Here is a 56,350-nt window from a genome sequence, read left to right as displayed (position 1 = left end):
GTAAAGTCCCTGACCGGGCTATGATGGACATCGATAGTCCGAAATGTCTGATGTTTGAGTGAGTGCTCAAACAACTTCCATGGGCGGCATTTCTAGATTGCCTTGAGTGATCCTGAGGGTGCAAGGCGTCACGCACGGGGGTTGAGGGGGTCTCCACAATGTCGTCCGGCGTCGATGCCGTGCGTGGCCGAAAGGCGCGCCGCATCCCGATCCACCGCACCCTCCCCGCCCTCGCCCGAGACCCGCTCCGCGCCTTCGCGGCGATCGGCCGGGACACCGGGGGCGAGGTGGTCCAACTCAACCTCGGGCTGCACCGGCCATACCTGGTGAGCCGCCCCGAAGACATGCAGCACGTGCTGCGCGACCGCGCCGACAACTACACGCGCGACGGCATGCTGTGGAAGCCGCTGCGCCGCCTCTTCGGCAACGGGCTCGGCATGGATGGTCCCGACTGGGCGCGCAGCCGCCAGCTCATGCTCCCGGTCTTCTCGGCGCGCAACGTGGCGACCATCATGGGCGAGCTCACCGCGGCGCTGACCGAGGCCGTCGACGAGCTCGACCCGTACGCGCGCGCCGAGGAGCCGATCGACACGCGGCTCGAGATGACCCGGATCATCCACCGCGCGCTCATCCGGGTCTTCATCGGTAAGGGGATGTCCACGGAGGACGCCGACCGGTTGGGGCACGCGGTCACCGGCGGCTTCACCTCGATCGGGCCGCGGCTGCTGCTGCCCTTCGTGCCCGACTCGGTGCCGCTGCCGGGCGACGGCGCCTTCATGCGTGCCGTGCGGCAGGCGGACGCGATCGTGACCCCGATCGTCCGCCAGCGCAAGCGGGAGGGGGCGACCGGAGACGACCTCGTCTCCCTGCTGTGCCGGGCCCGCGACGAAAACGGTGACCCGCTCGACGAGGAGCTTGTCCGCAACGACGTGGTGGCGATGTTCGCGGGCGCGAGCGAGACGTCCGCGGTGGCGCTCACCTGGCTGTGGATCCTGCTCAACGACCATCCCGAGGTCGCCGACCGGGTCTACGACGAGGTCGACCGCGTGGTCGGCGACGAGCCGCCCGGCCCGGCCCACGTGCCGAAACTGGTCTACACCAAGCAGGTGCTCCAGGAGTTGCTCCGGCTCTACCCGGTCGGCTGGATCATCCCTCGGTTCGCCCAGGAGGCGGACGTCGTCGGCGGCGTCGAGATCCCGGCCGGGAGCACGGTGCTGGCCAGCCCGTACCTCACACATCGGATGGAGCGGTACTGGGAGCGGCCGTACGACTTCGACCCGGACCGCTTCGGGCCGGAGCGCTCCGGCCGGCGGGCCCCGTCCTCGTACGTGCCGTTCGGGCTCGGCGCGCACCAGTGCCTTGGCAGCCACTTCTTCCTGGTGGAGGCCCAGCTGATCGTGGCGATCGTGCTCAGCCGCTACCGGGTGCGCCTGCGCGGGGCGGCGCCGGTCGTGCCCCAGGCGGCGGCGACGCTCCGCCCTCGGGGCAAGGTGGAGGTGATGCTCTCCTACAGGTCGCCCCAGTAGTCGGTCAGGCCGTAGAAGCCCTTGTTGAAGTCGATGTACCGCTCCAGAAACAGTGCCAGCTCAGGCTGCTCCGCGCGCAGCGGCCGCAGCAGCGCCAGCGCCTCCGCCACCAGCACGCCGATCCGCTCGGTCACGCCCTCGCGGGTCACCCCGAGCATCATCGGGTTGAGATCGCCCCAGGTCACGTCCCGGTCATAGGTGCCGAGGTCGTTCAGCAGCCGGATCACCTCCTGCACCTTCCGACCAGCCGCCAGTACCTCGTCCGCCCGGGCGATGGGCGGCGGCCCGCTGGTGCTGACCCAGTGGGAGAGGAACACGAATGAGAAGCAGATGTTGTCGGCGTTGCCGAGGTAGTCCTCGAAGCTGGGCAGCGCGGTGGTGTCGCCGGCGGTCCGGCTGGCCTGCCAGTCCCACTCGAGTGCCATGGCGTCGACCATCCGCTGAAACTCCAACCGCCAGGCCGGGCGCAGCGCCGGGTACGCGGGGGCGGCGGAGAGCGTCGCCAGGATGTCGGCCAGCAGCAGCGCCAGGGGATCGTCGGCGGCCGGCGGCTCCCCGTCGACCACCGCGAGGCAGCGCCGCACGATGTCCGTGACCTCCGCGCGAGACTGCGCCAGATAGTCGACCTGCCAGTCCAGCGCGAACGCCCACAGCGTGGCGCGGTTGGCCACGCGCAGGTCGCCAGCGCTGAGCCACGGTCCGCAGAAAGCGTTGGCCAGCGTGACCGTACTGAACAGGGCCGGATCGAACGGGTTCGCGGGAAACAGGGCCGGGTAACGCGCGGCGAAGGCCTGCAGATCCCGTTGGGCCTGACCCGCCACCGCGGAAACCCGTCCGGACTCCACTGCGGACAATGTGGCCGCCGTGTCCACTGTGAGGTTTCCCACTTCGACTCCCCTCAATGGTTGGTGTATCCATTCTCGTGCGCCAGGCCGTTCGACCCAAGCGAAGGCGAGAGTTTTCCCCGTGGACACCGAAGTGATCCAATCGGGCGACGGTACCGATATCGCCGCCGCCGCCCATGAACTGATTGGTCAGTTGACGAACGAGGCGTGGGGGTATCTGTCCCCATCGGTCTACGAGACCGGCCGGCTCGTCGCGCTGGCGCCCTGGCTGAGCGGGCACGAGCGCCGGTTGGAGTTTCTGGCGGCGGCCCAGCGCCCGGACGGTGCCTGGGGCGCCCCGGACGAGTACGCGCTGGTGTCCACGCTGAGCGCGGCGGACGCGTTGCTCGGCACCGCGGAGAGCCGGTTCCAGCCGGTGGCGGCGAAAGGGCTGGCCGTTCTCTTCCAGTGGTTGGCCGGCGGTTCGCGACTGTCCATGCCAGACACTCCGGCGATCGAGATAATCGTCCCGGCGCTCGTCGCGTCCATCAACCGCCACCTGGAGGGCGGAGCCGGTGCGCCCGGGGCCCGCCTGCCCGTACCCGAGGGGACGGACGAGCCGCGCCTGGCCCGCATCCGCGCCGCCGTCGGGTCCGGTGCGCCGGTGCCGCCCAAGCTGCTGCACTCGCTGGAGGTGGCAGGTGAGGCCGCGCGCGCCGCCGTCACCGTCCGGCCCGGACCCCGTGGCACGGTCGGCGCGTCGCCCGCGGCCACCGCGGCGTGGCTCGGCGGGCCGTCGCGGCATCAGGCCGCCGGCGCGCTCGACTACCTCGAAGCCGTCGTCCACCGGCACGGCGGGCCGGTGCCGAGCGTCGTGCCGGTCGTCCAGTTCGAGCGGGCGTGGGTCCTCAACACGCTGGCCCGGGCCGGCATCAAGGTGGCCGTACCGCCGGAGCTGCTCGCCGGCCTGGCCGAGCACCTCGACGAGCGCGGCACACCTGGTGGCGCCGGCCTGCCGCCGGACGCCGACACCACCTCGGCGGTACTGCTGGCGCTGGCCCGGTGCGGCGACGACCGGGGGCTGGAGGCGCTGTCGGCCTACGAGACGGATACCCACTTCGTCACCTGGCACGGCGAGCGGACCGCTTCCACGAGCGCCAACGCCCACGTGCTGGACGCGTTGGGGGAGCAGGTGATCCGCACACCGTCACTCGCCGGGCGGTACGCGCGGGCGATTGACAAAGTGACATCCTGGCTCGCGGGTCAGCAGTCCGCGGCGGGGGCATGGGCGGACAAATGGCACGCGTCGCCCTATTACGCGACCGCGTGCTGTGCCATTTCGCTTCACCGCTACGGCACCGGCCCGCAAGCCGCGGCAGCGGTCGACAAGGCGCGCGAGTGGGTCGTCGGCACGCAGCGTCAGGACGGCTCGTGGGGCCGCTGGGAAGGTACGGCCGAAGAGACCGCGTACGCGATGCAGATTTTGCTGCTGACCGCGGGCGGGGGCAATGGTGCAATCCCCCGGGCGGCCGCACGCGGCTATTCATACTTACGGGCGACCTTTGGTCGGGAACCGCATCCTCCACTGTGGCATGACAAGGACCTGTACGTACCCGCGGCCATCGTCCGAGCAGAAATACTCGCAGCTCTTCACCTTGCCGGCCGGGAACCAACGGTATGGACACTCGCCGAACGACTCGAAAGCGCCCAACAGACGTAACGCAGTTGGCCTTGAGTGACGTAAGGGACACTGCTACGGTCCCTCGGGTGCCGTCGGTGGCAGTATCGAGCACCGTTGAGCCAGGTCGATGAATCGGGCGAGGATTCCAACCCGGGCAGGTGTGATGAGTTCCCGCAGTTCACGCGTGAGGATCAAGGTTTTTGCGCTCCTACTCTCCCTCGCTGCGCTGTGGGCGTTCGCGGCGTTCGTAACGGCTCGTGATGGTCTCAACCTTCTGTGGGTGAGCACGCTCGACCAGAAGTACGGCCGTCCCACCGACGCGCTGATCCTCGCGCTCCAGCAGGAGCGCCGCCTCTCGCTGGTCTACCTCGGCAGCGGGCCGCGGGCCGACCGGGGTCCGCTGGACGCCCAGCGGGCCCAGACCGACGAGGCCCGGGCCAAGCTCTCCGAGCTGGCCGGTGACACCGACGTGCGGCTGGCCGCCAGCGAGGCCGCCGAGCAGCGCATCGACGAGCTGTTCGACCAGCTCGGGGAGCTCGACCCGGCACGCGAGGCGATCAACACCGGCCAGATCGGCCGAGACGGCGCCGCCAGCGCCTACACCGGCATGATCGACGCCAGCTTCCGGGTCTTCGGCTCGCTGGCCGGCCTCGACGACCAGGAGATCGCCAAGGACGGCCGCACGCTGGTCCAGCTGACCCGTGCCCGCGAGGTGATCTCGCAGGAAGACGCACTGGTGAGCGGCGCGCTCGCGGCCGGGCGGCTGACCGAGAGTGAGCGGTCCCGGCTGGTCCAGCTCTCCGGCACGCAGCGGTTCCTCCGCGCGGAGGCCGTGGCCGAGCTGCATCCGGCCGACGCGGCTCGCTACAACGAGCTGGTCAACGGCGCGGCGATGCGCCAGTTCACGACGCACGAAGACCGCCTGATGGCCGAGGGCGGCAGCGGCCGGCCGGCAGTCAGCCCGCAGGCGTGGCGGGGCGCGGTCGATCCGATGCTCGCCTCGTTCACCGACCTGGTGGTCGCCGGCGTCGACGACACGGTCGACCGGGCGACGCCCGCCGCGGTCGGCGTCGTCGTCCGGCTCGGCCTGGCCGGTGGTCTCGGGCTCGTCGCCCTGATCGCGTCGATCATTATGTCCATCACCACGGCCCGTGCGCTGGTCCGCCAGCTCGAACGCCTCCGCACCGCCGCGTGGGACCTGGCCAACACGCGCCTGCCCAGCGTCGTCGAGCGGCTGCGCCAGGGTGAGAAGGTCGACGTGGCGGCCGAGTCACCACCACTGACGTTCGGTAACGACGAAATCGGCCAGGTGGGTCAGGCGATCAACGCGGTGCAGGAGACCGCGATCCGGGCCGCCGTCGACCAGGCCGAGCTGCGCCACGGCGTGCGCGACCTCTTCCTCGGCCTGGCCCGCCGCAACCAGGCGCTGGTGCACCGGCAGCTCAAGGTGCTCGACGAGATCGAGCGGCGGGAGACCGACGCGCACGAGCTGGCCGACCTGTTCAAGGTGGACCACCTCGCGACCCGTATGCGGCGCAACGCGGAAAACCTCATCGTGCTCTCCGGCGCCGTGCCGGGCCGCCGCTGGCGCAACCCCGTGCCGTTTGTCGACGTCGTCCGGGGCGCGGTCGCCGAGGTCGAAGACTACACACGGGTCTCGGTGCTGCCGATCGACGTGGCGGCGCTCTCCGGCCGCGCGGTCAGCGACGTGATCCACCTGCTCGCCGAGCTGATCGAAAACGCCGCCTCGTTCTCGCCGCCGTACACGATGGTCAACGTCGGTGGGCAGAAGGTGGCCAACGGCTTCGTCGTGGAGATCGAAGACCGCGGTCTCGGCATGAGCGAGCAGGAGCTCGACGCAGCCAACGATCTGGTCAGCAACCCGCCGGAGTTCAACCTCTCCAGCACCGCCCGCCTCGGGCTGTACGTGGTGGGTCGGCTCGCCGAGCGGCACGGGATCGACGTGCGCCTGCGCCGCTCGCCGTACGGCGGCACGATGGCGATCGTCCTGATCCCGTCCGCCCTTGTCGTCTCCGACTCGCCGGAGGAGCTGCCGGAGGGCGCCGCCGACGAGCCGGTGGCCACCGACGGCGGCGAGGCCGACCGCCGGGTCCGCACCTACCAGTCGCTTCGCGCGCCCGCCGACGGCGCGACCACGCCGGCCGCCACCACCGGCCCGACCGCCGTGCCTGGTCCGACCGCGGTGCCTGGTCCGACCGCGGTGCCTGGTCCGACCGCGGTGCCTGGCCCGACCGCCGTGCCGGCGCCCGCGCCCTCCGGTCCGATCCCCCTGCCGACGGCGAGCAACGCGCCCGCACGAGCCGCCACGCCGAAGGAGGCGCCCGTCTCGCCGACGCCGATCGTCGCGCGGGCCCGGGTCAACTCGCCGGAGCGGCGAGACGCGGAGCTGCCCACCGCGGGCCGCCCGCCGGCCCGGACCGACGGTGCGGCGCCGACCAACGGCAGTGGCCATCCGACACCGCGCGACGCGGTCACACTCACCCCGTCCGGCCTGCCGTGGCGCGTGCGCCAAGCGAGCCTGGCCGCGCCCCTGCGGGATTCGACGGCGAGCCCGGAACAGCCGACCCCACCGGCGCCCGCGCGTACACCGGAGCAGACCCGCAACATGATGGCGTCCTACCAGTCGGCGACCCGGCGTGGCCGCGCGGAGGCGGAGCGGCGCCTCAATGCCGAGACCCCACCGCAGTCGCCCCCCGATCGGTCAGCGTCGACCGGCGACACCGAGCCTTCCGCATAACCCCCGCGCGGCACGTTCAGCTCAGAAAGAGGTTCGACAAGTGGCCCAGACGACAAGTTCCGTCAGTGACCTGGCTTGGTTGCTCGACGACCTGGTCGAGCGGGTGGACGAGGTGAAACAAGCCGTGGTGCTCTCCGCCGACGGCCTGCTGATCGCCGCGTCGCGGGACTTGAGCCGCGAAGACGCCGAGCACCTGGCGGCGGTCGCGTCCGGCTTCCAGAGCCTCGCGCGGGGCGCCGGCCGCCAGTTCAAGGGCGGCAGTGTGCGCCAGACCATCGTGGAGATGGACACGCTCTTCCTCTTCGTCACCGCCGCGGGGCAGCGCGCCAACCTGGCGGTGATCGGGACCGAACACGCGGACATCGGGCTCGTCGCGTACGAGATGGCGATGCTCGTGACCCGGGTCGGTCAGTTCCTCACGACGCCCTCGCGGTCGTCAGTGAGCCCACCCGATGGGAGGTGACCCTTTGGACCCCATGACGCAGATGCCGGACGAGGAAATCTGGCACGACGACGAGGCCGGGCCGGTCGTGCGGCCGTACGCGATGACCCGCGGCCGCACGGCGCCGGCGCGGGGCGAGTTCGACCTGATCTCGCTGGTGGTGGCGACGCGGTCGGTCCCCTCGATCGCAGCGGGTCTGCAGCCCGAGCACATCACGATCATGCGGCTGGCCCAGCGCCCGCTCTCCGTCGCGGAGGTCGCCGGCCACCTCACGCTGCCGCTGGGCATCGTGCGAGTGCTCCTCGGCGACCTGCTGGACAAGGGATACATCCTGGCTCGCGAGCCACAGCCGGCCGCGCACATGCCCCCGGAGCGGATCTTCAAGGCGGTGATCAATGGGCTCCGCTCTCTCTAAGGAGGCGACGGACGCCAGCATCCCGATGGCGATCAAGGTACTGATCGCCGGCGGTTTCGGGGTCGGCAAGACCACCCTCGTCGGCGCGGTGAGCGAGATCCGCCCGATGCGCACCGAGGAGGTGATCACCGAGGCGAGCGTGGGGGTCGACGACACCTCCGGCGTGGAGGCGAAGACCACGACCACCGTGGCCATGGACTTCGGGCGCATCACCATCTCCGACGAGGTCGTGCTCTACCTCTTCGGCACGCCCGGCCAGGATCGCTTCTGGTTTGTCTGGGACGAGCTCTCGATGGGCGCGGTCGGCGCGGTGGTGCTGGCCGACACGCGCCGGCTCGCGGAGAGCTTCCCGTCGATCGACTACTTCGAGGGGCGGGGCACCCCGTTCATCGTGGCGGTCAACTGCTTCGACGGCGCGCCTCAGTACACCGCCGAGGACGTGAAGCTCGCCCTCAACCTCGACCCCGACGTGCCGCTGATGCTCTGCGACGCGCGGGAGACCTCCTCCGGCAAAAACGTGCTGATCACGCTGATGGAGCACGCGATGTCCAAGGCGGCTGCGTCCCTGGCCGGGTAGGGGCCGCCGGCCGGGTCGCGGCGCGCGCCGCTGGTCGAGGCACTCTCCGCGACATTTCATTTGGTACGGCCGACGACCGACCCGCCGTCCTGACCGCCGCCGGGGCCCGGTGTGGACCGATCCACGAGTTCGCCACCGGCCCCGGCGCTGCCCGACGAGCGGCGCGAGCGGCGGGCCCGGCAGCGGCTCTCGGCGCCGCGGCGATCACGGCGCGGCTGCCGGATATAGACGACCTGTGGCGTGGATAGCAGCCATAACTCGTCTTGATCCGGGGCTTGCCCTGCCCGGTCGGCGGTCCCAGCGCCGCCGGCAACGCCCGGCCACCGCCCCCGACGCGACCACGATCTCCCGGTGGTCGTGCCTGCACCACAACGAGGTCGGTGCCTCCACGCACCCCGTGCCGGTGCCGAAGCTCCGCCAGGTGCTCCGCTATCCGGCCAATGGCGATCCGGCCCGGTTCCGCCTCTCGTCCGGACGAGGATTCACCATGCACGGTGACTTCTTCAACGCCTGGCCCGAGGCCGAGCTGGAACGGAGGGTGCGCGACTGCATCCGGCCGATCATCAAGTGCGGCGTCAACGGGACGCCGTGACGGACGACCATCCCTGCCGGCCCGGTAACGGGTCGGATCGGACCGCTACGGTGATGCTGCCGTGAGCCCGGGGCCTCCCGCCGAGCGGGAGGCCCCGAGGTGCGTCACCAGCCCACGGCCACCAGCAACCACTGCGGGTTGGCGCGGGAGACGAACGAGGACTGGTCGGCGTAGTCGTCGTACGGGAAGCCGTACGACAGCTTGTTGATCGAATGGTCGTGCCAGAACCGCGAGTAGTAGTTGGCCGGCGCCGTCTGGTAGAAGTTCGCCGGGTTCGACTGCTGCGACTGCGGCAGGTGGGCGACGTGCCGGTTGAGCGCGGCGCACATCGCGGGGTTGTTCGCCAGCGGGCCGGCACATCCGAAGATGTCCGTTGTGGACGCCGAGAAGCCGACCGACGAGGCGTAGCTGGACAGGTAGTTCTGGTACTGCCCGCCGGCCTGGAACTGCGGCGAGTGGCCCGGCGACGGGATGCGGTACGGCGCCTGGATCTGCGCCAGGTGGTCGAACTCGGCCGGCATCTCGTTGATGAACCGCTGGAAGGTCGCCGCCCGGTCCTCCTGGAACGTGGCGAGGTCCTCGCCGACCGACACGTCGTACCCGTCGTGCGCGCGCAGCCGCATCGCCAGCTTGAGGCCGAACGCGTCGACCCGCGTGGTGTTGCCGTTGAAGACCGACGGCCCGACGGTGAACTCGATGAAGTCCCAGTACTGCGAGTTGGGTGAGCCGAGGTAGAAGTACATCCGGCCGGCGGTGTTGACCGGCATGTCGAAGTACGGCCGCTCGGCGATCGAGTACGTCTGCCCGTTGTAGCTCCAGAACACCTGGCTGTCCGGGTACCGGCCGTTGGTGCGGTTGAGGATCTTCAGCATGACGACGTTCTGCGCCGGCGGGATCGAGCTCGTGTCCCCCCAGAAGCCGCCGGGCGGCGGTGGGCTGGTGGGCGGTGGCGTGGTGACCGGTCCGCCCGAGCCGGTGCGCACGGCGAACTCCCAGAGCGAGTAGCCGTAGGGCGTGGCGCGTGCGGTGCCGTTCATCCGCACGTACCGGCCGGTGCCGCTGACCGCGAGCGTCTGCGTGCCGCCGGTGCCGGTGGTGGTGCTGTGGACGGTGGTCCACGTGCTGCCGTTGGCGGAGACCTGGATCTGGAACGCGCGCGCGTACGCCGCCTCCCAGCTCAGCACCACCTGGCAGACGGCGACCGAGGCGCCCAGGTCGACCTGGATCCACTGTGGATCGCCGAACGTGCTGGACCAGCGCGTGGCCGTGTTGCCGTCGAAGGCGTTGGCGGCGGCCATGGTGGCGTTCTCGGCGGAGGAGGCGGTGGCCGGGCGCCCTTGCGCCGCGTTGGCGGTGCCGCAGGCGCTCGTCGTGCTGTTGCCGAACACGCCGAACTCCCACAGCGAGTAGCCGTAGGGCGTGGCGCGTGCGGTGCCGTTCATCCGCACGTACCGGCCGGTGCCGCTGACCGCGAGCGTCTGCACGCCGCCGGTACCCGATGTGGTGCTGTAGATGGTCGACCAGGTCGAGCCGTTGGTGGAGACCTGGATCTGGAAGGCGCGCGCGTACGCCGCTTCCCAGTTGAGCACGACCTGGTCGATGACGGCCGTGGTGCCCAGGTCGACCTGGATCCACTGTGGATCGCTGAACGTGCTGGACCAGCGCGTGGCCGTGTTGCCGTCGAAGGCGTTGGCAGCGGCCATGGTGGCGTTCTCGGCGGAGGAGGCGGTGGCCGGGCGGCCCTGGGAGATGAGCGGCCCGGCCGCGTTGGCGGTGCCGATGGCGACCACCGTGTAGCCGGCGACGATAAGGAGGATCGCGGCGATGAGGGGACGGTGACGTCGAGATCTCTGGCGCATGGCAGCTCCCGTGCGTGGGTGAGAGAGCGCTCTCTAACACGTGGAGCGTCGTCGATGCAAGGCCTCTTAGTCAAGGGGTGTCCCGAGGCGGAGCGCGTTCATCCCCGCTCGCCCGGTGGCCCGGCCGGGACGGAGGTAGGTTGGGGCCATGGGCGAGGCGATCGTGCACGTCAACGGTGTGGATCTCTGCACCGAGACCTTCGGCGCCCCGGGCGAGCCACCGATCCTGCTGGTCAGCGGCATGGCGGCGAGCATGGACTGGTGGGACACCGACCTCTGCCGGCGGCTCGCCCTGGGCGGGCGACATGTCATCCGGTACGACCTTCGGGACACCGGCCGCTCGGTCACCTATCCGCCCGGCGCCCCCGGTTACACCGGTGATGACCTGATCGACGACGCGGTCGGGCTGATCGACCTCCTCGCCGGCGGCCGCGCCCACATCGTCGGCATCTCGATGGGCGGCGCCATCGCGCAGCACGTGGCGATCGACCATCCGGAGCGGGTCGCGACGCTGACTCTGGTATCCACGAGCACCGGCCCCGACGACGACCTGCCGCGGATGGAGGAGCGCATCGAGGCCGCGTTCGCCGACCCGGCGCCCGAGCCGGACTGGTCAGACCCGGAGGCGGTGGTCGACCATTTGGTCGAGGGGCAGCGCCTCTTCGCCGGCCCGGACGCGTTCGACGAGGCGTATGTGCGCGGCATCGTGCGCCAAGCCGTCGCGCGCACCATCGACATGGAGTCGACCGCCAAAAACCATGCGGTGGTGAAGGGGAGCGGCGCGACCCGCCACCGGCTCGGCGAGGTGACCGCGCCGACGCTGGTGATCCACGGTGGCGCCGACCCGTTCTTCCCGCCCGGCCACGCGGTGATGCTCGCCCGCGAGATCAACCGCGCCCAGTTGCTGATGCTCGACGGCGTGGGTCACGAGCCGCTGCCACCATCCACATGGGACATCGTGGTGCCCGCCCTCCTCGGCCACACCGCTACTCCCACAGGCTGACCGATCGCTCGAAGATGCCGGCCAGGTCCTTCTCCGTGACCGGCAGCGGCGCGGTGGTCAGCAGCCGCTGCTGCTTGAGCGCCCCGGCGACCAGCGTGTCGATGTCGCCCTCGCCGTAGCCGACCGCGCCGATCCCGTTGGGGATCCCGATGTCGCGCATCAGCGCGGTGAGCGTGGCCGGCAGGTCCTCGCCGCCGAGCAGGCGCGCCGCGCGACGGTGACGCTCCGGATCGGACGGATGGGTGAACCGGAACGCCTCGGGCGCCGTGAGCGCGACCGCCATGCCGTGCGGCACCAGCGGCTCGCCCTCGGGATAGCCCGAGGGGTGGTAGTCGTGTACGCCGCCGGCGATCGGGTAGGCGTTGGCGTGCGGGATGTGTACTCCCGCGTTGCCGAAACCCATGCCGGCGAACGTCGCGGCCATCGCCATGTCGGTGCGGGCCGCCAGGTCGTCGCCGTGCGCGACGGCGGTGCAGAGTGAGCGGGCGAGGAGCGAGAGCGCCTTCTCCGCCCACATGTCGGCGACCGGGTTCGCGCCGCAGTACGGCACGCGCTGGTGCGGCTCCTTCGCGTCGTACGCCGTGTAGGGCTTGGCGGTGTAGCTTTCTAGCGCGTGGCAGAGAATGTCCATGCCGCTCGCCGCGGTGACCTCCGGCGGCTGGGTCACGGTCAGGAGCGGGTCGACGACGGCCAGCGTCGGGCGCAGGCGCGCGTGGCTGATCCCGGTCTTGAGCTTCAGTGACAGCACATCGAGTACGCAGACGGTCGTGCTCTCCGCGCCCGTGCCCGTCGTGGTCGGCACCGCCACGAGTGGCTTGAGCGGCCGCTCAGGGGCACGCCCGGCGCCGACCGGAGGATTGAGGTATTCCATCAGGTCACCAGGGTTGGTGGTGAGCAGGTTGACCACCTTCGCCGTGTCGATGCACGACCCGCCGCCCACCGCCACGAACGCGTCCCACGGCCCGCCGGCGTGCGCCGCCTCGACCGCCTGCCGCATGGAGGCGTCGGTCGGCTCCACGTGTACGCCCGCGAAGACCTCCGCCTCGACGCCGAACCGCCGCATCGCCTCCGCGACCCGCTGTGGCGCGCCGACCGCGGACACGCCCGCGTCGGTGATGACGAGCACGCGCCGGGCGCCGAGCTGACTCAGGTCGTAGCCGATCTCGTCGGCCGCGCCCGCGCCGAACTTCAACTGCGGCGCGGCGTACGTGAAGACGGTCTCCCGGGTCATGTCTTCTCCACAGTGGACTCGATGAGCCGCAGTGCGGCGCGGATGCGGTCGGGCACCGGCACCGGCCGGCGCGACTCCCGATCGACGTAGACATGCACGAAGCGGCCCACGGCGGCGGGCGCGTCGGCGCGCGGGCCGAAAAGCGCCAGCCGGTAGACCACACTGGAGTTGCCCAGCCGCTCGAGCCGCAGGCCGGCCGTCACCACATCCGGAAAGCGCAGCTCGGCGAAGTAGCGGCACTGCGTCTCCACCACCAGCCCGATCGCGGGGAGGCGGCGGATGTCGGTGCCGGCCGCGTCGATGAGCCAGCCGTTGACCGCGGTGTCGAACATCGCGTAGTGGACCGCGTTGTTGACGTGGCCGTAGACGTCGTCATCGGACCACCGTGTGGGCAGCTCGCGCAGCACCGGGAAATCGTCGCGCCGCAGCGCTCTCGGGTCACCGTCGATGGGATCCACGCGAGTAGCGTGCCACACGCGGGAAGAACCCAGCCGAAAAGGCTGTTGCACGAGCGGAGATCGCCGCTTACCGTTATCACAGTAAGCTTCACGACTGACCAGCAGTTTCACGACTGACCAGCAGAGGAGTCACCGACATGTCCTGGCACACCACTACCGCACCGCAGCGGCTATCGCTGTGCGGTCTCGTGGGCATGCCCTATGTCGGCTGGCCCATTGATCGATCCGCCAACGAAAAGTCGGCCCTGGTGGGCAGGCGGCGACGGTAGCGCACACACAGCGCTCACGCCGCCCACCCACGCCGGGATCGGGCGGCTTTTTCGTTGCACAGCAAGGCATTTCCCATAGGGGTGTAGCTCAGTTCGGCCAGAGCGGCGGTCTCCAAAACCGTAGGTCGCAGGTTCGAATCCTGTCACCCCTGCTTTGCCCTGGGCAATTGCTCAGAATGGCACCGCGATTTGAAAACTCCACAGTGGATGGCATGACACAAGAAATGGCGCCCGGCAGGTGCGGTATCGCGCTGCCTGCCGTGCGATCGGGAGCGACCGGCTCGGTGACCGGGCCTGATTTGGGATCAGGAAACGCGGGGTTCGACTCCCCGGTTCCCGACTGTGTCACACCGACCTGTCCCGACGGCGAAAGGAGGATCCGGTGGACGTCCTGGTTGTCAACGCCGACCTTGGCCCGCTCCACCGGGTCAGTCTGCGCCACGCCGTACGCATGCTCGTTCGTCGTGTCGCGGAGGTGCACGAGGCCCAGCCCGACCGGGTGATCGGCATCTACCCGGTGCCAACGGTCGTGCGCCTCGTGCGGTACGTCGTGACGAAGTGGCGGTACACGGCGGGGCCGGCCTGGTCCCGCTCGGGCGTACTGGTCCGCGACGGCCACCGCTGCGCCTACTGCGGCGGGTCCGCCACGACCGTCGACCACGTCCTGCCCCGCTCCCGTGGCGGCCGGAACACGTGGCTCAACACCATCGCGGCCTGTGAAGGCTGCAACCAGCGCAAGGGCGACCGCACCCCCGCCGAGGCGGGCATGCTGCCGCGCTTCGAGCCGGTGACCCCGACGTGGGCCTCGCTCGCGCGCTGATGACGCGGCCGGCGTACACGGGGCGCCGGCCGCCCACGCCCTCGTGGCCCAAATGGCAGAGGCACCGTCCCGAGATGGCGGTTGGTGCGCGTTCGAATCGCGCCGAGGGCACGGAGGTCGGCCAGGGGTGAGTGCTGGTGCACAGCGTTGCCTTGCAAGCTCCGCGTGCGCGGTTCGACTCCGCGTCACTCCACGCATGCCCGGGTAGCCCAACGGAAGAGGCCGCCGGCTCAGAACCGGTGTGTTGCGGGTTCGACTCCTGCTCCGGGTACAGGTACGACCGCCGCCCGCGTACGGCGGTCGCGCACCATGCTGGCGTAGCTCAGTGGTGAGAGCGCTGGATTGTCAATCCAGAGGCCGAGGGTTCGATTCCCTCCGTCGGCGCGGTGGGCGCGCGTCGCCCGCATGCTCCATCCCGTCGTGGCCCGCGTGGTAAGGGCGTCGCTCTGATAAGGCGAAGGTAGGTGGTTCGACTCCACCCGGCGGGACTGCGCCCACGTGGTCCAACGGATGAAGACGCAGGTCTACGAAACCTGAGATCGGGGTTCGACTCCCTGCGTGGGCACGCGCACACCGCCGGTGTGAGCAGTCTCGGAGAGGCCAGCCGATTGGTGCCGGCGCCCGTCTCGAAAACGGTGTAGGGCTTCGCCCGTGTGGGTTCGACTCCCACCCTCTCCGCCACGCGCCGCTAGCTGAGTGGCTTAGCACCGGACTCTTAATCCGGGGAGCAAGGTTCGATCCCTTGGCGGCGTACTGCGAGGTGGGGAAGCTCGGCCGTTCCCGCGGGTCTCATAAGCCCGAGATCGCCGGTTCGAATCCGGCCCTCGCTCCCGTCCCGGTAGCTCAGTGGGAGAGCGCCGTCTCGACACGGCGGATGTCGGAGGTTCGAGTCCTCCTCGGGGCACGCGTCGCGCGTTCGGTTATGGGTAGGCTCCCGTCCTTTCACGTCGGGGAAGCGGGTTCGAGTCCCGCACGCGCGATCGGTCGGACGTCGCTCAACACGGTAGGGCCCGCGGCTGTTAACCGCGTGATCCCGGTTCGAATCCGGGCGTCCGAGCGCATCGACAAGCCCGTGTAGCTCAACGGAAGAGCACCGCTCTTACAAAGCGGGGGCCGGGGGTTCGACACCCTCCGCGGGCACGGTGGCTGTGGTGTACCGGTGGTGCACGCCAGATTGTGGCTCTGGAAGGCGCGGGTTCGACTCCCCGCAGCTACCCCAAGCAGGCGCTCATGCGGTGTGAGGCGCTGCCTGTAAAGCAGTAGCCCGTGGGTTCGACTCCTGCCGCCTGCACCATGCCCTTGTAGCGCAGCGGAAGCGCGCGGCCCTCCGAAGGCCGAGGTCGCTGGTTCGAATCCAGCCGGGGGCGCGCACGGTCGAATGCCCGAGTGGTCAGGGAGCCGCCTGCAAAGCGGCACACGCCGGTTCGACTCCGGCTTCGGCCTCGGATGCCATCCACTGTGGAACGCCGTGAGCGCGGGCTGGCTGCTCGGCCATCCCTCATAAGGACGGTGCGCCCGGATCGACACCGGGGCTCACCACGCTCGACGTCTCCTTCACTCAGCGTGACGGCAAGGTGTCTGTGCGCGGTGGCCGAACTGTGCGGGGGTGCCGTCCGTGCGGGCGGCACTCCAGTCTCCTGGTCGGGGTGGCGGGATTTGAACCCACGGCCCCTCGCTCCCAAAGCGAGTGCGCTACCAAGCTGCGCCACACCCCGTGCGCCCAGAAGTCTATGCGGTCGCCTATTCGTTTTGTGCGACGCCCCGCGCCGAGGCGCACAACGCGCAGGACGCGCGGGTCGCATGCCCGCGCGCGCCGGACCGCCCGGACCCAGTACGCTGGTGTCGCGCACCGGCCTGGTCGGGGCGCACGCGGGCGTAGCTCAATGGCAGAGCTTCAGTCTTCCAAACTGACGGTGCGGGTTCGATTCCCGTCGCCCGCTCTGGAGTTTCAGCAGCTCAACGGCCTGATCAACGATCAGTCGGATCTACCGATTTAGATGTTCGGGGCTGATTGTTGGGGTTTTGTAGGGGATCTTGCTAGCTGGCCCTCTTGATCTTCCTGTTCTGCGCTCTGGGCACCATCGCGGCAGTCGCTTCGGCGGCCCTCTTGCCGACGGTACCGATCAGGTGTCCGTAGGTCGACCGGATGAGCGCCGGCGAGGTGTGTCCGACTCGCATCGCGATGACCGTCTCGGAGACGCCGGCTTCGAGCTGGAGCGAGATGTTCATGTGCCGGAGGCCGTGGAGCTTGAGGTGCGAGAGCCCCGCTTCTTTGACCAGTCGGATGAAGCGGGTGTAGGTCAGGCCCGGGTCGAGCGGTCGTCCGTCCTCGCTGGTGAAGACCAGGTCGCCGTGCTCGTCGATCGGCTCGGCGTACGCCGGACCCCAGCGGAGCCGCTCCTCGCGTTGTGTCTTGCGCCACTTCCTGAGCACCTCGACCGAGACGGCGTCCAGGTCGACGACGCGGTCCTCGCCGGCGCGGGTCTTGGGCTTGGTGCGGTAGCGGCGCTTCTTGCCCTCCCGCTCGGCGCGCCGGGCGGCGCGGTAGCTCTTCTCGGTGATCTGCCAGGCGACGACGATGCGGCCTGCGTCGAGGTCGACGTCGTCCCAGGAGATACCGCACAGCTCCCCGCGGCGCATGCCAGCGAATGCTGCCAGGTGGTAGAGCGGGTAGAGCCGCTGCCCCTCGATCGCGTCCAGGAACGTGCCTAGCTGGTCAGCGGTCCAGACCTTCGCCTTGGGTACGACCGCCTTGGGTAGCTCGGCGTCTGGTGCCGGGTTGCGGGTGATAAGGCCGGCGCGGGTCGCGCTCCTGAGTGCTCCGGACAGCGTGTTGTGGATCCGCCGCATCGTGAGCGGACCGAGCGGGCGTGGGACGCGGACGAGGCGTGGCACTCGTGGCCGGCCGGAGTGCTTGACGCGGTTCTTGGCGTCGGCCTCCGCACGGCGCTCGTCGTTGATCGCCTTGGCGCGCTTGATCTCCTCATCCCGGTCTCTGCGCATCGCGTCGTAGGCGGCCGTGATGTGCGCTGCCCTCAGGTCGACGAGCTTCATGTGACCGAGGCGGGGGATGAGGAAGCGGTTGATGCTGTCCTCGTAGTCCTCCGCTGTACCTTCCCGTAGCTCGCCCCGCTCGATGCGGGCCGCGAGCCAGTTGGGCAGCCACTCGCCGAGCGTGAGCTTCGGGTCGAGGGAGCGGTTGCCTGCCTTGAACTCGCGCAGCACCTCCGCCCGGGCGTCGACTGCTTCGCGGGCGGTCTCGAAGCCACCCTTGACGTCGCGCTGGCGCGTGCCGTCCGGGCCCGGTGGCAGCTCGATCTCGTACTGCCAGCGGTGCTGGGTGCACTTGTCCGGGCCACACTTGGCGGTGCAGCGCTGATACACGCCGGGGATCTTGCGTCCCCGGTACACGTAGGGCCGGTTCATTCCTTCTCCTTCCTTGGTGTGCTCGGCAGCAGGCCGAGGTTCTTTGCGCGACGGGACCAGTTCTTGAGCTGGCCGTCGGTGACGTCGCCGACGCCTTGGACCTGGAGTTGCTCGGCGACGTACCGCCACGGCTTGCGGGCTGGCATGCCGCCCTTGGCCTTGGCCTCGCGATAGAGGGCGGCGACCTCAGCGATGAAGTCGTCGCCCCGCGCGGCTGGTCGCCCTGGGCCGGTCACCCTTGGCGGGGCCGTCGCTCGTGGTGCGGTCCAGGTGTTGGCTGGTCGGGATCGCTCGATGAGATCGCCGATGCGCAGGGAACGGAGCACCGCCGCGGTGAGAGTGCCCCCAGGCTTGTCCGTTGACGCGCGAAGCTCCAAGCCGATTGGGCGTGCGGCCCCGCCGGTCGTCTTCCAGTGCACCGTAACTCGCCACTCGTGCCCGTGGGGGTCCGTGTGCATTTGGGTCACCGCAGCCAATGCCGCTCCCTCCATGCAATCGCCTCAGATCAATATAGCGTAAGTACTGACAGAAGTGGAGCGTTTTATGGAATGGTGTCCGATGTGTCGCTGACGCCGAGGGCGACGAGCACGGAAGCGCGGGTGACGCGGAGGTAGCGGCCGAGGCGGAGCACCGGGACGGGAAAGCGCCCCTGCTTCGCGAGGCGGTACGACTCGTCCCGGCCGACGCCGAAGGCCCGTCCCGCGGTCGGGACGTCCACAGTGACCGGCCACGCCCGGATCTCGTCCGGCGTCGGCACACGCGTACTCATCACGATTCCTCCCCGTTCTACGGCTGTCTCCTTTGCCGCAGCGTGCGCCGTTGGGGTAGGCGAAGGCGTTGCCCCTAGCGTCGGCGGGACGCGAGTGCCTAGCACAAAGGGGTTGGCGGAGGTGTTGCCGGAAGCGCTACGGGTAGCGGGCTACGGGTAGCGGGCTACGGGTAGCGTCCCGCCGTCCCGTTGCCGGTTTGGCGTGTGTCCCGTTGCGGTGAGTGGCTGGGCTGAGCGTCTCGGCAGGCGGAACCCTCTGGAAGTCCGCAGCTTCCGCTTCCTTCCGCTTGAGGTTCCCTTCCGCTTCCGCTTCCGCCTGGACGGCGGAAGCAGAAGCTCTGTGCCTGCTGACGACTCAGCCCGTGCGGCGCTTGCCGTAGCTGAGGATGACGCTTCGCATGGATCCCATGCCATACCGGTCCTCGTCGCTGGACATGGCGCCGATCTCATCCAGGATGGGGTCGACGTCGATGCCGGCTTGGCGGGCACGGTCGCACAGATCCTGCAGCGTCAGGATCTCGTCGCGGGTGTCCGGGCCTTGGTCGCGGGCGGATAGGTGCAGCAGGTGGGCGCGGAACTCAGCCGCGGTGTCCCAGTCGCGGGGCAGGTGAGCGGCCCACCGGAACGACGTGTACCGGTCGAACAGCTGCCGGACCGCCGCGCGCATGGTCTTGTCGCCAGCGGCGTAGACCTCGATGATCGTGCGGAGGATCGCCTCGGCTTGGTCGTCCACGGCAAGTTGCGCCAAGTCCGCCTGGATGGTGGCGCCCATGTTTTCGAAGGCGTCGGGATCGATGATGTCCATGGGCTTGGTGGCCACCGGACGGTAGATGGCGTCCAGGCGGGCGACCTCGCGCTCGATCTCGGCCATGTCCACGGCTCCTTCGTAGCGCACCAGCGCCGTGGCCCGCCGGCAGCAGGGCGCGGAGCAAGTTGGTGCCTTCGGCATCCCTTTCGGGGTGTGACCGGGCGCGGTCACTGTTCGGCCTGCGGCGTGGTGGAGGGCTAGGGGTTATGGCAACGCTTCCGCTAACACCTCCGCTGGACCGTGTCGGGCATGGCAGGTGGCACGAAGGGGCGCACAGCTCGCCGGTATCGGGCACGCGGCCCGACGGCGCGAGAAGGGCGTATCACGCCGAGGTTCAGCGACGAGGAGCTGACCGCGGTCCGGGCTGCCGCAGAGGCGGCGCAGATGACGGTGGCCGGCTTCTGCGCGTCCGCCACGCTCGCGGTGGCGCGACGGCAGCCCGGCCAGGCGGCGCCGGCTGGTAGCGGGGCTGGGATGGAGGAGTTGGCGGAGCTGCAGCGGGAGTTGTTCGCCGCCCGTACCGCGGTCAACCGTGCCGGCGTGAACGTGAATCAGGCGGCGGCGCAGCTCAATAGCACCGGGCAGCCGCCGGTGTGGTTGGAGCATGCGGTCAACCGGGTGACCCGTGCCGTGATGGAGGTCGACGCGGTGGTGGCCCTGATCCACCGCAGGCTGGCGTGATCCCCGCCGTCCACCCGCGCGGCAGCAACGTCGGTGGGCTGCTGCGCTACCTGTTCGGGCCGGGCAAGCGGGAGGAGCACTTGCACCCGCGGGTGGTGGCCGCGTGGGACGGCGCCGACCCGCTCCCGAACCTGCAACCGCCGCGTCTACCCGGCGGTGGCCCTGACGTGCGTCGGTTGACGCAGCTGCTGGAGCAACCGGTGCGGATCGGGTTCCGGCCGCCGGCCAAGACGGTGTGGCACTGCTCGATCCGCACCCATCCCACCGACCGCACCCTCTCCGATGGGCAGTGGGCGCACATCGCGGCCGAGGTCATCGCCGCTGTCGAGCTCGCACCACACGGCGACCTGGACGCGGTGCGGTGGCTGGCGGTGCGGCACAACGACGACCACGTCCACCTCGTCGCCACCCTGGTCCGGCAGGACCGGCGCACAGCTTGGCCGTGGCAGGACAAGCGGAAGGCCCAGGCCGCCTGCCGGGACCTGGAGGAACGCTACGGCGTGTACCGCGTCGCGGTGGCCGGACCGGGCGCGCGGCGGTGGCCAGGCGCGGCCGAGCTGAACAAGGCCGCGCGCCTTGCCGGCGGTTCGAAGCGTACAGCCGGCACTCACCGCGTGGTGGCACCGCGCGAGCAGCTACGCCGGCAGGTGCGCGAGACGGCCGCCATCGCCGCAGACGAACACGAGTTCTTCGCTCGCCTCACCGCAGCCGGCGCGCAGGTGAGGCTACGGCGCAGCTCCCGCGACGCGGACGAGGTGACTGGGTATGCGGTCGGGCTACCGGGACACCGCACGGCGACCGGGGAGGTCGTGTGGTACGGCGGAGGTCGCCTCGCGGCCGACTTGACCCTGCCACAACTGCGGTCCCGATGGACCGGGACACCCCCACCAATGGGCGGGAACGCGGCCCGGATCGCCGCGGCCGCCAGCTTCCCGCTCAACGTGTCCAGGCGCGCGGCCGAGACGGTCCGGGACGCTACTACCGTGATCGCAGCGTCGCCCAGTCCCGCCGTGGCATCCGCCATCGCCTACGCCGCCGCCGACCTGCTGACCGCCACCGCGCAGGCTTGGGAAGGCCGCAGCGGTGGCCCACTGACCGAGGCAGCCGAATGGCTCGATAGGGCCGCTCACGAACTACGCGGCCGCATCTCAGCCCGTCGGGTCTCGCAGGCAGGACACCTGCGCGCCATGGCGCGGCTCGTCGCGAAGACGAGCACGGCGTCCCGGGACGAAGACGCGACGGCCGCGACGCAGCTGGTCTACACACTCGCCGCGTTCGCGGAAAATCTCGCCGACTTGTGCGAGGCGGTTGATCGGTTGCAACAGACGCGGGCCGCTCGCGAAGCAGCCGGCCGCCTTCGCGCTTATGTCCCGCAATCCGGGCTTACCGGAGCGCGCGTAGCAGGTACACGGCATGCCTGGCATCGGGAGCCGGAACGGTCGTCCAGACAGCAGCGCGGTCAGCACCGATAGGAATGAACCGGCAAGGCCACTCGGTGAAGCGGCTGTGCTCACTCGAATCTCGTTCGTCGGACGCCGCGGGTCGCATTCTTCGGCATCGGGCACTGCCGTATCCTCCGAAGCGCGCCGCGAAACAAACGCGGCGGCATAGCTGAAACAAATCCGGCCCCTGGTCATTGAGCAATGCTAACGGACGTGCCCTGCGCTATCGGTCGCCTGACGGCTCGTCTCCTAACCGCCCGAGGGTTCAGTTCGATCCCGGCCGATCCGGCGATCTATCCACCTGCTTAGCCTCCCAGTGTTGTTCTCTGCAGCTACATACTCGCCGGACGGAAGTACGGCGCATAAGCAGTCGATTGTTATCAGTTTCATTTCTTTCCCGTGCATCGCTACTAGCCGCGTTGCGATAAGGCGCCGACACAGATCCTCCGGCGCCACTTTTTGCGCGCGCAACCATTCCAAAAGCTTCGGATCATCTACCTTGACGGTGCCGCCGGCGCAGAGTCTTTGTAGGACGACGAACTCCTCCAGCGAGACAAAAGCTGGGCTCCAAGCCTCGGTCGTAGGTAACGACTGAAGGTCATCCTCGGAGGGATCAACAAACGAAAGATGCCAACCGTACCGTTCCCCCGTCGCCAAGATCAGCGTACGCGGGACCTCAAGATCGAGGTCCTCTCTCCAAAGATGCGGCAACCCGAAGAGTTGATCAAGTCGCGTCCAGACCAACTCCAGAAGGATCAGCATCGGGTTGACCGGTGTTGAAACATAGAAGGGCCATTGACCACCAATGAGCGGAGCCGAGTAGGGCCTTCCGTTCATCTTTACAATCGAGTTACTGCCCGAGATGATGAGTTGTGGGAGGGAGCTAGGACTGAAGCCGCGGACGCCGACGTTCGCGCGAAGGATGTCTACAAGAGCCTTGCGAAAAGCCAACTCACTCTTGAATCCGTGGTAGCCAAGCATGATGCGCACGATTGACTGCTGCTCGCTCACTAAGGTGTGGAAGATCATTTGATCTTCGGCAGAAAGAGCCTCAAGTCCGCCATACGATGGCGCGATCAAGCCTGTTGTCTGAGAAAAGGCCCTTTGAGCTGAAGTTATATCGACGGTATCGTTCGGTGCTTCCGTCGCCCACACGCTTCTATACCTATTCTCCAGCTCCCAGACGGACCTAAGCAAGTCGAGCGCTTCTACGATCTGGGCGCTATGCAAGGTCTTTTTGACTTCGATAACAGCAATGACGTCCTTTACGTGCCAAACGAACGCATTCGTGTAGGGAATCGGGTCTCCTTTGCCGCGAACGACCATGCAGTCCAATTGGCGCGATAGGTTTCCGCTACCATCATGAGCAAAGCCGGTAACGACGTCCAGCTCGATACCTTCGGGGATTGCTCGACCTAAGAGCTCAGCAGAAAGCCCTTCGTACATATCGCCAATCGTTGGCGCATGTTTGACCTCCACTGCGTCTAGCTGCGGAAGTACCTCCCGAGTGATGCCCGAAAGCAGTTCGGCCACGGTTCGTATCACGGTGTATTCTCCCTTGTATTCAGCAACAACCTCAGGCAGGTGACGCCGCCGGTTGCTCGGGACGAGGAAGCCATGCAGTGGCCCGCCCGAATGCTCGTTCAAGTGCCAGCCCTGCAGCTACGGCCGTCGAGGCGACAGAAAGTCGGTTGCCGCAAGTTGATGTCGCCGCAGTGCAGTCGAGCACGCTGCATCCCGCCGCGACCTCACAAGTACGGTTGGGTGGCTTATTCCTTAAACTATTCGAAGAGCGCTTCGCAGCCGTCCAACCTTGGGCCATGTCCATTGTGCGATGCCGTCGTTGGCGAGCCGGCCAGCGACGATACCTGGATGGATACCGATTCGTTCGGCGAATGCGACTACATCGGCAGCCGTCGAGAGATTCTGAAGGTCAGGTTCGAATTCGGCAGGTATCAGTGTGGTTCGGGCGAAGTGGTTGGCTTCGGCCTCGACCGCGTCGTCCTCGCTGCCGTCGTTGATGAACGTCTCTTTTTTTGAGTGGTGGAGGATGTGGGCGGCCTCGTGGAAGAATGCGAACCAGAAGCTGTCTGAGCGCTTGTATCGGTCGCTAACCTGAATAATTGCCTTTGTCGAGCTGGCCCATTGTGCCGCTCCGCTCGCTCGACATTTGCCAACCTCCGGCACGTAAACCACCGCGACTCCGGTCGACGCGCAGAGCACCCGTAGCTGCTCCCCGAAATCGACCTGCCGAGTGAGCGATCGGGCCGCGCGAACTACCTTGCGGAACGCCGCCGCATCGAATGGGCTGCATTGGACGTCTAGTGCTTGCATCTGACCCGCCCGCAACCACGCGGCGACGGCGCCTGGCTCGCTGCGGAATGCACGTGTGCGTTTGAACGATGCGACGGGCTGCAGCCAAATCCGCTCCCAAGCGCGCCGATCGGCGACGCCGAAGAAGTTTAGCAGCGCCTCGAAGGTGGCTCCCTCATCCCGGTCCTTGGGGAGCAGGCCCTTGGCACGAAGTGCGGTGATCGGCAACTGGTTGAGCCAGGCGCGGTCCTCTGGGGCCAACTCCCGTTGTGCTTGTCGGGCGAGAGCGTCGCGGTACGCCGCTTCCAAGGCGTTCCAGATCTTCGCAGGCATGCCCGTGATCCGTTCGAAGGCGAGCGCCGTGTCGTGGGTGATCGGGGCGGTGCCGTGGATGATCTGGTTGACGTGTTTGGGCGACAGGTTCGCACGATCGGCTAGATCGGCCTGGGACATGCCGATCTCTGCGAGCTTATCGCGCAGTGTCTCACCCGGCGCGATCGCATAGTCGGGGTGGAACCCGGCATCAACTCGCCCGGTCACGCTGCCTTCTTCCGTGCGGCTGAGATCGACACGATCTGGATCTCCACTACTGAGGCGCCGCCGGCTTCGGTGGCGACTGGATTTCCGTTGTCGTCGACTGCAACCAGTCTGATCATGATGCCCTCTCCGAATGTCACATCGTAGGTGCCTGGTTCCTGGGCACCGGACAGCTGCGCGTACGGCAGCAGCGCGAGGTCGGCCACGCGCGCGGCCGCCGCGATCTGCAGCAGGCGCCGGGCAACCGACGTCCACAGGTCACCCCACCTGGCACGCAACCGGGCTGAGGAGTTGCACTCGCGTGCCAGCCGACCGTCCACGAAACTCACGTCCACCGGTTTTCCTATACCTCAGAGGTAAAGCTGCTACGATGCACCTCGCAGGTTCAGCATACTCGCCGCGACTCCGGGCGAGCGGTACCGACGCGTGTCGGCGCCTTCAGCACGTGAAGGAGACAACGGGCACCATGGCACCACGCACTGTTGCGAGGGCGTTCGACGAGTTCGACGAGAACCTCAACCTCGATCCGCAGGAGCGCCGCAAGGCGCAAACTCGCCACCAGGAGATCACGGACTGCCTCACCGATGCCGGCATCGCAGCCAGCACCTTCCTGCAGGGCAGCTTCGCCCGCAAGACGATGCGCAAGCCGCTCAAGGACGTGGATATGGTCATCCTCCTGGCAGAGGTGCACCGGCCGGCCTGGGGCGGCGACGGCGTCGGCGGGCCCGCTGCGGCCATGTCCGCGATCCAGATCGCGGTCACGGCTAGATTCCCCGGGGCAAGGTTCGACGGCGAGGACACCCCGGCGCATGCCCTGCAGGTCTCTTTTCCGGACTGCACATTCACCTTCGACCTGGTGCCGGCGTTCGCCGACCCGGACGGCGGCGAGGACATCTTCATCGCCGACCGAGAGCAGGACCAGTGGGAATGGTCCAACACCCGTACGCTCAACCGCGTCATATCCCAGCGCAACCAGGCCACCCTCGGTGTGTTCGTCCACCAGGTCCGAATGGGCAAGGAGTACAAGGCCAACGAGCCACTGCTCGACGAGCTGTGCGGACTTGCAGTCGAGTCGCTCACATACGCGGTGATCTTCAAGAAGATGCCCCACGATCGGGCACTGCTCGCCCTTTTCGCGCACGCGGCCACCGCGGTGCTCGGCAAGGTGCTCGACCCTACCGGCGTCGACGACCTCGCCGCGGAATGGACCCCGGCACAACGGGCCACCTACAGCCAGGCCTTCAACCGAGCCGCCGCCCGCGCCCGGGAGGCGGTCGCACTCGCTGCCGACGGCGAGCACGCCGCGGCCATCGACATCTGGCACAGCCTGCTCGGTGAGTCGTTCCCCGAGCCAGCAGCGCAGACGAGCTCTCAGGCCCTGGCCGGCCTCGTCGGCGGGAGCATCACGTCCACCGGCCGCGCGGTCACCTCGCAGCGCGCGGCGCAGCCAAACCGGCCCGGACGGTCATGGGGTTCCCGGTAAGCCACGCCCTCGCGGACCCCGGGGCCGCAGCCGAGCACCTCCTCCGCCACGCCGCTGTGTACGGCGTGGTGGAGGCCGCCGGCCGCGCTCTCCGCAACGGCGCCGCCGTCATCGAGTTGACCCTGCGCCCGCTGCCCGCACTCGCCGCCGACGGATACCCCGACGAGAACGTACGGATCGTGCTACTGCCTGACGGCCGGGTCCATGCTTATCCGCGCAACGGCGGCAGCCGGCGGTACAAGCACCGCAACCCACTACCCCGCCGCGACCTATGCCTTCAATACGACCGCGACGACCCCGCCCTGCGGTGGCTACCAGCCGACGGACTTGAGGCGCTCGTCACCCTCATCCACCGGCATCTAATCTTTGAGGAGGCCTGGCGGCGCACTGGACAGTGGCCGTGTGAAGACGCACCCCACGGCCCAGCCGGCGACACACCCCACCCGTTGACAACAGCGCGAATGCGCAGAGAGGCGGCCAGGTGGGCCCGATCACACTCGTGACCGCGGCGGCCGCCGCGCCGGAGGGCAGCAACACCACCCTTACGGTCGTGACCCTTCTGCTCGGTTCCACTCTCCTGGCCGGCCTGTTCACCACCGCACTGGGCAACGCTCGCGCCGTAGCCGCCGCACGCCGGGACCGCTACGCCCAAGTCGTCCGCACGCTCGTCGCCTGGGCCGAGTACCCGTACCGGATCCGCCGGCGCACGGACGACGAGCCGCAGACACTAGCCGCGCTAGCCGAGCGGGGACACGCGCTCCAGGAGCAGATAGCCGAATCACGCGCCTGGGTCGCTGGAGAGAGCAGTGCACTCAGCGCCGTCCTCGATGGTTGCCTCGCCGATCTCGCGCGTCTCGTCGGCCCCGCATGCAGCGACGCCTGGCGCCACCCTCCAATCGCCGCACCAGCCGACATGGTCCTAGGCTCCTTCGGCCCTCGGGGCATACCTGAGATCATCACCAGAATGGAGCACGCCGTCCGCTACCGATTCGGCATCCGTCGGCTCATGTGGCGCGGGTGGATCCTTCGGCGACTCCGAACTCGCGGATGCCTCGCCAGTCATCAGCAGCCAGGCGCCGCTACCCGGCCGTTGCCAGAGGTCCCCGACCAGCGATCGTCGGAGGCCCTGGAGACTCCGACCAGTCCGCCTCAGTGACCGTTTCAGATTGAACGATGCTTTCCGGCTCTGACGACCCCAAGACAGGGGCCGCCGGGTGGTATGGCGCCTGTGAATCCTACACAGACCCGGAAGTGCACCTGCGAGGTCGTAGATGGTGATGCGAGAGCTGGTGGCCGTTGCGCAGGACGGTTCACTTGCCGCCCACCCGGGCCGTCCGCAGGCGGAGTGGGTGGGCGGCAGGCGAGCTTCATCCGCTGTGGCTGTCCGAGTCACGGCCAGCGGATACCGGGTCGTGGGTTCCGGTGGCGTGGGTGAGGCCGGCGAGGAAGGCGCGGTAGTCGCCGAACAGCAGCTCGGCCAGATCCTCACACTGGCTCGGGTCGATCGTGATGGCGTGCTTGTCGGCGTAGGCGGCGATCCGCTGCGCGCCGACCGTTACGGCGGTCCGGGACGCCTCGACGTCGAAGGGAATCATCTGCATCAGGGGCTCCAATCTGTTGTCTTGTTCAGGCGGCTGGTGCGTTGGTGCTGCCGGCGTCGATCTCGTCGGCGATCGTGTCGATCAGAGCGAACGACTCGGCCGGGCTCAGCGCGACCTCGCGGAGCTTGTCGAACGTGGCGCTGTACCGCTTGGCTGCGGTGGCTTCGAGGATCAGACGACCGTCGAGGTGGTGCACGAGTGCGACCGGCGGATAGGGCCTCTGCATCGCGCATACGGTGAACGCGCCGTCGAGTCCGGCATGCCAGCCGACGCGGGTAGGTAGGATCCGAATCTTGACGTGCGGCCGCTGCTCGGCCAGTCGGTTCAGGTGTTGCAACTGCTGCGCCAGCACTATCCGTCCACCGACCGGGCGGTGTAGCACTGACTCTTCCAACAGGATCTCCAGACGGGTGGGCGGCTTCTTGTCGTCCAGGGCCTGCTGCCGCTCCAGTTGCCGGCGCACGAGCTTGTCGACCCACAGCGGCTGTTGCACGGTGTGGCTGATGAGCGCTTCGGCGTAGTCGCGCGTCTGCACCTCCTCCGGTACCACCAGGTCGGCGTAGACGCACAACTCCGCAGCCCGGTCCTGCACCCACCAGTCGTCGATGACCGTCTCGTCGCCAGTGGGCTCGTACTGGTTGGTGGTGGGTTCCCACTGATTGATCCGCCAAGCGTTCTGTGCGAGCTCCATCAACCCGGCACGCGTCGGGTCGTCGTACACCCCGTACACATCCAGCAGGGCGGTCACGTGGTCGCGGCGGAACGGCCACTCGGCTCGCTCGTAGCGGGCGAGCGTGGAGAATTCCACGCCGAGGTACGTGGCGATGTACTTCAAGGTCAGTCCGCGGCCCTCCCGCAGCTCTCGCATGCGGCTGCCCAGAAACTGGGACCGAACCGATGGCTCGAAGTGTTTTCGCTCGGTCGGCATTGTGCGACACCTTTCCCTTCAACTCATCGACGTGCTGTCGTTTCCGCGACCAGGTCGCCAATCAGCCGGGCCGACTCCGCGGCCGGTAACGCCGCATCCCAGAGCTGGTCGAACGCCCTCGCGTACCACTCTGTGGTCCGGCCGTCATGCACGGCGACGCTGTGGGCGTGCGGACGGCACGCGACCGCCGGGACAAACGACTGCGCCAGGTCGAATACCGTGAACGTGCCGTCCATGCCCGGCACATAGCTGGCTGACGTGGGCAGCACTCGGACCTGCACCGACCCGTGTTCTCCGCCCTTCGACAGTTGCTCCAGCTGGGCTCGCCATGTGTCCTCGGTCGCTCCGACAGGACGGTGCAGCGCTGCCTCGGCGATCACCGCCCGCACGTCGACCAGCGGCCGCCGATCGAACACCCCACGCTGCCGGCGGCTGGACGCCCGTGTCCGCCAGACCAGTTCCTGCTCGGACGCGTGCGGGCCGTGCTTCCGGCGGACTACCGCTTCGGCGTATCCAGGCGTACGCAAGAGGTCAGGCACCAGCGCTGCGCCGTAGCAGCGGATCTGTTCCGCCACCGACTCCAGCCACAGACTGTCCAACGTCGACACGTCGAGTTCAGGAGCGTCGAAGTCGCCCTCCCACAAAGGCAACCGAAACGCATCCCTCGCCAACCCGACCAGGAAGTCGCGCTCGCCGTGCTCATGTACGCCGTACAGGTCGAGCAGCGTGACAACCTCGCCGCGATGCGACCTCCACTCGCCGTGCTCGAGCAACCTCACCAGGTTGTAGTCCACGCCCAGATAGGCGGAGACGTATCGCAGCGTCAAACCGCGATCCTCGCGCAGCGCCCGCAGCCGATCGCCCAACAAGCAGGCCCGCAACGACGGCGCTCGCTGCTCTTTCTTGTTCGGCACCGTCACCTCCAACTCCGGTCGGGGCACACCCGCCGGGAAACGACGGGCAACAGTTCGGTGATCCGCGGTGTGGTTCTGGTTTGGGCGGGAGCGTCGGCGCCCGTGGGGAGGGCCGCGTTCGCCGGCGATCCCGCCCGGCACTCATCGCCGCAGCCTGACGGCGGGTACGGCGGTGAGGTCATGGCGTCCATTCACGCCGTCGTGGTGTACCCGTCGCTAGACCGTTGGGGCGGACATGCACCGTGTCCGCATCGGACCGCCAGGGGGTGCCGCGGCGCGGTGGCCGCCGCCTGGGTTGTGATCAGATGGGAGGGTGGGGCGTGATCGAGGCGAGGAGGCGGTGTGACACCAATGCCGACCGCTGAGCAGGTGGCTGAGGCTGGGACCTCGTATGACTGGCTTGCATCGGCCGACGGTGCCCTGCACTGGGTGGAGTCTTCGCCGCAGCTCGGTCGTGCGGTCGTGATGAGCTGGCGCCCGGGGTCACCCTCCGGTGTCCGCCGTGCTGAGCGCGATGACGCGAGCGTCGGCAGCAGGCTGCACGCCTACGGCGGAATGCCCTACGCCCTCCTGCCCTCCGGGACGGCCGAGGTGGACGCCTCGACCGCGCAGATTACCGGCGACACGGTCCGGACCGACACCAAGCACGACTACGGCGACCTGGCCAGATTCGCTGAGGAGCTGTTGTGCGTGCGGGAAGACCACCGTGGCGACGAACTCGTGGCGATCGACGTCGCGACGATGGGGTCGCGCGTGCTGCGGTCGACGGGCGGATTCCTCGCCTCACCCAGGGGCCGGGCGGGCCGACTGGCCTGGGTGCACTGGGACCGGGAGGTGATGCCGTGGGACTCCTGCGAGGTGTGGGCCGCTGACTACCGGCCAGGTGGCCAGCTCGGCGAGCCCATGCGCGTAGCCGGCGGGCCAGGCGAGTCGGCGTTCCAGCCGACGTGGGCCGAGGACGGCGCGCTGTACTTCATGTCCGACCGCTCGGGCTGGTGGAACCTGTACCGGTGGCACCACGGACGCACCCAGCCGGTCGCGCCGATGGAGGCGGAGTGTGCGGCGGCGCCGTGGGAGTCCGGGTACGCCAACTACGCGCTGCTGCCTGGCGGTCGTATCGGCATGACCGTCCAGCATGGACCGCAGCATGGCCTGGTGGTCGTGGAGCTCAACGGCGAGGTTAGGCCGGTCGAGGTGCCGTACACCTTCATCAAGCCGTTTCTGGCTGCGGTGGGCGACCGTATCGCGTTGATCGGTGCGTCTCCGACCCGGTCCCAGGAGATCGTGCTCGTCGCCACGGACGGCTCCAACGAGCTGGACGTGATCAGACCGGGAACGTGGGCGATCGACGAGCACGCGTCGGTGTCGGTGCCGGAGGTACTACGCGTTGGCTCCACCGGCGGTGAGGTGACAGCGCTGCTCTATCCACCGGCGAGCGGGCTTGCTCCGGCGCCGTTGATCGTTCGGGCGCATTCGGGTCCGACGTACGGCGTTGACTATCGGCTGGACTGGGAGGTGCAGTTCTTCACGGCGCGCGGGTTCGCGGTCGCCGATGTTGACTACCGAGGCAGCACCGGATACGGGCGCGCGTTTCGGCAGGCGTTGGATGGCAGGTGGGGAACCGTCGATGTGGAGGACTGCCGTAACGCCGCGCTGCATCTGATCGCTACCGGCCGGGCGAGGGCTGGAGCGGTGTTCATTTCTGGCGCCAGCGCTGGCGGCTACGCCGCACTCCGCGCTGTGTGCGAGGACGGGCCGTTCTCCCTCGCCGTGGCCCGGTCGGCGATCGTGGACCCGAACCGGTGGACCGTGACCGCGCCGCGTTTCCAACGACCGCACGCGGCGGCGCTGACGCACCCCAAGGCGAAAGTCGTGCCGCAGGAGATCCGTCGGCCGGTGCTGCTCATCCACGGCGACAGCGACGACATCGCTCCGATCGATGACGTGATCGCGCTGGCCGGCGGGCTGGCGAACGGCCGGCTGCTGAGGTTGGACGGCGTCGGCCACTACCTGTCTGGCGCGGCCCTCACGGTGGCATTGGAGGCCGAGCTCGACGCATACATGGCTGTGCTCAACGATTCTGCTGGGTGACGACCGTCGGCAGCCGCGTGTGCACGTAGTCGGCCAGGTCTCGTACCTCTGGCAGGTCGGAGTGGGGTTGGAGTTCGGCCATCATGAGGCCGATGCGGTGCGCGCTGCGGAACGAGGCGACGCCGGCGGCGTGGTCGACGGCTTGGCGGCCGATGGCGCATGCGTGTTCGATCTGGCGGGCGCGGGCCAGCGACGCCGCGTGCAGCGCGGTGTCGATCGCGAGGCGGCGGGCACGGCTGGGTTCGAGGAGTGTGACGGCTTGAGCGGCTTCGCGTTGGGCGAGCTCGTGCAGGCCGAGGTCGAAGAAACAGTGTGCCTTCTCGTCGGCCAGGTCGGCTTCGCCGAAGTACCGGATCCAGGCCGGCTCCTCTTCGGGCTTGCCACGCGCCAGGTCCGCCTCGACCTGGAGGAGGGCCGCGGCGCAGGCGGCTTCGTCGCCGCGCCGGGCGTGCGCGCGGGCGAGGACGGCGCGGAAGGCGGCCCGTACTGCCGGTGTGGCTTGGTGCTCGGTGCCGCGCAGCGCGGCGGCGGCGAGCCGGGCGGCCTGTGCGGGGTCGCCGCAGTGCAGGGCGAGATGGGCCAGGCTGACCGCGATGAGGTAACCGCCGTACAAACGGTCGCCGGCGGCGGTCACGACCTCCAGGGCGCGAAGGTAGTGGCGTTGAGCGCGGCCGTCGGCGCCGAGGTCGACGGCTTCATAGCCAGCGAGTTCCAGGAAGCCGGCCGCAACCGCTGGCGCCCGGGCGACCAACGTGTCGAGGTCGTTGTCGAGGACCGCGGCCACGGCCGGATAGGCATGACCGGCGCCGTAGACGTGGTCGGCGCCGCGCAGCTGGTCGAGCTTCTCGGCCGCCGCAGTTGCGACCTCATCGTCACCACGCTGGCGGCGCGCGTCATGCGTGGAGGCGAGCAACCAGTCCAGCACTGGCCGGTCGGTCGCCTCGGACCGGAACGTTGTCGCCAGGCCGGCCGTGTCGCGCGACAGGCGAAGACGGCGCTCGCGTTCGAGCATCGGCCATAGCCGTCGCAGCGCCCCGCTCGCCGCGAGCGCGTCATCGCAGCGGCTGACCAACTCCTCCGTGGGCATTCGTTCGGCAGCTTCGATCTTGCGGATGAGGTCTTTGTGGGCGAAGACCAACTTGCCGAGGTCGGCCTGGGACATGCGGAGAGCCTGACGCAGCCTGCGTAGCTCCGCGCCGAAGAAGTGCAGCGCCGAGCGGGTCGGCTCCAATTCCTTCGGGATCTGCCCCATCGTCACCGCTGTCCAGACTCGGCCGTATTACGGCCCGTGAATGTTGATTGTCAATCAAATCCCGGACGCCCGGCAATGCCGCGGACCTCGATGCGGACAGGGCGAATGTCCGCATGCGACCCCTGCCCGCGAGCGGGGTCTGTTGGGTGTCCTCGATGTATGCGAATCGGCTACAGCATGTGGGGCTTCCTCGGCGACGGGGTCGTGGACACCCCGGACGGAGCGCGAGCCTACCGTCGCCCGTTCGTCGACGGGCTGGTCTCGGCCGGGCACGAGATCGTGTTCCTCCAGGTCAACCGCGACTTGTACGAGGCGGGGGAGGATCTGCGCGACCGGTACCGGTGGCACATGGGCTTCCCGGACTTGGATGCGCTGATCTTTGAATGGCGGTGGCCGTTGCTTGGCCGCAACACAACCCGCTGCGGCATCCTCGGGCACACCTGTGATCTGCACAGACAGAACGAGCTGTTCGCCCGCTACACCTCAGCCGGCACGCCGACGCTGGTGTGGGACCTCGACCGGCGACTGACGGCCGACGATCAGGATCGGCAGCTGCCGAACGTGGCGGTGGGCGAGTTCGCGCTCCAGCCCACGCCCGGCGCAGCGAACTTGTTCTGCCCGGTACCCGACGATCTGCTGGATGCTGCGGACCCGCAGCAACTCGCGGCGGCGGACCGGACGACACCGCTGGTATATGTCGGAAACCAGTACGACAGGGACAAGGCATTCGACCGCTACTTCGCTCCGCCCGCCCTGACCATCCCGCACCGGGTAGCAGGGAAATGGCCGCAGACTGAGGCGTGGCCGCACGTGTCGTTCACCGGCCGGTGCGGGTTCGCCGAGGTGAAGCAGATTCACCGCGCGGCGCTGGCAACCGTGCTGCTGTTGCCGGAGCGGTACGCGACGGTCGGGCACATGACCTCCCGCTGGTTCGAAGCCCTCCTGGCGGGCTGCATCCCCCTCATGCCGGCCGACATCCATGGCGTTGAGGCGTACGGGCCGCACGAGTTGCGGGTCGAAGACGGGCGTGACGTTATCGAGAAGCTCGCCTGGCTGCGGTCCATCGCAGGCAGCGGCGAGCACGCCGACCTCATCGCCGCATGCCTCGGCTATCTGGAGCCGTTCCGCTGCTCCGCGCAGGTCGCGATCGCGGTCAAGCTCCTGGAGGGCCTGTCGTGATCACCGGACCAGTCTTCGCCACCTTCACCGACGCCTACCTGGCCGTGCTCGGCGAGATCTACCAGCGGCCCAGCTACTCCACCTCCGCACGAGGCAAGACGGCGACCGAAGCGATCAACGTCAGCTTCACCATCGCCAACCCGGTCGCCCGGACGCCGTACCTGGCCGCCCGCCGGGCGAACGTCGTGTTCAACCACGCCGAAGCGCTGTGGTACCTCGCAGGCCGGGACGACCTCGACATGATCGCCCACTACGCCCGCCGGCTACGCGGCCTCTCCACCGACGGGAAAACGCTGACCGGCACCGCGTACGGGCCGCGCCTGTTCAACCCGTCCGCCCCGGACGGGCTCAGCCAGTTCGACCGGGTGCTCAACCTGCTGCGAACCGACCCGGACACCAAGCGCGCCGCGATGCTCGTCATGCGCCCGGATGAGCTGGCGGACGCCGGCAACCCGGACGTCGCCTGCACGCTCGCGCTGCAGTTCATGCTGCGGGCCGGCCGGCTGCATATGACCGCGTACATGCGCGGCAACGACGCGATGGTCGGTCTGCTCGGCGACACCTTCGCGTTCACCTTCATCCAGGAGTTCGCCGCGCGCCTCCTCGGCGTCGATGTCGGCGCCTACGGGCACCACGTCGGCTCGATGCACATCAACGCCCTCAACATCCCAGCGGTCGAGCGCATCCTGGCTGAGCAGACCGTGCACGTCTTCCCGCACACCGCAATGCCGGCTGGAACCTCCTGGGCGGATCTGGACACCGTCCTGGATTGGGAGCAGCGGCTGCGTTCCAACCAGGACACCTTCTCGCCCGACCGGGTCGACCTCGACCTGTACTGGCGGGAGGTCATCGCCCTGTTCGAGGTGCACCGGCAGATCACCCACTATCCCGACCAGCCGGTCACCGCCGATGCTCTCGATCTGCTCCGCCCCGGTCACCGTTGGCTGGTCGAGCAGCGCTGGCCTGACCGTATGCCTGCGGCGGTGTCGCCGTGACCACCGCGGTCGAGGTGGACTGGACCCGCTGGACCGTTGTACTCCTCAAACCCGACTGCGTCGCGCGTGGCCTCGTCGAGCCGGTGCTCACTTGGGTCAGCACTGAGGTCAGTCTCGTTGACCAGCGGCTGGTTACGCCGACTGAGGAACAGGTCTTCGCCCACTACGCCGACCTACTCACCATCCGCCGGCATCACTTCACCTGGGTCGACGTTGCCGACGACCTTCGCCGCACGTACGTCGGCCAGCCGGTCGGCATCGCCCTCGGCCACGGGCCCAACGCAGCACCCCGGTTGCGTGACCTCCTCGGCCACTTCGACCCCAGCCATGCCGGCCTGCTGACGATCCGCGGCCGCTTCGGCCGGGACTCCCTGCGGCAAGCCCAGGCCGAGGGACGGCTCATCGCCAACGTCATCCACTCCTCCGACGACCCGACCGGCGCCGAACGCGAGTTCGCGATCTGGTACGGCCCCACGCTACGGCACCTGCTCACCCGCGATGGAGATCCCGATGACCGCTGAAGCGATCGGCATTCACACCGGACCCCGAACCCTGCCGCTCCTGTCCGACCAGGCCAAGGCGCAACTCGACCCGTATATGGCGCTGATTGTCGGCTACCGCAAGTCCGGCCTGAGCCTGAACCACATCATCGGTTGCCCCCTCGACTGCGGTTACTGCGTCCGCCACTTCTGGGGGAACTTCGACGTCAAGGTCCCACACCTGCTCTGCACGACGGACGAGGCGATCGAGCAACTCGTCGGCCACCACGCCTTCCAGCCCCACGTGACGCCGATCCAGCTGTTCAACAAGGCCACCGACCCGTTCCTGCCAGGCGTCAAGCCGCACCTGTTTCAGGTGCTGCACGCCCTCGACCAGCGTGGCTACACCAACCACGTTCTGGTCATCACCCGGTTCAAAGTCACCGCCGCAGACATGTCCGAGCTGGAGACGCTGCGGCACCTGCGGGTCACGCTGCTGTTCACGTACTCCGGCATCACTGACCCGCGCGTCGAACCAATCGCCAAGAGCGACGCGACCGTCACCTCGATCCGCACCGCGGCGGCGCACAAGAAGCGGACCGGGGTGGTGCTCTACTGGCGGCCGATCGTGCCCGGCTGGAACGACGCGCCCGACACCATGGCCACCGTCCTCGACGTCGGTCGCGTGGTCGACGCGATCGTGTTCACCGGCTACTACCACAAACCTGAGAACGCCGGTTACCTACGTGAGCTCGGCGTCGACGTGCCCTACGCCGACGACTACGCCCGGCGGAAGGTGATGCCAGGCGAGCTGGACGCCCGCGTCGTCGCCGCATGGCGTACGTCCGGCATCGGCACGCCGCTGTTCCGCAAGACCTCCTGTGGAGTCGCCTTCGCGCACGCGGCACCTGACTACAACGGGCACTGGGGTGTCCGCGAACTGTGCGACATCTGCCCAGCGGCCCAGCGGCAGCGCTGCGCGGACGACTACCGCGAACCAGTGCCGGCCGACGTGGACACTGTGTTGACTCAGCTCGGCTACACCAGCGACTACCTCATCGAAGATGGACACGTCTGGACGCATGGCCTCGGCGAGCAGCGCCGGTACGCGATCCAGCACACTCTGCGGCACCAGATCTGGGAGCTCGACCAGCCGCACTACCTGCACGCCCACGGCCGCTCTCTGCTCGGCCACACGCCCGACGCCAGCCAGGCCGCCGCCCTCGCCGGCGTCCGCGCCAAGTTCGAGAACGCGGCACGCTACGAAGACGACTGAAGTGGACGCGGCGGGTGGCAGGATCAGGCCGGGGGTGAACAGGGTGGAGCTGGTAGCGATCGACCTTGAAGGCAGTGGCGCTCAAGACCGCGACGACGAGGCCATCCTTGAGATCGCCCTCGTGCCCATCGTGGACTGGCAGCCCGAAATAGCCGCCGCCTACTGCACCCTCATCAACCCTGGACGGCCGATCCCACAACGTCCATGGATCTCGCCCGGCCTAACCGACGCGGTCCTGCGCGATGCCCCGACCCTGGCCGAGGTCGAGCCGGAGCTGGCACGGCGGATCAACGGCAGGCACCTCGTCGGCCACAATGTCGGCGTCGACTGGCGGCTGCTCCGCCGACGCTGCCCCAACATCACGCCGGCCGGCTTGATCGACACGTTACGGCTCGCGCGGGCTACCGGTTCCAGCGCACGGAGTGGGCTTGGTGCACTTGTCGAACGATTCGGGCTGGTTAGTGACGTGAATCGACTCGCGACGGGAAGCGCGCCACACCGTGCCTTGTGGGACGCGGCCGCCTCCGCTGTTCTCCTGAGGGCACTCACAGATCAAGTGCTGGGCGGGAATGTGACCGTTGACGCGCTGATCCGAACAGCTAGCAACAAACGCGGTGGCGTCGCGAAGGCTGGCGCTGTACCGCAACAAAGCCTCTTCGACTCGGATCGTTGACGCATCGCCCGCGTCTCGTCCCCGCTACACCGGCCGGCTTCCCCGCAGACGACGGGCCGTGAGCTGCAGGAGGCGCGCACCGTGACTTGCTACTAACCTGAGGTCGCCCCGCGCCGGCTCGGGCTCCTCCCTTTCCAGGCGCAGGTGGCAGGCGCACAGAAGATCGCCGCCCGGACGACGTCGCGGATGATCGTCTTGGCTGAGCCGCAGCGCCTGCACCCCGGCCAGAGGGACGTATGAATCCTGTTCACTCACGTCGCGATCACCGTTGGGCTCTTGTGTTCATGGCCGGCTGCCGCGCATTCTATTGCGTTGCCTTCCGGGCCGGATAGGAGGTGTCCAACGGCGTGGATCGCAGTCTGGATGCGTTGCGGAAGACGACCAAGTTGATGGACTTCCTTGCCGAGGTCACCGCCGCGGTCGAGCGTGACCCGATCACTGACATTCTCGATGAGGATGCTGATCCGCCTGATCCGATCGTGTGGCTCGATAGGTTGCCGGAAGGCGTCCGGCTTGTGCCTTACCCGGACGACGATGTGATCTTGCGGCTCCGCCCGCCGAGGTCGTTGCCGGAGCCGCTTCCGCCATCAGGGCTGTTCGGGTGGATCGACTCGGAGGCACCCCGTGGCGTCGAGGGGCCCGCACCGTGTCTGCTGGACGTCGGACCGACCTCTGATGCCGTCGAGGTTCGCGGCGAGCCACCGGCCAGAGTGGAGCGCGCATTCGGCGCATGGGCGCAGCGGTGGCAGTCGTGGCGAGACAACGAAAGGCGTTTGCGGAGCGTCCGCGTGGTGTACGAAGCGCTCGAACGCGCTGCCAAGACTATGGAGCAACAGGACGACGAGTACGAGTTCGTGTTGGGCGTGGGGCTGCTGCGTTGGGCAACTCCTGACGGCATGCTTGTTCGTCGGCATCTAGTGACCGAGACGGCTGTTACGCGCCTTGATCGGAAGACGGCTGAGGTGTCGGTGTCGCTCGGCGGGGGACGCCGTCGGGTCGAAGACCGGGAGATCTTCAACGAGTACGAACGGTTCCGGGCAGATCGCGGGCGGCCCACGCGCCAAGAGATTGCCGACGGCGACGGACCGATACTGGCGCCGGAGCTGTTGCCGCGAATCGTGGATCTGCTCGGGGACTGCCTGGACACGCCGGTACAGACCGGCGACCGGGGCCTGACCGTCAGCGGCCCGTTACCGACGACTCCAACGCTTGCCTTATCGCCGGCGCTGTTCGTGCGTCGCCGGAGCCGGGCCCTGCTAGCAGAGGCCTACCAGCAGATCGGTGAGGCGTTGCGGCAGCCCGACGCACAGGTACCAGTAGCACTTGCGCAGCTCGTGGTCGACACCGAACCCAAGCAGCGCAGCACGTGGCTACGCGAGCAGGGTGCCATTCACGGTGATGTGCTCGGCAGCGACCCCTTGTTCCCGCTGCCGACAAACGACGAGCAGATGCGGGTGATCGGCCTGCTCCGGTCGGAGACTGGCATCGTGGTGCAGGGCCCGCCAGGCACGGGCAAGACCCATACGATCGCGAACCTGGTTTCGGCGTTGCTCGCCCGTGGTCAGCGTGTCCTGGTCACGAGCCAGAAGGATCAGGCGCTCAGTGAGCTTCGCGACAAGGTGCCGCCGTCGTTGCGTGATCTGTGCGTCCAGATGACCGGCGGCAGCAACGTCGCGGCGGAGCTCGGTCGCGGCCTCGACGCCCTGTCCGACGCAATGGCCTCTTCAGAGACCACCGACCTGGCCGACCGCATCGAGATGCTCCGGGCCGAACGCGGTGACTTGCGGTCCCGGTCGGTGCGGCTCAACGAGCGTATTCAGCGCCTCCGTGAGGCCGAGTTCGTCGCGCATGATCCTGTTGTCCCGGGTTTCAGCACCGATCGCTACCGTGGCTCACTCGGACAGATCGCACGCGAGGTGACAGCCGGCGCCAGCCGGTTCGGGTGGATGCCGCCGGTCGCCCCGGATATGTCCGACTACCCGCCACTTCTGCCCGTCGAAGCCCTGGAGCTATTGCAGTTGATGCGCACGACGAGTCCCGCCCGCCGCGCCCGTCTGCAGCAACGAATTCCCGAGCCGGCAGACCTACCGACTCCAGCGGCCGTCACGAAGACGTTCGTCGCGGAGCGTGAAGCACGAGCCGGGCTTCAGCCGAACGTGAGCCCACTAACGATACGACTTGCTGCCGCGGGCGAAGGTCTCTTGGCGGACTTAGAGCGGCTCGGGCGCCGGTTCGCCACCATCATCGAGCGCCTCGGACTCGACTCCGGCGAAAATACGGCGGCCACGCCCGAATGGGTAGCCCGCGCAGCGGCGGACCAGTTTGCCGGCCGACACAGCGGGCTGTGGCGTCGTCTGGCAGAGGTACATGGCCAGGCCGACCGCCTGCAAGACAAACTCCGAACACATGCTCTTGGGTTCGAGGTAGAAATCAAGTCCGGTGGCGACCTGAGTATTGGATCGGCCCGCCGCATGCTCACCGTAGGCCGCGAGCTGCATCAGTACCTTGTCCACGGCGACACGTACCGCACATTGCTTGCTTCCCGGCGGGCTCGGCGCCGCGCCACGATCCTGATGCAGAACGTTGAGGTCGACGGTGAGGCGCCGGTTACCTTGCCGCTGCTGGAAGCCGCGCTTGACCACCTTGAGGCGCACGTCGCCGCCGCCCAGCTTGTGCGCCTGTGGGCTGACGTCCGGGTGACCGTTCCGACGGGCCGGGTAGGTGCGACGCTGTCTGAGCTGCAAGACTGCGACCGCCTATTCGTCCAGATCCGGTCACTCGCCACCGTGCACTCTGAAATCCGGGAACGGCTGGAGTCGGCAGGCCTGTCCCCCAGGATGCCGAACATCGATGACGTCGCCGCCCTCATCGCGTCCGCGACGGCCGCACGCCAGCATGTCCGTCTACGCCACGCCCAAGCGGCAGTCGAGGCATTGCAGGAAACCGTCCGACGACGGATAGCACCCGGCGATTCCTGCCCAGAGCTCGGACTGTTGGCGGACGCCATACAGAACAGGTCCCTGGATGCGTATCAGCATGGCATCGATGCTATTGATGCGGCGCGCGGTGAACGCTACGCCGAAGGGCGCCGCGTCATGCTCGCGGAAAACCTGGGCGCCGTCCACCCGGGCCTGCTTGCCCTCCTCCAGGAAACCGTTGACGACACGCGTTGGGAAGACCGGCTCCGGCAGCTGCCTGCTGCTTGGGCCTGGTCCAAAGCGGACCAGTACGTGCGGGGACAGCGGACCGCCGACACCGAACGCGAGATCGCCAAGGAGTATGACGCGGTAGAAGCCCACCTAGCCCAGGTGACGGAGCAATTGGCGGCCGCCGAGGCCATCCGGAGCTGCGCCGCTCGAATGACCGACAAGCACGCGAGCGCTCTCCGCAGCTACCGCGCATTCCGAATCCAGGTCGGAGCCGGAGCCGGAAGCAAGGCACGAGAACTGCGCAAGGCGGCCCGGGCGGCGATGGACAAAGCGAAGGGCGCTGTGCCCGCCTGGGTCCTGCCCTTGCCCAACCTGCTGGAGAGCCTCCCCGTTGAACGCAATGCGTTCGACGTGATCATCGTCGACGAAGCGAGTCAGGTGGGTCTGGAACACCTGTTTCTGCTGTGGTTGGCACCAAGGATCATCGTCGTTGGCGACGACCAGCAGTGCACGCCCGCGCCCAACCGCATGGGACGAAGCTTCGACGTCCACTTCCAGAGCCTCCGCGAGCACCTCGGGGACCTGGACATAGAGATCAGATACCAGTTCACACCCAAGTCACATCTCTACGGGCTGTTGTCGGCCCGATCGGGCAAAGACGCCGTTGTACGCCTACGGGAACACTTCCGCTGTATGCCGGAGATCATCAACTGGTCAGCAGCCCAGTTCTACCGCGGTACCAACGAGATCATCGCACTGCGTGAACGCACGGCCGCCGACCTGGAACCTCTCCGCGTCGTACACGTGACGGGCGCTTATCCGGAGGGCAAAGGGCAGAAACTCCGCAACCCGGTCGAGGCTAAACGCATCGTGGCGCAACTCCTAGATTGCCTCGCCGACCCACGCTACGAGGGCAAGAACTTCGGCATCATCGTCCTCCACGGGCACGATCAGATCAGACTCCTCGACCAGGAGATCAACGCCAACATCCCACCCGAGACTCGCGCTGCCAGGCAGATCAGCGTGGGCTCGGCGCCCAACTTCCAGGGAGCCGAGCGCGACGTCGTTTTCCTGTCGGCCGTCGTCACCGAACCGCCGCGACGACTGGGCCAACACCTGTACCAGAACTACAACGTGGCGGCGAGCCGGGCACGAGACCAGCTCTGGATGTTCACCTCGGTCCGGCCGACCGACTACAAACCGGGCGATCTTCGCGCATCGCTCGCCAGCTACATGCTCAACCCGCCTTCCGTCTACGGCCCCTCACCCGACCTAAAGACCGTCAGCGCTGATCAACACTGCGTCCCGTTCCAGTCGCTGTTTGAACAGCGTGTGTACCGCGTCCTCAAACGGCGCGGCTACCACGTTGTTCCCCAACTCAAGGTCGGCTCGCGTTCGCTGGACCTGGTGGTCGTCGGCGACGGCGGCCGGCTTGCTGTGGAATGCGACGGACACCGGTGGCATACCTCGCCCAGCGACGTAGTCGCCGATGCGCGACGCGACCGGGAGCTACGCCGCATGGGCTGGGAAGTCCTCCGGATACGCGAGAGCGAGTTCGAGATCAACCCGGAACGGGAGATGAATCCCGTGTTCTCGCGGCTGGCCGAACGCGACATCCATCCACGGTCCGTTCAGGCGTCAACTGCGAACACCTGGGTCCCTGTCGACCTCCCCCTCGATGACGAAGAAGGCGGACCACAATGAACGGCGGTAATGCGAGCAACGGCAGCGACATCCGCGTCGAGCTCGACGACAACGTTCTCGGTCGTCTCGCCGACCTCATCTGCGGCGACGACACCACTCCCTACTACCGCACCGGCCGCCAGATCACCGCCCTTTTCGAGGCCGCCGGCTGGCGCCGTGTCGGTGAGGTCGACGGCACCCGGCGAGCCTGGGTGCATGACCTACTACGCCAACGCCGGCGCGACTCCGACGCGCTGCACCGTCTGCTGCTCCGGCTCGCGGATCCCCGCGAGTACCTCGACGACGACGAAGTTCGAACGCACGTGGTACAAGACCTCAACGAGTTGCTGGCGGTGGAGGGGTACCAAGTCCTGTACGCGGGCGGCCGACCGAAGCTGATCACACAAACACCGACGATGAAGCGACCGGCGATGCAGGCCCCGATCCAACTGATCGCCAGCCTTGCCAACATCGTCAGCGACGCCGACTTCGGACGGCAGCTCAAGGCCCGGCTCGACGAGGCCTTCGTCTGCTGGCAGTCCGGTGCCTGCACCGCTGCAGTCATCATGCTCGGCAGCGTCATGGAGGGCGTCCTGTACGACGTCGCCCTCGCCCGCCACACCGAAGGCAGCCAGCCCAGCGACCACCTCCAGTCGCTCATCGAACTTGCCGCCAAGAAACGCTGGATCGCCCAGGATGTCATCGACTACGCCCACGTCCTGCGCAACCATCGAAACCTCGTGCATCCCAGGAAGCAACTCCGCGAGGGCTACGCCCCGGAGGACGACACGGTCCGAATCGCCTGGAACGTGGTCGTGGCCGCACTCAACGACTTGGAACAAACTTTGGCATGACACGCTTGTCAGACCGCAGACGACTCAGGCCAATCACCTTTGAGGTGCTTGGCCCGTGCCCACAATCGTCTACGAGGGGCTCGCGCGGTTGCTCAATAAGAGGCGGCCATCAGGGTAAGCGCACATACTTTCGCGTTGCCAGGCTGGTGTACATATAAGCGTTCGTATGCAACACAAAATATTATCCATCGTCCGGCAGACTATTCGGGTGGCGCGGCGGTTCTGCGTACGGGCCCATGACTCCGCGTATTGTCGGAATTAGCAGCAAGTCGGCGCAGGCTGTTGGCCTCATCCAGTTCTCCCTGGCCGGCTAGTGTGTCCGCGAGAAGGGCCGCCGCGTGGGCGTCGCCAGTCTCGGCTGACCGCCGATACCAGTATTCCGCCTCGTCGGCTTCGCCTCGCCTATCAAGCACGACTGCTAGGAGGAGTAGGGCATGGTTCTCGCCGGCATCCGCAGCTGCGCGATACCAGCGCTCGGACTCAGCCCGATCGTCGTGCTCAAGTGACATGCCGAGTAGAACCATAGCGTGAGTATCGCCAGCGTTTGCGGCTCGCTGAAGCCACAACTTGGCCTCCTCGCTGGAACCCGCAGCCTCGTTCTGAGCTGCCAGCTTGATCATGGCTTGGGTATTGCCTAGTTCGACGGCGCTGTGGTACCAGGCATGCGCCTGCTCGACCTCGCCGCGTTTCGCGAGTAGATTCGCCAGCATGACCATGGCGTTGCCATCGCCGCCGCGCGCAACTTTCTCATACCAACGCTCAGCTTCACCATCCAGGCCACGTCGTTCAAGGAGTAGAGCGAGCATTAGGCTCGCAAGCTCGTTGCCCGTGCCCGCTCCTCGGCGATACCAATTCTCGGCCTCGTCAACAGATTCTTGTTTCTCAAACGATATTCCAAGGGCAACTGCGGCATGAGTTTCGCCTTCGTCGAAGGCACGCCGATACAGCGTGTTCGCCTCATCCGTCGCCCCATGTTTTCCCCGCAATATCCCGAGCATGATCATCGCGCGCGCACTACCTCGTTCGACGGCCGTACGATACCACTGCTCTGCCTCAGCGGAGCCGGTTCTTTCCAGCAGGAGTCCCAGCGCGACCATGGCACGGACATGGCCGCTCCCGCCTGCGAGACGGTATAGACGCTCGGCTTCGGGCGCGTTTCCTTGCTTTTCCAATAGCGCTCCGAGCATGGCTGTTGCATCGACGTCGCCATCCTCAACCGCGAGGCGGTACAGATGCTCGGCTTCGCGAACATCCCCTCGCTTTTCGCGCAGCCATCCGAGTACTGGTAAGGCGTGCCTTTCGCCGGCCTCCACCGCCCGACGATACCAGCTTTCGGCGTCATTCAGCCGGTTTGCTTCTTCGCTTAGTATCCCAATCCTTACCATTGCGAACGTTGCGCCAGCGTCCGCAGCCTGGCGATACCAGTACTCTGCCTCCGGTTGGTTGCGCTTATGGAGCAGTAATCCTAGGTTAAGCATTGCCTCGGTATAGCCGTCGTTAGCCAGTGGTCGAATGGCTGTTTCGGCAACGTCGGAACGGCTCGCGAAATAGGCGGCGGTGGCTATCGAGTACCTGGCGTACGGCTCGTCGAAGGTCAGCAGCGTCGTCCAGACCGCCTCTCCCACATCGCGTCGTGCGAGAGGGCCCTCTCCCGCCTCGGTCCGGTCAAGTAAGTAGTCTGAAGCGGCATAGCAATCGCCATCCTGGGGTATCAAACACGAGCTTGCGCCCAAGAGTGGCTCGCTTGCCCATTCCAATCCTCTTCTGAGAGATGGCAAGTCAGCTCGATTGCTCCGCGCGGGATTGAGGTAATGTCGAAACAGTTGAGCCAGGACATTTGCGGGCACGGCATAGGGATAACCCGCACGGCGGCAGTCCACCGCTGCGGTAATTAGTGCCTGCCCAACGTCGGCGACGTCGTCCCCGTCAAACGACCACCGTTGCATCATCGGCGGGCCAGCAGCTAGGTACTCGGCAAATCCCACATTGGAGTTTGCCGCCTCTACGACACGTTGGTCACTACTAACGGCGGCCGCCGATTTCTCTGTCTCCGTGAGGAACTGACCCACGTGGACGCGGCGTCGGCCTCGAATGTGTTGGACTACCTGCACGCCCGGCCAGTCGATGTCAAGAGCATTAAGTGCGTCTGTGCCGCGCCCTGACCGAGCGGCCTGATCGAGCCTCTCTAGTTCTTCCCCCCGTAGGGTTGCCACTACCAGTACGTCGTGTCGCCTGTCGCTGCAAAGTCGCTCTATTAGGTTCTGATCAACGCCGCCGGGAACCAGATAGCGCTCAAGATCATCGAGCCAAACGACCGAATCGCGCGGCTCGAACCCATCGTCGACGAGTTCCCGTAGCGCCGGGCCAGACGCTGGGACTAGCAGGCAGTGGTTCGGTCGAAGCCGCCGAATAGCCTCGAATGCGCTGCGTGTCTTTCCGGCGGCTGCCCGCCCATGTACTAGAACGACGCCACCAGAAGCGATGGCCCATTCCAAATCGTCATCTCCAACGCGAGGAACATAGGTGGGCAAACTACCGTCGTTGCACTCAATTGAGACGATGGCGGCCTTAACGCCCACGTCTTGAGCTAAGACATCCCGTACCAATGGCAAGCCCTTGCTGTTCACAAACAAGAGACAACGGCGCAGCGCAGCGTCCGCATCGGGGACAAGCAGTTTGCCCTTCGGAACGCCCCACTTGTCGATGGCGGCACCGACGGCGCCTGCAACACCGACGAAGCCCCCTATAATGCTCATCCACTGGTCTGCGTTGTTGCGTCCCTCTTTTGCCAGGAACGCCACCAGTACGCCTAGGCCGACAAGGGCGGCGATGATCAGCAGGCGTCGTCGCACGGCTCCATCCTCGAGGCTCTCGACGTCTTGGCTGCTACTGGGCAGCCCACGTTTCTGCCGGTAAGAGTACGAGGGTCCTCATTGGAGCTTCTGCCCCCATCCCTCGCTCAAGTGCCCGGGTGATACAGCTCAAATGCCGTACCTTGTCCGTCGCAGAGTGCATGAACATGTCCGCCTGACAACGGATCATCAGGACCGCTGGGCGGCGCGGCAAGGCCGCCCAGCACTCATCCTCCCGTCCTCGCAAGAGTTGCCGTGGCAGCGGCATGTCTGCCGAGGCCGACCGGGCGCTGGGTGAGCACGGCTATCGCCAGGCGACCTCTGGCTATATGTCGACCTCTGGCTATTTGTACTGCCTTTCGATCTGCACGTTGGCCTTCAAGATCTTGACCAGGAGCGAGGCGCGAGCGTTGGAGACCGCGTGACCGCTGCGGCGCAACTGCTCGGTGAGTGCCTTGCGCGTCAGCGGGCGGCCCTGCTCTGCCAATACGTCTCTTGCGGCAGCAGCCGCCGGCAGGACATGGACAACGTCCTCGATCTGGGCTGTGTCGAACTGTCCGGACCCCGGCGGCTCTGCGGACCGGTCCGGGACGGTGGCATACGAGCCCCAGGACTGTAGGTCCGTGTCCGGGACCGAAGGGATCGCTGCCGGACCTTCTCCATGAACGCTTGCCGCTGAGGACAGCCGGACGACCGTGTGAGCGCGACGGTCCTCGCACCCATCGATGTCGTCCGTGACGTGAGACGCTGCTGCGACAACTGTCCTACGAGAGTGAGCGACCTCCGAGACCGACGCCTCGTGGCTCGCAGCGGTCCGGGTGGACGCTGGTGAAGGGTCGGCGGCGAAGGGCGGGCCGGAGGTGGTCCGTCCGAGAGCGATCTTGACCATCACGAGGAAACCAAGCGCGGGCAGCGCCGCAGCGATCCAGCCGATCACGGACAGCTCGGCCTCCACAACCTGCGCCGAGATCGACAGCGTCACAGCGCACACCAGCACGGTGACCGGGAAGAGTACCGGCTTGCGCCGCCGCTTACGCTGGCGCATCTCAAGCCCCGACGCGATGGACATCAGCTCCAGCACCACCGCGTCTGCCCAGGCCAACCACCCGCCTTGCCCATGAGCGGCAGCGACGTTGTGCACGTGCGTGAAGCTCGCCGCCCCGGCGGCCCCACCGATCGCGAGCATGATGACGACCTGGACGACGCCCTCGACCCGAGCCGCCTTCATCGACCCGTCCCAGCGAGGAAGTCGAACGCGGGCAGAGAACGAGCGAGCCGGTAGACCGCGATCGCCGACCCTGCCGGCCCGTTAAGGCGCTGTACCCGCCCGCGATCGAGCGAGGCCAGCAACACCGCACCGTGCATGACGCAGCCAGCTGCACTGCCCCCGGTGCGATCGACGACCAGCACCGCATCGCGGGCGCCGTCGCACGGCCGTGGATCGTCGACATGGGCGGCCGTACAGCGGGGAGAAGTGGACACGGACAGACCTCCGTTCAGGAGGCCCCGAACCGGCGCCGTCGCCCGAAGAAAGCAAGATCCTTTGTTGGGGATCTGTTGGGGAACGGCGTCGGACCCACCCGATCGGCGCCGGAGGCGGCCGGATGACCTTGCGAGGAACGCGAGGTCGGGGCTGCCTTCCGGGACTGGCGCGGATCAAGCACATCGACCTGAGCTGATCTTCCAAACTGACGGTGCGGGTTCGATTCCCGTCGCCCGCTCTGGAGTTTCAGCAGCTCAACGGCCAAGGGCCGAGCCTGCCCACCACCGCCCGGTTGCACGTGGCAGGTGTGGTCGTGGCGCCTACCCTCGTCGCATGAGCGCAGGGACGTCCTCCGAGGCTGCCTTCGTCGCCTGGCGGGAGGCCCTCCTGTACCTGACGCGGAGCGAACCGGCGGCCCGGGACTGGCGATACGCCAGGTACGCCTTCCGGCACCGGCTGGGCAAGGAGATCGCTGGCCTCGCGACCGGCCCGGCCGTCTACGGGGTGTGGCTGGAATGGGGTCTGGTCTACCTCGGCCAGACGCTCGATGCGAAACGGCGGCTCTTCGACCTGCCGATAGGCGACAGCCATCACCTGGCCAACACCTTCCCGCCGGAGATCTGGCACCGGGTCGTCGTCACGACCTGGCCTGAGCTTCCCGCGGCCGGGGAGGTTGGGGGCCTCTCGCCGCAGGAGGTCGGGCTTGGGCTGGAGTACGGGCTCCAGCGGCGGCTCGGCCCGATCTTCAACGCCGAGCGGCGTACACCGGATGGAGGCTGGCGGGCGAACACGCTGGAGCGGAGTAACTCCCGTGGCGCACGTGTCCACCTGCTGGTCGGACCGCTCCTGGACGAGGTCGAGCGGTTGTGGAAGGTCGCCGGCTCGGCCGTGCCGGGAGATGCCCGACCCTCCCGGGCTGCCGCGTGATCTTCCCCGCTGACCTGCTGCCCCGGCTCGCGCCGTAGCCGAGAGCCCCAGGTCGACGAGCGGCGCCACATCCCTACGCCCGGTGGGCGGTGCCACCGTGGCAGGGAGCAGGCGGCCGCCGCTGGGCAGTCGCCTTGATGTCGGCGAGCAGTCGGCGGCGAGCCTTGGGGCCGATGAGGTGGCCGCCCACGGAGAGGCTCTTGATGCCCGTGGTGTTGGCGATGTCGCGCAGTGGGTCGGCGTCCGGCAGTACCAGGTCAGCGACCTTGCCCCGCTCGACCGTGCCCTGATCGCGGCGGCCGAGGTCGCGGGCGGGATCGAGGGCGGCGCGCGGACGCCGCGTGGCGCGTCGACCAAGTGACGCCGGTCACCGCCGCGCACGCCACACCGGCCGCCGCGCACGCCACACCGGCCGCCGCGCCCGCCGCGCCGGCCAGCACCGGACGCCGCGAAATCGTCCCTGCCATGATCACTCCCCGCGCCGTCGCAATCTGTCACCGACCACTCCCGTCACGTCGAGGTCGTGGGGTAGTGAGGCCCGTAGCCCAGGTGGGGAGTGGGGAAACGCCTACCTCGGCCGGCTGGCCAGGCAGGGGGCGCTGAGCGGGGGAGGGACCGGCCGCCGCGCATTCCGTGCGGCCGCTCTACACTCGACCGAGCCGCTATCGCGTCCGCGTGACGCCGCACGGCCCACAAGCCTGGAAGATCCATCGAGGAGTACGCCTGTGAAGAGCACCGTCGAGACCCTGAGCCCGACCAGGGTGCGGCTCGCCATCGAGGTGCCGTTCGTCGAGCTTGAGCCAAGCCTCAAGAAGGCGTACCGGGAGATCGGCCAGCAGATCCAGATCCCCGGCTTCCGGCGCGGCAAGGTGCCGGCGGCGGTGATCGACCAGCGGGTCGGCCGCGCCGCGGTGATCAATGAGGCCGTGCAGGAGGCGATCCCCGCCCAGATCCTCGCCGCCGTGCGTGAGCACGACGTGAAGATGCTGGGGCGGCCGGAGCTGGAGACCTTCCCCGAGGTCACGGATGGCGAGCCGCTGAAGTTCACCGCCGAGATCGACGTGCGGCCCGAGATCACCCTGCCCGACCTCTCCACGATCGAGATCACGGTCGACGAGCTCCAGATCGCCGAGAGCGAGATCGACGAGCAGGTCAAGGGCCTGCGGGAGCGTTTCGCCACCCTCAAGACGGTGGAGCGGGCGGCCCAGGAGGGCGACTACGTCCAGATCGACCTCGCCGCGACCGTCGACGGTGAGGAGGTGCCGGGCGGCTCGGCCACCAACATCTCCCACGAGGTGGGCAGCAAGCAACTGCTCCCCGGTCTCGACGAAGTGCTGGTGGGCCTCTCCGCCGGCGACTCGAGCAACTTCGTCACGCAGCTGGTGGGCGGCGACTTCGCCGGCCGCGACGCCGATGTGGCGGTCACGGTCCGCACGGTCAAGGAGAAGCAGCTGCCCGAGCTCGACGACGAGTTCGCCCAGCTGGCCAGCGAGTTCGACACGCTCGACGAGCTGCGTAACGACCTGCGCGAGCGGGTCACCCGGGTGAAGAAGGTGGAGCAGCTCTACGCGGCCCGCGACAAGGCGCTCGCCGAGCTGGTCGAGGCCGCCGAGGTGCCGGCGCCCGAGGGCGTGGTCCGGGAAGAGGTCGACCACCGCAAGCAGGCGATGGCCGACCAGCTGGAGCGGATCGGCGCTTCCCTCGACGAGTACCTCGCCGCGGAGGAGAAGACCGAGGAGCAGATCGACGCCGAGCTGGCCGAGGCGGCCACCGAGGGCGTCAAGATCCAGCTGCTGCTCGACACGCTCGCCGACGCCGAGGACGTACAGGTCTCCGACGACGAGTTCGGCCACGAGATCATGCACCGGGCGCAGCGCGCCGGCGTGCAGCCGCAGCAGTACTACGACCAGCTCGTGCGGTCGGGCACCGCCGGCGCCGTCTTCGGCGACGTCCGCCGGGGCAAGGCGCTCGCGGTGGTCATGGAGCGGATCAAGATCAAAGACGCCGCCGGCAACGAGTTGAGCATGGATGACCTCCGTGGCGGGAGCGCCGACGAGCACGACCACGACCACTGACATCGGGTACGGCTGCCGCGGCACGCCCGTGCGCTGAGAGCGAACGTGGCGGCTGCGGCTGCGACCAGTGGCTAAGGTCGGTCGTACGGAGACAATTGCGAAGGGCTTGCCATGACCGATCAGCATTTCCCTGTGATGCCCACGCGGGCGATCGAGGCCCGCGGAGGCGACGCGCTCAGTGGCAACCTCGACGACACCGTCTACAACCGCCTGCTCAAGGAGCGCATCGTCTTCCTGGGCAGTGAGGTGACCGACAACGTGGCCAACCGCATCTGCGCGCAGCTGCTGCTGCTCGCGGCGGAAGACCCGGAGCGGGACATCTACCTGTACATCAACTCGCCCGGCGGCTCGGTCTACTCCGGCATGGCGATCTACGACACGATGCAGTTCATCGACAACGACGTGCAGACGATCGCGATGGGCATGGCCGCGTCGATGGGTCAGCTGCTGCTGTGCGCGGGCACGCGGGGCAAGCGCTTCGCGCTCCCGCACGCGCGGATCATGATGCACCAGCCGTCCGGCGGCATGGGGGGTACGGCCTCCGACATCGCCATCCAGGCGGAGCAGATGCTGTACACGAAGCGGATGTTCCAGGAGCGCGTGGCGTTCCACACCGGGCAGACCCAGGCGCAGATCGAGGCCGACTCCGACCGTGACCGCTGGTTCACGGCTCAGGAGGCCAAGGACTACGGGTTCATCGACCACGTGATCACCGGGGCGACCCAGGTCCCGTCCGGCGCCGGCACGCTGAGCTGAGGAAAGACATCATGACTGAACTGCAGATCCCGGGGGGCCTCCGCGAGGTCCACAACCGGTACATCATTCCGTCGTTCGTCGAGCGCACGTCGTACGGGGTCAAGGAGTCCAACCCGTACAACAAGATGTTCGAAGACCGGATCATCTTCCTCGGTGTGCAGGTCGATGACGCCTCGGCCAACGACGTGATGGCGCAGCTGCTGACGCTCGAGGGCACCGACCCCGACCGCGACATCACGATGTACATCAACTCGCCCGGTGGCTCGTTCACGGCCATGACGGCGATCTACGACACGATGCAGTACGTGCGTCCCGACATCGTGACGGTGTGCCTCGGCCAGGCGGCGAGCGCGGCGGCGGTGCTGCTGGCGGCCGGCACGCCGGGCAAGCGGATGGCGCTGCCGCACTCGCGGATCATCATCCACCAGCCGGCCACCGAGGGCGGCTACGGGCAGGGTTCCGACATCGAGATCCAGGCCCGCGAGATCATGCGGATGCGTACCCAGCTGGAAGACCTGCTGGCGGTGCACTCGCGGCAGCCAGTCGAGAAGGTCCGCAAGGACATCGACCGCGACAAGATCATGACGGCCGAAGAGGCCAAGGAGTACGGCATGGTCGACACCGTGCTGGCGAGCCGCAAGAAGGGCCTCGTCGCGGCGGCAAGCGCGAGCTGACCCTCCGGGAGTCAGGGGCGGGCCGGTCCTCTTAGACTGGCAAGCCCCTGACACACCCATTTTGGGGGTCGGATTACGCCCAAGCAGCGGGTAACGTCGAGGTGCACAGGACATGCCCCGGCCCTCCCGGGGCGTCGATCGGGAATCCACGAGGCAGGACTGTCCTCAGGCCAGGGCCGGCATTCCGGCCGATGAGCGCAGGGAGAACGTAGGTGGCACGGATCGGCGACGGCGGCGACCTACTGAAGTGCTCGTTCTGCGGTAAGTCGCAGAAGCAGGTCAAGAAGCTCATCGCGGGCCCGGGGGTCTACATTTGCGACGAGTGCATCGACCTGTGTAACGAGATCATCGAGGAAGAGCTGGCCGAGTCGGGCGAGGTCAAGTGGGAAGAGCTTCCCAAGCCCATGGAGATCTGCCAGTTTCTCGACCAATACGTGGTGGGCCAGGACCAGGCGAAGAAAGCTCTCGCCGTGGCGGTCTACAACCACTACAAGCGCATCCAGGCTGAGGCGGCTGGTGCGCCCGGGTCCGGCGGTGAAGCGGTCGAGTTGGCAAAGTCCAACATCCTGCTCATCGGCCCCACGGGCTGCGGCAAGACCCACCTGGCGCAGACACTCGCCCGCATGCTCAACGTGCCGTTCGCCATCGCCGACGCCACCGCGCTCACCGAGGCCGGCTACGTCGGCGAGGATGTGGAAAACATCCTGCTCAAGCTCATCCAGGCGGCCGACTACGACATCAAGCGGGCCGAGACCGGCATCATCTACATCGATGAGGTCGACAAGATCGCAAGGAAGAGCGAAAACCCTTCGATCACGCGCGACGTGTCGGGCGAGGGCGTGCAGCAGGCTCTTCTGAAGATCCTGGAGGGCACGGTCGCCAACGTGCCGCCGCAGGGCGGGCGCAAGCACCCCCACCAGGAGTTCATCCAGATCGACACGACCAACGTGCTGTTCATCTGCGGCGGCGCGTTCGCCGGGCTCGACCGGATCATCGAGTCCCGCGTCGGCAAGGGCGGCCTCGGCTTCGGCGCCCACCTGCGGGCGGTCTCCGAGCGCTCGACCGACGACATCTTCAGCCAGGTCATGCCGGAAGACATGCTCAAGTTCGGGCTGATCCCGGAGTTCATCGGCCGGCTCCCCGTGATCACCACGGTGCGTAACCTCGACCGCCAGGCGCTCATCAAGATCCTGACCGAGCCGCGCAACGCCTACGTGAAGCAGTACCAGCGCCTCTTCGAGCTCGACGGCGTGGAGCTGGAGTTCGACATCGCGGCGCTCGAGGCGATCGCCGACCAGGCCATGCTCCGCGGCACCGGCGCCCGTGGCCTCCGCGCCATCATGGAAGAGGTCCTCCTCTCCGTGATGTACGAGGTCCCCAGCAACCCCGACGCCGCACGCGTGCTGATCACGCGCGAGGTCGTGATGGAAAACGTCTACCCGACGATCGTGCCGCGTGAGTTCACCGGGCGGCGGCGGCGTGAGCACCGCGAGGAGAAGACCGCGTAGCGGTTCGAGGTTGTGAAGGGGCCGGGGTGACCGGCTCCGAGATGGATTCTGCCGAGTTCAGGACTGCCCTGGGGGTCCCAGCCTGCGGTCCCACTCGGTGTTGGGCACGATGACGACCATGATCAAGCGGATCTCGGTCGAGCCGGCGTTGCGGTAGGTGTGCGGGCGGTCGGCCGGAAAGTCGATCGTCTGGCCCGATTCCACCGTGTGGTCGACGCCGTCCACGGTCATCGCGAGCGTGCCGGCGAGGACGTGGAGGACCTCGCGCGTACCCGGCATGTGGTTTTCGGACGTGTGGCGTTCACCGGGGGCGAGGCGCCACTCCCACAGCTCCACGAAGCTCGGATCGTTCATGCCGCGCAGCAGCCGCCCGAAGCCGCCCTCGCCGCCTCGCCACAGCTGGGGTGCGGCCTCGGCGTCGGAGATGCGGACCGTACGCTCTTCCGCCGGCTCCAGCAGCCGCGCGATCGTCACGCCGAACGCGTCCGCGATCCGCACCAGCGTCCCCACACTCGGGTTGGTGCGCGCCGCCTCGATCTGCACGAGCATGCCCTTGCTGACCCCGGATCGGCCGGCGAGTTCGTCGAGGGACCAGCCGCGTGCGGTGCGCAGCCCGCGTACGTGTCCGGCCACCGCCGCGGTGAGCGCGGCCACAGCGTCGGTCAATTGAGTGTCCTTCGCGGTCAATATTGTGGTACGACAGCACGGTGACCCCCATTGTCCTCGCCGCCCTGTCCGCCCTGATCTGGGGCACCGCCGACTACTCCGGTGGACGGGCCTCGCAGCGCGCGCACCCTCTCGCGGTGACGGTGATCTCGCAGGCGCTGTGCCTGCCGACGCTCGCCCTGTGCGTGGTGCTGCTGCCCGGCACACCGAGCGCGGCCGACCTCGCGTGGGGCGCGAGCAGCGGCCTCGCCGGCTTCGTCGGGATCGTGCTGCTCTATCGGGCACTCGCCAGCGGCGCGATGGCCGTAGTCGCCCCGCTGGCGGCGGTCACGGCGGCGGTCGTGCCGATCGGGGTGGGGCTGCTCATGGACCGTACCCCCGGATTGCTCGCCCTCGGCGGCGCCGGAGTCGCGGTCGTCGCCATCGGCCTGGTGAGCCTGGCGCCACACACCGGACGCGTCGCCGTCTCACCGCGCCTGGTCACGATGTCGCTGGTGGCGGGCGTCTTCTTCGGCCTCTTCTTCACGCTCCTGGGGCAGTCGAGCGAAGAATCGGGCATGTGGCCACTCGCCGCCGGACGGCTCAGCTCCGTCGCGGTCGGTGCCGCGATCCTCCTTGGTACGCGCACGCCGGCTCGCCTCCCGCGACCGGTGCTTGGTTGGGCGGCGGTCGCCGGCACGCTGGAGATCGTGGCGAACGCGCTCTACCTGGCCGCGGCCGTGCGCGGGCACCTGAGCATCGTCGCCGCCATCGCGTCGCTCTATCCGGCCAGTACCGTCCTCCTGGCGCTCGCCATCGACCGCGAGCGGCTGCGGCCGGTGCAGATCGCGGGTCTCGGTCTCGCGGCGACTGCGCTCGTGCTCGCGACCACGTAGCCTGGCGACATGCGCGTCGCCGTGTGCCAGTTGAACGCCCGCGAAGACCGTGCCGCCAACCTGGCCACCGCCGGCGAGCTGTTGAAGAAAGCCGCTGACAGCGGGGCTGACCTCGCCGTCCTTCCGGAGTACGTCGACTACCTCGGCCCCGGTGCCGGCGTGCCCAAGCCGGAGGCGGTCGACGGCGAGTTCGCGACGCACTTCGCGGAGGCGGCGCGCTCGCTGGGCATGTGGGTGCTGGCCGGGTCGTTCCACGAGGCGGGGCCGGATGCTGAGCGCACGTACAACACGTCGCTCGTGTTCGACCGGAGCGGCGAGCTGGCCGCGATCTACCGGAAGATCCACCTGTACGACGTGGAGATCCCCGGCCGCGTCTCGTACCACGAGTCGCGCACCGTCGCGCCCGGCACCGAGACGGTCGTCGTCGACGTCGAGGGCGTGCCGGTGGGCCTCTCCATCTGCTACGACCTGCGCTTTCCCGAGCTCTACCGGCATTTGGCGATCGGCGGCGCGCAGGTGCTGGTCGTGCCGGCGGCGTTCATGCTGCACACCGGGCGCGACCACTGGGAGGTCCTGCTGCGCGCGCGGGCGATCGAAAACCAGTGCTACGTGCTGGCCGCGGGGCAGATCGGCAACCACGACCCGGGTCGCACATGCTTCGGGCGGAGCATGGTCGTCGACCCGTGGGGCACGGTGCTGGCGCAGGCACCCGACACAGTGGGCGTCACAGTGGCCGACCTCGACCTGTCCAGGCTGGCCACCATCCGCCAGGAGTTGCCCAGCCTGGCCAACCGCCGGCTGGCGTAACCCCGTCCGCCGCTCGGTGTCAGCTCCAGAGCACGCCGATGACAGTGAGCCCGACCACGACTCCGCCGCTGATCAGCATCATCGTGGTCATGCGGGATGGTCCGCGCATGATGAGGCGGTGCACGGAGCCCACGATCGCGACCAGGACGACCGCCCCGATCACCAGCTGCCAAAACGGCAGGAGCAGGCCGAGCAGCGCGTCTTCGGCGAGGACCATGCAGCAACTCTTCCACGCCGGCACGATGAGCGTGTGCCGCCGCACGGTGAGGCGGGCCGAGGCAGGGCAGCCGACGCAGTGACAAACGCTGATTTGCGTTCCGGGGACGGGCCGCGTAACTTTCTCTCTGCCCACGGGGTACGGACATAACGGCCGGAACCGGGGCACGGGCGGTGCAATCGACCGGGAGACCGGATTTGAGATTGCGAAGCCGACCGGGTAAGGTAGACAAGCCGGCAGGAGCCGGGCGGATGCGGTGACAAGCGCCTCTGGTGCGGATGCCGATCGGCCGGTCTGCAAGCTTCCCTCGCAAGGACAACCCACCGGGCAACCGGTGTGCTGGAGTGCGGGGACCTTCGGGCGATGCGAAGTTGAGCCAAAGATCCGGCTTGACACCGCGAGATCGACCGGGTAAGTTGGGCGAGTTGCCCCGGGAGCGGGGCCCCCAAGCGGGGGATTCGGTTCCGGTGTGTGTTTGTTCTTTGAGAACTCAACAGGGTGTTTGTATAAGCCAGTGCCAAG

47 protein-coding genes and 21 tRNA genes are annotated in these 56,350 nt (G+C 67.9%); 48 read left to right on the top strand and 20 right to left on the bottom strand.

What is annotated here, in order from left to right:
• Positions 1–179: 179 nt before the first annotated feature.
• Positions 180–1,526 carry a cytochrome P450 gene (locus tag ACFFIA_RS24725; RefSeq protein ID WP_377254226.1) on the top strand — a complete coding sequence of 449 codons (1,347 nt, stop codon included), beginning with the start codon at positions 180–182 and terminating at the stop codon, positions 1,524–1,526.
• Here ACFFIA_RS24725 and ACFFIA_RS24720 read toward each other — a convergent pair.
• Positions 1,508–2,413 carry a terpene synthase family protein gene (locus ACFFIA_RS24720; RefSeq protein ID WP_377254223.1) on the bottom strand — a complete coding sequence of 302 codons (906 nt, stop codon included), beginning with the start codon at positions 2,411–2,413 and terminating at the stop codon, positions 1,508–1,510. The two genes, ACFFIA_RS24725 and ACFFIA_RS24720, sit on opposite strands and share 19 nt — an antisense overlap.
• Positions 2,414–2,492: 79 nt before the next feature.
• On the opposite strand from ACFFIA_RS24720, the gene ACFFIA_RS24715 reads away from it, so the two are divergent.
• The 6 genes from ACFFIA_RS24715 to ACFFIA_RS24690 all read left to right on the top strand — a co-directional run bounded on the left by ACFFIA_RS24715 (position 2,493) and on the right by ACFFIA_RS24690 (position 8,815).
• Positions 2,493–4,070 carry a prenyltransferase/squalene oxidase repeat-containing protein gene (locus ACFFIA_RS24715; protein ID WP_377254220.1) on the top strand — a complete coding sequence of 526 codons (1,578 nt, stop codon included), beginning with the start codon at positions 2,493–2,495 and terminating at the stop codon, positions 4,068–4,070.
• 241 nt (positions 4,071–4,311) lie between these two features.
• The gene (locus ACFFIA_RS24710; RefSeq protein ID WP_377254217.1) at positions 4,312–6,789 is read left to right on the top strand and encodes a sensor histidine kinase; all 2,478 of its coding nucleotides are present in this window, start codon (positions 4,312–4,314) and stop codon (positions 6,787–6,789) included.
• Positions 6,790–6,829: 40 nt separating this feature from the next.
• Positions 6,830–7,252, top strand: coding sequence for a roadblock/LC7 domain-containing protein (locus ACFFIA_RS24705; protein WP_377254214.1), 423 nt, complete (start codon positions 6,830–6,832; stop codon positions 7,250–7,252).
• A 13-nt stretch (positions 7,253–7,265) separates the two neighbouring features.
• Positions 7,266–7,646, top strand: coding sequence for a DUF742 domain-containing protein (locus ACFFIA_RS24700; RefSeq protein WP_377254211.1), 381 nt, complete (start codon positions 7,266–7,268; stop codon positions 7,644–7,646).
• A complete protein-coding gene (locus ACFFIA_RS24695; protein ID WP_377254208.1) occupies positions 7,627–8,223 on the top strand; it encodes a GTP-binding protein in 597 nt (198 codons plus the stop codon). Before ACFFIA_RS24700 ends, ACFFIA_RS24695 begins: the two co-directional genes overlap by 20 nt.
• Before the next feature lie 235 nt (positions 8,224–8,458).
• Positions 8,459–8,815, top strand: a complete 357-nt coding sequence (locus tag ACFFIA_RS24690) for a hypothetical protein (protein WP_377254205.1) — start codon at positions 8,459–8,461, stop codon at positions 8,813–8,815.
• Between the two features lie 104 nt (positions 8,816–8,919).
• Here ACFFIA_RS24690 and ACFFIA_RS24685 read toward each other — a convergent pair whose 3' ends face one another.
• Positions 8,920–10,674: a discoidin domain-containing protein gene (locus ACFFIA_RS24685; RefSeq protein WP_377254202.1), complete on the bottom strand. Its 1,755-nt coding sequence runs from the start codon at positions 10,672–10,674 to the stop codon at positions 8,920–8,922.
• Positions 10,675–10,822: 148 nt separating this feature from the next.
• Between ACFFIA_RS24685 and ACFFIA_RS24680 the strand changes: the two genes are divergently transcribed.
• The gene (locus tag ACFFIA_RS24680; RefSeq protein WP_377254199.1) at positions 10,823–11,677 is read left to right on the top strand and encodes an alpha/beta fold hydrolase; all 855 of its coding nucleotides are present in this window, start codon (positions 10,823–10,825) and stop codon (positions 11,675–11,677) included.
• Here the strand turns inward: ACFFIA_RS24680 and ACFFIA_RS24675 are convergent.
• A complete protein-coding gene (locus ACFFIA_RS24675) occupies positions 11,661–12,908 on the bottom strand; it encodes a hydroxyacid-oxoacid transhydrogenase (RefSeq protein ID WP_377254196.1) in 1,248 nt (415 codons plus the stop codon). The two genes, ACFFIA_RS24680 and ACFFIA_RS24675, sit on opposite strands and share 17 nt — an antisense overlap.
• Complete coding sequence (locus ACFFIA_RS24670) at positions 12,905–13,366, bottom strand: acyl-CoA thioesterase (protein ID WP_377254193.1); 462 nt, start codon at positions 13,364–13,366, stop codon at positions 12,905–12,907. Before ACFFIA_RS24670 ends, ACFFIA_RS24675 begins: the two co-directional genes overlap by 4 nt.
• A 346-nt stretch (positions 13,367–13,712) precedes the next feature.
• Between ACFFIA_RS24670 and ACFFIA_RS24665 the strand changes: the two genes are divergently transcribed.
• The 20 genes from ACFFIA_RS24665 to ACFFIA_RS24570 all read left to right on the top strand — a co-directional run bounded on the left by ACFFIA_RS24665 (position 13,713) and on the right by ACFFIA_RS24570 (position 15,898).
• Positions 13,713–13,787: transfer RNA gene (locus ACFFIA_RS24665), tRNA-Trp, on the top strand.
• Positions 13,788–13,902: 115 nt separating this feature from the next.
• Positions 13,903–13,975 (top strand) — tRNA-Pro (locus ACFFIA_RS24660).
• Between the two features lie 42 nt (positions 13,976–14,017).
• The gene (locus tag ACFFIA_RS24655; RefSeq protein ID WP_377254190.1) at positions 14,018–14,455 is read left to right on the top strand and encodes an HNH endonuclease; all 438 of its coding nucleotides are present in this window, start codon (positions 14,018–14,020) and stop codon (positions 14,453–14,455) included.
• Positions 14,456–14,492: 37 nt separating this feature from the next.
• Positions 14,493–14,566: transfer RNA gene (locus ACFFIA_RS24650), tRNA-Leu, on the top strand.
• A gap of 13 nt (positions 14,567–14,579) precedes the next feature.
• Positions 14,580–14,648: transfer RNA gene (locus tag ACFFIA_RS24645), tRNA-OTHER, on the top strand.
• 5 nt (positions 14,649–14,653) lie between these two features.
• A tRNA-Leu gene (locus ACFFIA_RS24640) sits at positions 14,654–14,726 on the top strand.
• Positions 14,727–14,766: 40 nt separating this feature from the next.
• A tRNA-Asp gene (locus ACFFIA_RS24635) sits at positions 14,767–14,839 on the top strand.
• A 30-nt stretch (positions 14,840–14,869) separates the two neighbouring features.
• Positions 14,870–14,943, top strand: a tRNA-Ile gene (locus ACFFIA_RS24630).
• 4 nt (positions 14,944–14,947) lie between these two features.
• Positions 14,948–15,020: transfer RNA gene (locus ACFFIA_RS24625), tRNA-Arg, on the top strand.
• Between the two features lie 28 nt (positions 15,021–15,048).
• Positions 15,049–15,136 (top strand) — tRNA-Ser (locus ACFFIA_RS24620).
• 1 nt (position 15,137) lies between these two features.
• Positions 15,138–15,208, top strand: a tRNA-Lys gene (locus ACFFIA_RS24615).
• Between the two features lies 1 nt (position 15,209).
• Positions 15,210–15,285 (top strand) — tRNA-Met (locus ACFFIA_RS24610).
• 2 nt (positions 15,286–15,287) lie between these two features.
• Positions 15,288–15,359 (top strand) — tRNA-Val (locus tag ACFFIA_RS24605).
• Between the two features lie 5 nt (positions 15,360–15,364).
• A tRNA-Glu gene (locus ACFFIA_RS24600) sits at positions 15,365–15,435 on the top strand.
• A 4-nt stretch (positions 15,436–15,439) separates the two neighbouring features.
• A tRNA-Asn gene (locus ACFFIA_RS24595) sits at positions 15,440–15,512 on the top strand.
• Between the two features lie 11 nt (positions 15,513–15,523).
• A tRNA-Val gene (locus ACFFIA_RS24590) sits at positions 15,524–15,595 on the top strand.
• Between the two features lie 2 nt (positions 15,596–15,597).
• Positions 15,598–15,674, top strand: a tRNA-His gene (locus tag ACFFIA_RS24585).
• Position 15,675: 1 nt separating this feature from the next.
• Positions 15,676–15,749, top strand: a tRNA-Tyr gene (locus tag ACFFIA_RS24580).
• A 1-nt stretch (position 15,750) separates the two neighbouring features.
• Positions 15,751–15,822, top strand: a tRNA-Arg gene (locus ACFFIA_RS24575).
• Positions 15,823–15,827: 5 nt separating this feature from the next.
• A tRNA-Cys gene (locus ACFFIA_RS24570) sits at positions 15,828–15,898 on the top strand.
• Between the two features lie 195 nt (positions 15,899–16,093).
• On the opposite strand, the gene ACFFIA_RS24565 is transcribed toward ACFFIA_RS24570, so the two are convergent.
• Positions 16,094–16,170, bottom strand: a tRNA-Pro gene (locus ACFFIA_RS24565).
• A 154-nt stretch (positions 16,171–16,324) separates the two neighbouring features.
• On the opposite strand from ACFFIA_RS24565, the gene ACFFIA_RS24560 reads away from it, so the two are divergent.
• Positions 16,325–16,395, top strand: a tRNA-Gly gene (locus ACFFIA_RS24560).
• A gap of 97 nt (positions 16,396–16,492) precedes the next feature.
• Here ACFFIA_RS24560 and ACFFIA_RS24555 read toward each other — a convergent pair.
• From ACFFIA_RS24555 to ACFFIA_RS24540, 4 genes are all read right to left on the bottom strand, one after another.
• Positions 16,493–17,881 carry a tyrosine-type recombinase/integrase gene (locus ACFFIA_RS24555; protein WP_377254188.1) on the bottom strand — a complete coding sequence of 463 codons (1,389 nt, stop codon included), beginning with the start codon at positions 17,879–17,881 and terminating at the stop codon, positions 16,493–16,495.
• Positions 17,878–18,207, bottom strand: a complete 330-nt coding sequence (locus ACFFIA_RS24550; RefSeq protein WP_377254186.1) for a hypothetical protein — start codon at positions 18,205–18,207, stop codon at positions 17,878–17,880. The genes ACFFIA_RS24555 and ACFFIA_RS24550 overlap by 4 nt, the downstream gene beginning before the upstream one ends.
• A 215-nt stretch (positions 18,208–18,422) precedes the next feature.
• A complete protein-coding gene (locus ACFFIA_RS24545; RefSeq protein ID WP_377254184.1) occupies positions 18,423–18,650 on the bottom strand; it encodes a DNA-binding protein in 228 nt (75 codons plus the stop codon).
• 355 nt (positions 18,651–19,005) lie between these two features.
• The gene (locus tag ACFFIA_RS24540) at positions 19,006–19,521 is read right to left on the bottom strand and encodes a hypothetical protein (protein WP_377254182.1); all 516 of its coding nucleotides are present in this window, start codon (positions 19,519–19,521) and stop codon (positions 19,006–19,008) included.
• Positions 19,522–19,707: 186 nt separating this feature from the next.
• Here ACFFIA_RS24540 and ACFFIA_RS24535 point away from each other — a divergent pair, with 186 nt between their 5' ends.
• A complete protein-coding gene (locus ACFFIA_RS24535) occupies positions 19,708–20,139 on the top strand; it encodes a hypothetical protein (RefSeq protein ID WP_377254180.1) in 432 nt (143 codons plus the stop codon).
• Positions 20,136–21,611, top strand: coding sequence for a relaxase/mobilization nuclease domain-containing protein (locus ACFFIA_RS24530; protein WP_377254178.1), 1,476 nt, complete (start codon positions 20,136–20,138; stop codon positions 21,609–21,611). Before ACFFIA_RS24535 ends, ACFFIA_RS24530 begins: the two co-directional genes overlap by 4 nt.
• A 219-nt stretch (positions 21,612–21,830) precedes the next feature.
• Here ACFFIA_RS24530 and ACFFIA_RS24525 read toward each other — a convergent pair whose 3' ends face one another.
• From ACFFIA_RS24525 to ACFFIA_RS24515, 3 genes are all read right to left on the bottom strand, one after another.
• Positions 21,831–23,228, bottom strand: coding sequence for a DUF6602 domain-containing protein (locus tag ACFFIA_RS24525; protein ID WP_377254176.1), 1,398 nt, complete (start codon positions 23,226–23,228; stop codon positions 21,831–21,833).
• A gap of 129 nt (positions 23,229–23,357) precedes the next feature.
• Positions 23,358–24,434, bottom strand: a complete 1,077-nt coding sequence (locus tag ACFFIA_RS24520; RefSeq protein WP_377254174.1) for an ImmA/IrrE family metallo-endopeptidase — start codon at positions 24,432–24,434, stop codon at positions 23,358–23,360.
• Positions 24,431–24,766 carry a hypothetical protein gene (locus ACFFIA_RS24515; RefSeq protein WP_377254172.1) on the bottom strand — a complete coding sequence of 112 codons (336 nt, stop codon included), beginning with the start codon at positions 24,764–24,766 and terminating at the stop codon, positions 24,431–24,433. Before ACFFIA_RS24515 ends, ACFFIA_RS24520 begins: the two co-directional genes overlap by 4 nt.
• A 131-nt stretch (positions 24,767–24,897) precedes the next feature.
• Here ACFFIA_RS24515 and ACFFIA_RS24510 point away from each other — a divergent pair, with 131 nt between their 5' ends.
• Entirely contained in the window at positions 24,898–25,914 is a 1,017-nt protein-coding gene (locus ACFFIA_RS24510) for an SMODS domain-containing nucleotidyltransferase (RefSeq protein ID WP_377254170.1), read from the top strand.
• A 1,367-nt stretch (positions 25,915–27,281) separates the two neighbouring features.
• Here ACFFIA_RS24510 and ACFFIA_RS24505 read toward each other — a convergent pair.
• The 3 genes from ACFFIA_RS24505 to ACFFIA_RS24495 are packed head-to-tail and all read right to left on the bottom strand — an operon-like array spanning position 27,282 to position 29,363.
• Complete coding sequence (locus ACFFIA_RS24505) at positions 27,282–27,515, bottom strand: hypothetical protein (RefSeq protein WP_377254168.1); 234 nt, start codon at positions 27,513–27,515, stop codon at positions 27,282–27,284.
• Positions 27,516–27,540: 25 nt separating this feature from the next.
• Complete coding sequence (locus ACFFIA_RS24500) at positions 27,541–28,443, bottom strand: helix-turn-helix domain-containing protein (RefSeq protein ID WP_377254166.1); 903 nt, start codon at positions 28,441–28,443, stop codon at positions 27,541–27,543.
• A 23-nt stretch (positions 28,444–28,466) separates the two neighbouring features.
• Positions 28,467–29,363 carry a Scr1 family TA system antitoxin-like transcriptional regulator gene (locus ACFFIA_RS24495; RefSeq protein ID WP_377254164.1) on the bottom strand — a complete coding sequence of 299 codons (897 nt, stop codon included), beginning with the start codon at positions 29,361–29,363 and terminating at the stop codon, positions 28,467–28,469.
• Between the two features lie 423 nt (positions 29,364–29,786).
• Here ACFFIA_RS24495 and ACFFIA_RS24490 point away from each other — a divergent pair, with 423 nt between their 5' ends.
• Positions 29,787–31,448 carry a S9 family peptidase gene (locus ACFFIA_RS24490; protein WP_377254162.1) on the top strand — a complete coding sequence of 554 codons (1,662 nt, stop codon included), beginning with the start codon at positions 29,787–29,789 and terminating at the stop codon, positions 31,446–31,448.
• On the opposite strand, the gene ACFFIA_RS24485 is transcribed toward ACFFIA_RS24490, so the two are convergent.
• Positions 31,429–32,700, bottom strand: coding sequence for a helix-turn-helix domain-containing protein (locus tag ACFFIA_RS24485; RefSeq protein ID WP_377254483.1), 1,272 nt, complete (start codon positions 32,698–32,700; stop codon positions 31,429–31,431). The two genes, ACFFIA_RS24490 and ACFFIA_RS24485, sit on opposite strands and share 20 nt — an antisense overlap.
• Before the next feature lie 159 nt (positions 32,701–32,859).
• On the opposite strand from ACFFIA_RS24485, the gene ACFFIA_RS24480 reads away from it, so the two are divergent.
• The 7 genes from ACFFIA_RS24480 (at position 32,860) to ACFFIA_RS24450 (ending at position 42,988) form a co-directional block, all read left to right on the top strand.
• Positions 32,860–33,879 (top strand): hypothetical protein, encoded by a 1,020-nt coding sequence (locus tag ACFFIA_RS24480; protein ID WP_377254160.1) that lies wholly within the window; start codon positions 32,860–32,862, stop codon positions 33,877–33,879.
• Positions 33,876–34,874 (top strand): thymidylate synthase, encoded by a 999-nt coding sequence (locus ACFFIA_RS24475; protein WP_377254158.1) that lies wholly within the window; start codon positions 33,876–33,878, stop codon positions 34,872–34,874. Before ACFFIA_RS24480 ends, ACFFIA_RS24475 begins: the two co-directional genes overlap by 4 nt.
• Positions 34,871–35,395 carry a nucleoside-diphosphate kinase gene (locus ACFFIA_RS24470; protein ID WP_377254156.1) on the top strand — a complete coding sequence of 175 codons (525 nt, stop codon included), beginning with the start codon at positions 34,871–34,873 and terminating at the stop codon, positions 35,393–35,395. Before ACFFIA_RS24475 ends, ACFFIA_RS24470 begins: the two co-directional genes overlap by 4 nt.
• Positions 35,385–36,629 carry a hypothetical protein gene (locus ACFFIA_RS24465; protein WP_377254154.1) on the top strand — a complete coding sequence of 415 codons (1,245 nt, stop codon included), beginning with the start codon at positions 35,385–35,387 and terminating at the stop codon, positions 36,627–36,629. The genes ACFFIA_RS24470 and ACFFIA_RS24465 overlap by 11 nt, the downstream gene beginning before the upstream one ends.
• A gap of 43 nt (positions 36,630–36,672) precedes the next feature.
• A complete protein-coding gene (locus tag ACFFIA_RS24460; protein ID WP_377254152.1) occupies positions 36,673–37,302 on the top strand; it encodes a 3'-5' exonuclease in 630 nt (209 codons plus the stop codon).
• A gap of 347 nt (positions 37,303–37,649) precedes the next feature.
• Positions 37,650–42,155, top strand: a complete 4,506-nt coding sequence (locus ACFFIA_RS24455) for a PDDEXK-like endonuclease domain-containing protein (RefSeq protein WP_377254150.1) — start codon at positions 37,650–37,652, stop codon at positions 42,153–42,155.
• On the top strand, positions 42,152–42,988 hold the full coding sequence (locus tag ACFFIA_RS24450) for a hypothetical protein (RefSeq protein WP_377254148.1): 837 nt from the start codon (positions 42,152–42,154) through the stop codon (positions 42,986–42,988). Before ACFFIA_RS24455 ends, ACFFIA_RS24450 begins: the two co-directional genes overlap by 4 nt.
• Positions 42,989–43,188: 200 nt before the next feature.
• On the opposite strand, the gene ACFFIA_RS24445 is transcribed toward ACFFIA_RS24450, so the two are convergent.
• A complete protein-coding gene (locus ACFFIA_RS24445) occupies positions 43,189–45,840 on the bottom strand; it encodes a tetratricopeptide repeat protein (RefSeq protein WP_377254146.1) in 2,652 nt (883 codons plus the stop codon).
• A gap of 343 nt (positions 45,841–46,183) precedes the next feature.
• Entirely contained in the window at positions 46,184–47,068 is an 885-nt protein-coding gene (locus ACFFIA_RS24440; RefSeq protein ID WP_377254144.1) for a DUF2637 domain-containing protein, read from the bottom strand.
• 588 nt (positions 47,069–47,656) lie between these two features.
• On the opposite strand from ACFFIA_RS24440, the gene ACFFIA_RS24435 reads away from it, so the two are divergent.
• The 6 genes from ACFFIA_RS24435 to clpX all read left to right on the top strand — a co-directional run bounded on the left by ACFFIA_RS24435 (position 47,657) and on the right by clpX (position 53,263).
• The gene (locus ACFFIA_RS24435; protein WP_377254142.1) at positions 47,657–48,250 is read left to right on the top strand and encodes a hypothetical protein; all 594 of its coding nucleotides are present in this window, start codon (positions 47,657–47,659) and stop codon (positions 48,248–48,250) included.
• 97 nt (positions 48,251–48,347) lie between these two features.
• Positions 48,348–48,611 carry a hypothetical protein gene (locus tag ACFFIA_RS24430; protein ID WP_377254140.1) on the top strand — a complete coding sequence of 88 codons (264 nt, stop codon included), beginning with the start codon at positions 48,348–48,350 and terminating at the stop codon, positions 48,609–48,611.
• 364 nt (positions 48,612–48,975) lie between these two features.
• Positions 48,976–50,325, top strand: a complete 1,350-nt coding sequence (tig, locus tag ACFFIA_RS24425; protein ID WP_377254138.1) for a trigger factor — start codon at positions 48,976–48,978, stop codon at positions 50,323–50,325.
• Between the two features lie 111 nt (positions 50,326–50,436).
• On the top strand, positions 50,437–51,081 hold the full coding sequence (locus ACFFIA_RS24420; RefSeq protein WP_377254136.1) for an ATP-dependent Clp protease proteolytic subunit: 645 nt from the start codon (positions 50,437–50,439) through the stop codon (positions 51,079–51,081).
• 11 nt (positions 51,082–51,092) lie between these two features.
• A complete protein-coding gene (locus ACFFIA_RS24415; protein WP_377254134.1) occupies positions 51,093–51,755 on the top strand; it encodes an ATP-dependent Clp protease proteolytic subunit in 663 nt (220 codons plus the stop codon).
• A gap of 212 nt (positions 51,756–51,967) precedes the next feature.
• Complete coding sequence (gene clpX, locus ACFFIA_RS24410; RefSeq protein ID WP_377254132.1) at positions 51,968–53,263, top strand: ATP-dependent Clp protease ATP-binding subunit ClpX; 1,296 nt, start codon at positions 51,968–51,970, stop codon at positions 53,261–53,263.
• Between the two features lie 57 nt (positions 53,264–53,320).
• On the opposite strand, the gene ACFFIA_RS24405 is transcribed toward clpX, so the two are convergent.
• On the bottom strand, positions 53,321–53,929 hold the full coding sequence (locus ACFFIA_RS24405; RefSeq protein ID WP_377254130.1) for a helix-turn-helix domain-containing protein: 609 nt from the start codon (positions 53,927–53,929) through the stop codon (positions 53,321–53,323).
• Positions 53,930–53,970: 41 nt separating this feature from the next.
• Here ACFFIA_RS24405 and ACFFIA_RS24400 point away from each other — a divergent pair, with 41 nt between their 5' ends.
• Both ACFFIA_RS24400 and ACFFIA_RS24395 read left to right on the top strand, forming a co-directional pair.
• The gene (locus ACFFIA_RS24400) at positions 53,971–54,804 is read left to right on the top strand and encodes an EamA family transporter (protein ID WP_377254128.1); all 834 of its coding nucleotides are present in this window, start codon (positions 53,971–53,973) and stop codon (positions 54,802–54,804) included.
• Between the two features lie 9 nt (positions 54,805–54,813).
• Positions 54,814–55,611 (top strand): carbon-nitrogen hydrolase family protein, encoded by a 798-nt coding sequence (locus tag ACFFIA_RS24395; RefSeq protein ID WP_377254126.1) that lies wholly within the window; start codon positions 54,814–54,816, stop codon positions 55,609–55,611.
• A 19-nt stretch (positions 55,612–55,630) separates the two neighbouring features.
• Here ACFFIA_RS24395 and ACFFIA_RS24390 read toward each other — a convergent pair whose 3' ends face one another.
• Positions 55,631–55,828 (bottom strand): hypothetical protein, encoded by a 198-nt coding sequence (locus ACFFIA_RS24390; protein WP_173070183.1) that lies wholly within the window; start codon positions 55,826–55,828, stop codon positions 55,631–55,633.
• Positions 55,829–56,350: the final 522 nt, after the last annotated feature.

The sequence above is a fragment of the Phytohabitans kaempferiae genome (genome assembly GCF_042433955.1).
Classification (GTDB): Bacteria; Actinomycetota; Actinomycetes; order Mycobacteriales; family Micromonosporaceae; genus Phytohabitans; species Phytohabitans kaempferiae.
This window is presented reverse-complemented; position numbering and strand designations above follow the sequence as displayed.

Excerpts from the sequence above, each read along its gene's own strand:
- ACFFIA_RS24700 (WP_377254211.1), top strand. The coding sequence starts at position 7,266 with ATGACGCAGATGCCGGACGAGGAAATCTGGCACGACGACGAGGCCGGG.
- ACFFIA_RS24695 (WP_377254208.1), top strand. The coding sequence starts at position 7,627 with ATGGGCTCCGCTCTCTCTAAGGAGGCGACGGACGCCAGCATCCCGATG.
- ACFFIA_RS24685 (WP_377254202.1), bottom strand. The coding sequence starts at position 10,674 with ATGCGCCAGAGATCTCGACGTCACCGTCCCCTCATCGCCGCGATCCTC.
- ACFFIA_RS24680 (WP_377254199.1), top strand. The coding sequence starts at position 10,823 with ATGGGCGAGGCGATCGTGCACGTCAACGGTGTGGATCTCTGCACCGAG.
- ACFFIA_RS24675 (WP_377254196.1), bottom strand. The coding sequence starts at position 12,908 with ATGACCCGGGAGACCGTCTTCACGTACGCCGCGCCGCAGTTGAAGTTC.
- ACFFIA_RS24555 (WP_377254188.1), bottom strand. The coding sequence starts at position 17,881 with ATGAACCGGCCCTACGTGTACCGGGGACGCAAGATCCCCGGCGTGTAT.
- ACFFIA_RS24545 (WP_377254184.1), bottom strand. The coding sequence starts at position 18,650 with ATGAGTACGCGTGTGCCGACGCCGGACGAGATCCGGGCGTGGCCGGTC.
- ACFFIA_RS24540 (WP_377254182.1), bottom strand. The coding sequence starts at position 19,521 with ATGGCCGAGATCGAGCGCGAGGTCGCCCGCCTGGACGCCATCTACCGT.
- ACFFIA_RS24535 (WP_377254180.1), top strand. The coding sequence starts at position 19,708 with ATGGCAGGTGGCACGAAGGGGCGCACAGCTCGCCGGTATCGGGCACGC.
- ACFFIA_RS24510 (WP_377254170.1), top strand. The coding sequence starts at position 24,898 with ATGGCACCACGCACTGTTGCGAGGGCGTTCGACGAGTTCGACGAGAAC.
- ACFFIA_RS24505 (WP_377254168.1), bottom strand. The coding sequence starts at position 27,515 with ATGCAGATGATTCCCTTCGACGTCGAGGCGTCCCGGACCGCCGTAACG.
- ACFFIA_RS24500 (WP_377254166.1), bottom strand. The coding sequence starts at position 28,443 with ATGCCGACCGAGCGAAAACACTTCGAGCCATCGGTTCGGTCCCAGTTT.
- ACFFIA_RS24485 (WP_377254483.1), bottom strand. The coding sequence starts at position 32,700 with ATGGGGCAGATCCCGAAGGAATTGGAGCCGACCCGCTCGGCGCTGCAC.
- ACFFIA_RS24480 (WP_377254160.1), top strand. The coding sequence starts at position 32,860 with ATGCGAATCGGCTACAGCATGTGGGGCTTCCTCGGCGACGGGGTCGTG.
- ACFFIA_RS24465 (WP_377254154.1), top strand. The coding sequence starts at position 35,385 with ATGACCGCTGAAGCGATCGGCATTCACACCGGACCCCGAACCCTGCCG.
- ACFFIA_RS24450 (WP_377254148.1), top strand. The coding sequence starts at position 42,152 with ATGAACGGCGGTAATGCGAGCAACGGCAGCGACATCCGCGTCGAGCTC.
- ACFFIA_RS24440 (WP_377254144.1), bottom strand. The coding sequence starts at position 47,068 with ATGAAGGCGGCTCGGGTCGAGGGCGTCGTCCAGGTCGTCATCATGCTC.
- ACFFIA_RS24435 (WP_377254142.1), top strand. The coding sequence starts at position 47,657 with ATGAGCGCAGGGACGTCCTCCGAGGCTGCCTTCGTCGCCTGGCGGGAG.
- ACFFIA_RS24420 (WP_377254136.1), top strand. The coding sequence starts at position 50,437 with ATGACCGATCAGCATTTCCCTGTGATGCCCACGCGGGCGATCGAGGCC.
- ACFFIA_RS24415 (WP_377254134.1), top strand. The coding sequence starts at position 51,093 with ATGACTGAACTGCAGATCCCGGGGGGCCTCCGCGAGGTCCACAACCGG.
- ACFFIA_RS24395 (WP_377254126.1), top strand. The coding sequence starts at position 54,814 with ATGCGCGTCGCCGTGTGCCAGTTGAACGCCCGCGAAGACCGTGCCGCC.
- ACFFIA_RS24390 (WP_173070183.1), bottom strand. The coding sequence starts at position 55,828 with ATGGTCCTCGCCGAAGACGCGCTGCTCGGCCTGCTCCTGCCGTTTTGG.